Origin of the sequence: Streptomyces sp. NPDC020489 (genome assembly GCF_044386545.1) — a bacterium.
GTDB lineage: Bacteria > Actinomycetota > Actinomycetes > Streptomycetales > Streptomycetaceae > Streptomyces.
In genome coordinates, this window is the sequence record NZ_JBIRUZ010000026.1 from 1 (window position 1) to 56,149 (window position 56,149).

Annotated in this window: 55 protein-coding genes and 1 pseudogene; 31 read left to right on the top strand and 25 right to left on the bottom strand. The window is 68.6% G+C overall.

Going from position 1 to position 56,149, the window contains the following annotated elements; translation table 11 throughout:
• The 3 genes and pseudogenes from ACH41F_RS40520 to ACH41F_RS40530 form a co-directional block, all read left to right on the top strand.
• Positions 1-182, top strand: a pseudogene (locus ACH41F_RS40520) (GAF domain-containing protein); the annotation flags it as partial.
• A 108-nt stretch (positions 183-290) separates the two neighbouring features.
• Complete coding sequence (locus ACH41F_RS40525) at positions 291-1,541, top strand: acyl-CoA dehydrogenase family protein (protein ID WP_398839737.1); 1,251 nt, start codon at positions 291-293, stop codon at positions 1,539-1,541.
• Between the two features lie 259 nt (positions 1,542-1,800).
• Positions 1,801-2,703, top strand: a complete 903-nt coding sequence (locus ACH41F_RS40530; RefSeq protein ID WP_398839738.1) for a TauD/TfdA family dioxygenase — start codon at positions 1,801-1,803, stop codon at positions 2,701-2,703.
• Positions 2,704-2,842: 139 nt separating this feature from the next.
• Here the strand turns inward: ACH41F_RS40530 and ACH41F_RS40535 are convergent, their stop codons facing one another.
• Positions 2,843-3,616, bottom strand: coding sequence for a glycosyltransferase family 2 protein (locus ACH41F_RS40535; RefSeq protein ID WP_398839739.1), 774 nt, complete (start codon positions 3,614-3,616; stop codon positions 2,843-2,845).
• Between the two features lie 67 nt (positions 3,617-3,683).
• Here ACH41F_RS40535 and ACH41F_RS40540 point away from each other — a divergent pair, with 67 nt between their 5' ends.
• The 3 genes from ACH41F_RS40540 to ACH41F_RS40550 are packed head-to-tail and all read left to right on the top strand — an operon-like array spanning position 3,684 to position 7,481.
• Complete coding sequence (locus ACH41F_RS40540; protein WP_398839740.1) at positions 3,684-4,931, top strand: nucleotide sugar dehydrogenase; 1,248 nt, start codon at positions 3,684-3,686, stop codon at positions 4,929-4,931.
• Positions 4,932-4,983: 52 nt separating this feature from the next.
• Entirely contained in the window at positions 4,984-6,333 is a 1,350-nt protein-coding gene (locus tag ACH41F_RS40545; protein WP_398839741.1) for a hypothetical protein, read from the top strand.
• An 11-nt stretch (positions 6,334-6,344) separates the two neighbouring features.
• Positions 6,345-7,481: a glycosyltransferase family 4 protein gene (locus ACH41F_RS40550; protein ID WP_398839742.1), complete on the top strand. Its 1,137-nt coding sequence runs from the start codon at positions 6,345-6,347 to the stop codon at positions 7,479-7,481.
• Between the two features lie 50 nt (positions 7,482-7,531).
• On the opposite strand, the gene ACH41F_RS40555 is transcribed toward ACH41F_RS40550, so the two are convergent.
• On the bottom strand, positions 7,532-8,410 hold the full coding sequence (locus ACH41F_RS40555) for a nucleoside triphosphate pyrophosphohydrolase family protein (protein ID WP_398839743.1): 879 nt from the start codon (positions 8,408-8,410) through the stop codon (positions 7,532-7,534).
• Positions 8,411-8,552: 142 nt separating this feature from the next.
• On the opposite strand from ACH41F_RS40555, the gene ACH41F_RS40560 reads away from it, so the two are divergent.
• The 4 genes from ACH41F_RS40560 to ACH41F_RS40575 are packed head-to-tail and all read left to right on the top strand — an operon-like array spanning position 8,553 to position 11,032.
• Complete coding sequence (locus ACH41F_RS40560; RefSeq protein ID WP_398839744.1) at positions 8,553-8,804, top strand: phosphopantetheine-binding protein; 252 nt, start codon at positions 8,553-8,555, stop codon at positions 8,802-8,804.
• The gene (locus ACH41F_RS40565) at positions 8,801-9,223 is read left to right on the top strand and encodes a helix-turn-helix domain-containing protein (RefSeq protein WP_398839745.1); all 423 of its coding nucleotides are present in this window, start codon (positions 8,801-8,803) and stop codon (positions 9,221-9,223) included. The genes ACH41F_RS40560 and ACH41F_RS40565 overlap by 4 nt, the downstream gene beginning before the upstream one ends.
• Positions 9,220-10,137: an ImmA/IrrE family metallo-endopeptidase gene (locus tag ACH41F_RS40570; RefSeq protein ID WP_398839746.1), complete on the top strand. Its 918-nt coding sequence runs from the start codon at positions 9,220-9,222 to the stop codon at positions 10,135-10,137. Before ACH41F_RS40565 ends, ACH41F_RS40570 begins: the two co-directional genes overlap by 4 nt.
• A gap of 52 nt (positions 10,138-10,189) precedes the next feature.
• Complete coding sequence (locus tag ACH41F_RS40575) at positions 10,190-11,032, top strand: hypothetical protein (protein ID WP_398839747.1); 843 nt, start codon at positions 10,190-10,192, stop codon at positions 11,030-11,032.
• 78 nt (positions 11,033-11,110) lie between these two features.
• Here the strand turns inward: ACH41F_RS40575 and ACH41F_RS40580 are convergent, their stop codons facing one another.
• Positions 11,111-12,127 (bottom strand): nucleotide kinase domain-containing protein, encoded by a 1,017-nt coding sequence (locus ACH41F_RS40580; RefSeq protein ID WP_398839748.1) that lies wholly within the window; start codon positions 12,125-12,127, stop codon positions 11,111-11,113.
• Positions 12,128-12,175: 48 nt separating this feature from the next.
• Here ACH41F_RS40580 and ACH41F_RS40585 point away from each other — a divergent pair, with 48 nt between their 5' ends.
• Positions 12,176-12,466 (top strand): hypothetical protein, encoded by a 291-nt coding sequence (locus tag ACH41F_RS40585; protein ID WP_398839749.1) that lies wholly within the window; start codon positions 12,176-12,178, stop codon positions 12,464-12,466.
• A 320-nt stretch (positions 12,467-12,786) separates the two neighbouring features.
• On the opposite strand, the gene ACH41F_RS40590 is transcribed toward ACH41F_RS40585, so the two are convergent.
• Positions 12,787-13,773 (bottom strand): STAS domain-containing protein, encoded by a 987-nt coding sequence (locus ACH41F_RS40590; protein ID WP_398839750.1) that lies wholly within the window; start codon positions 13,771-13,773, stop codon positions 12,787-12,789.
• 198 nt (positions 13,774-13,971) lie between these two features.
• Here ACH41F_RS40590 and ACH41F_RS40595 point away from each other — a divergent pair, with 198 nt between their 5' ends.
• The gene (locus ACH41F_RS40595; protein ID WP_398839751.1) at positions 13,972-14,118 is read left to right on the top strand and encodes a hypothetical protein; all 147 of its coding nucleotides are present in this window, start codon (positions 13,972-13,974) and stop codon (positions 14,116-14,118) included.
• Between the two features lie 174 nt (positions 14,119-14,292).
• Here the strand turns inward: ACH41F_RS40595 and ACH41F_RS40600 are convergent, their stop codons facing one another.
• A complete protein-coding gene (locus ACH41F_RS40600; RefSeq protein ID WP_398839752.1) occupies positions 14,293-14,658 on the bottom strand; it encodes a TetR/AcrR family transcriptional regulator in 366 nt (121 codons plus the stop codon).
• A gap of 143 nt (positions 14,659-14,801) precedes the next feature.
• Between ACH41F_RS40600 and ACH41F_RS40605 the strand changes: the two genes are divergently transcribed.
• The 3 genes from ACH41F_RS40605 to ACH41F_RS40615 all read left to right on the top strand — a co-directional run bounded on the left by ACH41F_RS40605 (position 14,802) and on the right by ACH41F_RS40615 (position 17,661).
• Positions 14,802-15,797 carry an NADP-dependent oxidoreductase gene (locus tag ACH41F_RS40605; protein WP_398839753.1) on the top strand — a complete coding sequence of 332 codons (996 nt, stop codon included), beginning with the start codon at positions 14,802-14,804 and terminating at the stop codon, positions 15,795-15,797.
• A gap of 48 nt (positions 15,798-15,845) precedes the next feature.
• Positions 15,846-16,448 (top strand): TetR/AcrR family transcriptional regulator, encoded by a 603-nt coding sequence (locus ACH41F_RS40610; protein WP_398839754.1) that lies wholly within the window; start codon positions 15,846-15,848, stop codon positions 16,446-16,448.
• Between the two features lie 208 nt (positions 16,449-16,656).
• Positions 16,657-17,661: an NADP-dependent oxidoreductase gene (locus ACH41F_RS40615; protein ID WP_398839755.1), complete on the top strand. Its 1,005-nt coding sequence runs from the start codon at positions 16,657-16,659 to the stop codon at positions 17,659-17,661.
• A gap of 509 nt (positions 17,662-18,170) precedes the next feature.
• On the opposite strand, the gene ACH41F_RS40620 is transcribed toward ACH41F_RS40615, so the two are convergent.
• From ACH41F_RS40620 to ACH41F_RS40630, 3 genes are all read right to left on the bottom strand, one after another.
• A complete protein-coding gene (locus ACH41F_RS40620) occupies positions 18,171-21,320 on the bottom strand; it encodes a discoidin domain-containing protein (protein WP_398839756.1) in 3,150 nt (1,049 codons plus the stop codon).
• Positions 21,321-21,837: 517 nt separating this feature from the next.
• The gene (locus ACH41F_RS40625) at positions 21,838-21,948 is read right to left on the bottom strand and encodes a family 1 glycosylhydrolase (protein WP_398839757.1); all 111 of its coding nucleotides are present in this window, start codon (positions 21,946-21,948) and stop codon (positions 21,838-21,840) included.
• A 173-nt stretch (positions 21,949-22,121) separates the two neighbouring features.
• Positions 22,122-23,003 carry a helix-turn-helix transcriptional regulator gene (locus ACH41F_RS40630; protein ID WP_398839758.1) on the bottom strand — a complete coding sequence of 294 codons (882 nt, stop codon included), beginning with the start codon at positions 23,001-23,003 and terminating at the stop codon, positions 22,122-22,124.
• A gap of 177 nt (positions 23,004-23,180) precedes the next feature.
• On the opposite strand from ACH41F_RS40630, the gene ACH41F_RS40635 reads away from it, so the two are divergent.
• From ACH41F_RS40635 to ACH41F_RS40645, 3 genes are all read left to right on the top strand, one after another.
• Positions 23,181-24,176, top strand: a complete 996-nt coding sequence (locus ACH41F_RS40635) for an alpha/beta hydrolase (RefSeq protein ID WP_398839759.1) — start codon at positions 23,181-23,183, stop codon at positions 24,174-24,176.
• 767 nt (positions 24,177-24,943) lie between these two features.
• Complete coding sequence (locus ACH41F_RS40640; RefSeq protein ID WP_398839760.1) at positions 24,944-25,606, top strand: flavodoxin; 663 nt, start codon at positions 24,944-24,946, stop codon at positions 25,604-25,606.
• 14 nt (positions 25,607-25,620) lie between these two features.
• Entirely contained in the window at positions 25,621-26,877 is a 1,257-nt protein-coding gene (locus tag ACH41F_RS40645; RefSeq protein ID WP_398839761.1) for a ferric reductase, read from the top strand.
• On the opposite strand, the gene ACH41F_RS40650 is transcribed toward ACH41F_RS40645, so the two are convergent.
• Positions 26,839-26,976, bottom strand: coding sequence for a hypothetical protein (locus ACH41F_RS40650; protein ID WP_398839762.1), 138 nt, complete (start codon positions 26,974-26,976; stop codon positions 26,839-26,841). The genes ACH41F_RS40645 and ACH41F_RS40650 overlap by 39 nt on opposite strands.
• A gap of 166 nt (positions 26,977-27,142) precedes the next feature.
• The gene (locus tag ACH41F_RS40655; protein ID WP_398839763.1) at positions 27,143-28,036 is read right to left on the bottom strand and encodes a helix-turn-helix transcriptional regulator; all 894 of its coding nucleotides are present in this window, start codon (positions 28,034-28,036) and stop codon (positions 27,143-27,145) included.
• A 210-nt stretch (positions 28,037-28,246) separates the two neighbouring features.
• On the opposite strand from ACH41F_RS40655, the gene ACH41F_RS40660 reads away from it, so the two are divergent.
• Positions 28,247-28,570 carry a carboxymuconolactone decarboxylase family protein gene (locus ACH41F_RS40660; RefSeq protein ID WP_398839764.1) on the top strand — a complete coding sequence of 108 codons (324 nt, stop codon included), beginning with the start codon at positions 28,247-28,249 and terminating at the stop codon, positions 28,568-28,570.
• Positions 28,571-28,609: 39 nt separating this feature from the next.
• Positions 28,610-29,020 (top strand): cupin domain-containing protein, encoded by a 411-nt coding sequence (locus tag ACH41F_RS40665; protein WP_398839765.1) that lies wholly within the window; start codon positions 28,610-28,612, stop codon positions 29,018-29,020.
• A gap of 247 nt (positions 29,021-29,267) precedes the next feature.
• On the opposite strand, the gene ACH41F_RS40670 is transcribed toward ACH41F_RS40665, so the two are convergent.
• The 5 genes from ACH41F_RS40670 to ACH41F_RS40690 all read right to left on the bottom strand — a co-directional run bounded on the left by ACH41F_RS40670 (position 29,268) and on the right by ACH41F_RS40690 (position 35,076).
• Positions 29,268-30,353: an aldo/keto reductase gene (locus ACH41F_RS40670; protein WP_398839766.1), complete on the bottom strand. Its 1,086-nt coding sequence runs from the start codon at positions 30,351-30,353 to the stop codon at positions 29,268-29,270.
• Between the two features lie 130 nt (positions 30,354-30,483).
• Positions 30,484-31,365, bottom strand: a complete 882-nt coding sequence (locus ACH41F_RS40675; RefSeq protein WP_398839767.1) for a hypothetical protein — start codon at positions 31,363-31,365, stop codon at positions 30,484-30,486.
• A gap of 261 nt (positions 31,366-31,626) precedes the next feature.
• Complete coding sequence (locus ACH41F_RS40680) at positions 31,627-32,487, bottom strand: aldo/keto reductase (RefSeq protein ID WP_398839768.1); 861 nt, start codon at positions 32,485-32,487, stop codon at positions 31,627-31,629.
• Positions 32,488-32,582: 95 nt separating this feature from the next.
• Positions 32,583-33,836, bottom strand: a complete 1,254-nt coding sequence (locus ACH41F_RS40685) for an MFS transporter (protein ID WP_398839769.1) — start codon at positions 33,834-33,836, stop codon at positions 32,583-32,585.
• A 361-nt stretch (positions 33,837-34,197) separates the two neighbouring features.
• Positions 34,198-35,076, bottom strand: a complete 879-nt coding sequence (locus tag ACH41F_RS40690; protein ID WP_398839770.1) for a helix-turn-helix transcriptional regulator — start codon at positions 35,074-35,076, stop codon at positions 34,198-34,200.
• A 314-nt stretch (positions 35,077-35,390) separates the two neighbouring features.
• On the opposite strand from ACH41F_RS40690, the gene ACH41F_RS40695 reads away from it, so the two are divergent.
• The 3 genes from ACH41F_RS40695 (at position 35,391) to ACH41F_RS40705 (ending at position 37,622) form a co-directional block, all read left to right on the top strand.
• Complete coding sequence (locus tag ACH41F_RS40695) at positions 35,391-36,068, top strand: SDR family NAD(P)-dependent oxidoreductase (RefSeq protein WP_398839771.1); 678 nt, start codon at positions 35,391-35,393, stop codon at positions 36,066-36,068.
• A 235-nt stretch (positions 36,069-36,303) separates the two neighbouring features.
• Entirely contained in the window at positions 36,304-37,191 is an 888-nt protein-coding gene (locus ACH41F_RS40700) for a hypothetical protein (protein ID WP_398839772.1), read from the top strand.
• On the top strand, positions 37,188-37,622 hold the full coding sequence (locus ACH41F_RS40705) for a nuclear transport factor 2 family protein (RefSeq protein ID WP_398839773.1): 435 nt from the start codon (positions 37,188-37,190) through the stop codon (positions 37,620-37,622). The genes ACH41F_RS40700 and ACH41F_RS40705 overlap by 4 nt, the downstream gene beginning before the upstream one ends.
• A 131-nt stretch (positions 37,623-37,753) precedes the next feature.
• Here ACH41F_RS40705 and ACH41F_RS40710 read toward each other — a convergent pair whose 3' ends face one another.
• The gene (locus tag ACH41F_RS40710; protein WP_398839774.1) at positions 37,754-38,650 is read right to left on the bottom strand and encodes a TIGR03619 family F420-dependent LLM class oxidoreductase; all 897 of its coding nucleotides are present in this window, start codon (positions 38,648-38,650) and stop codon (positions 37,754-37,756) included.
• Between the two features lie 239 nt (positions 38,651-38,889).
• Complete coding sequence (locus ACH41F_RS40715) at positions 38,890-39,558, bottom strand: TetR/AcrR family transcriptional regulator C-terminal domain-containing protein (protein WP_398839775.1); 669 nt, start codon at positions 39,556-39,558, stop codon at positions 38,890-38,892.
• 116 nt (positions 39,559-39,674) lie between these two features.
• Between ACH41F_RS40715 and ACH41F_RS40720 the strand changes: the two genes are divergently transcribed.
• A complete protein-coding gene (locus ACH41F_RS40720) occupies positions 39,675-40,439 on the top strand; it encodes an SDR family NAD(P)-dependent oxidoreductase (protein WP_398839776.1) in 765 nt (254 codons plus the stop codon).
• 262 nt (positions 40,440-40,701) lie between these two features.
• Here ACH41F_RS40720 and ACH41F_RS40725 read toward each other — a convergent pair whose 3' ends face one another.
• The gene (locus ACH41F_RS40725; protein ID WP_398839777.1) at positions 40,702-41,397 is read right to left on the bottom strand and encodes a TetR/AcrR family transcriptional regulator; all 696 of its coding nucleotides are present in this window, start codon (positions 41,395-41,397) and stop codon (positions 40,702-40,704) included.
• Between the two features lie 235 nt (positions 41,398-41,632).
• Between ACH41F_RS40725 and ACH41F_RS40730 the strand changes: the two genes are divergently transcribed.
• From ACH41F_RS40730 to ACH41F_RS40740, 3 genes are all read left to right on the top strand, one after another.
• Complete coding sequence (locus tag ACH41F_RS40730) at positions 41,633-41,977, top strand: DoxX family protein (RefSeq protein WP_398839778.1); 345 nt, start codon at positions 41,633-41,635, stop codon at positions 41,975-41,977.
• An 87-nt stretch (positions 41,978-42,064) separates the two neighbouring features.
• A complete protein-coding gene (locus ACH41F_RS40735) occupies positions 42,065-43,117 on the top strand; it encodes an LLM class flavin-dependent oxidoreductase (protein WP_398839779.1) in 1,053 nt (350 codons plus the stop codon).
• 68 nt (positions 43,118-43,185) lie between these two features.
• Complete coding sequence (locus tag ACH41F_RS40740; RefSeq protein WP_398839780.1) at positions 43,186-43,497, top strand: hypothetical protein; 312 nt, start codon at positions 43,186-43,188, stop codon at positions 43,495-43,497.
• A gap of 58 nt (positions 43,498-43,555) precedes the next feature.
• On the opposite strand, the gene ACH41F_RS40745 is transcribed toward ACH41F_RS40740, so the two are convergent.
• The 6 genes from ACH41F_RS40745 to ACH41F_RS40770 all read right to left on the bottom strand — a co-directional run bounded on the left by ACH41F_RS40745 (position 43,556) and on the right by ACH41F_RS40770 (position 50,909).
• Positions 43,556-44,278: an SDR family NAD(P)-dependent oxidoreductase gene (locus ACH41F_RS40745; protein ID WP_398839781.1), complete on the bottom strand. Its 723-nt coding sequence runs from the start codon at positions 44,276-44,278 to the stop codon at positions 43,556-43,558.
• Positions 44,279-44,401: 123 nt separating this feature from the next.
• Positions 44,402-45,583, bottom strand: a complete 1,182-nt coding sequence (locus tag ACH41F_RS40750; RefSeq protein ID WP_398839782.1) for an XdhC family protein — start codon at positions 45,581-45,583, stop codon at positions 44,402-44,404.
• Between the two features lie 143 nt (positions 45,584-45,726).
• The gene (locus ACH41F_RS40755; RefSeq protein ID WP_398839783.1) at positions 45,727-47,922 is read right to left on the bottom strand and encodes a xanthine dehydrogenase family protein molybdopterin-binding subunit; all 2,196 of its coding nucleotides are present in this window, start codon (positions 47,920-47,922) and stop codon (positions 45,727-45,729) included.
• Positions 47,919-48,899, bottom strand: a complete 981-nt coding sequence (locus tag ACH41F_RS40760) for an FAD binding domain-containing protein (protein ID WP_398839784.1) — start codon at positions 48,897-48,899, stop codon at positions 47,919-47,921. The genes ACH41F_RS40755 and ACH41F_RS40760 overlap by 4 nt, the downstream gene beginning before the upstream one ends.
• A gap of 3 nt (positions 48,900-48,902) precedes the next feature.
• A complete protein-coding gene (locus ACH41F_RS40765) occupies positions 48,903-49,550 on the bottom strand; it encodes a (2Fe-2S)-binding protein (RefSeq protein ID WP_398839785.1) in 648 nt (215 codons plus the stop codon).
• 75 nt (positions 49,551-49,625) lie between these two features.
• Positions 49,626-50,909 carry an MFS transporter gene (locus tag ACH41F_RS40770; RefSeq protein ID WP_398839786.1) on the bottom strand — a complete coding sequence of 428 codons (1,284 nt, stop codon included), beginning with the start codon at positions 50,907-50,909 and terminating at the stop codon, positions 49,626-49,628.
• Between the two features lie 138 nt (positions 50,910-51,047).
• On the opposite strand from ACH41F_RS40770, the gene ACH41F_RS40775 reads away from it, so the two are divergent.
• The gene (locus ACH41F_RS40775) at positions 51,048-51,980 is read left to right on the top strand and encodes a helix-turn-helix transcriptional regulator (protein WP_398839787.1); all 933 of its coding nucleotides are present in this window, start codon (positions 51,048-51,050) and stop codon (positions 51,978-51,980) included.
• Positions 51,981-52,049: 69 nt separating this feature from the next.
• On the opposite strand, the gene ACH41F_RS40780 is transcribed toward ACH41F_RS40775, so the two are convergent.
• Positions 52,050-52,952 carry a helix-turn-helix transcriptional regulator gene (locus tag ACH41F_RS40780; protein WP_398839788.1) on the bottom strand — a complete coding sequence of 301 codons (903 nt, stop codon included), beginning with the start codon at positions 52,950-52,952 and terminating at the stop codon, positions 52,050-52,052.
• A gap of 275 nt (positions 52,953-53,227) precedes the next feature.
• On the opposite strand from ACH41F_RS40780, the gene ACH41F_RS40785 reads away from it, so the two are divergent.
• From ACH41F_RS40785 to ACH41F_RS40795, 3 genes are all read left to right on the top strand, one after another.
• Complete coding sequence (locus ACH41F_RS40785) at positions 53,228-54,250, top strand: zinc-dependent alcohol dehydrogenase family protein (RefSeq protein ID WP_398839789.1); 1,023 nt, start codon at positions 53,228-53,230, stop codon at positions 54,248-54,250.
• A gap of 464 nt (positions 54,251-54,714) precedes the next feature.
• Positions 54,715-55,173, top strand: coding sequence for a pyridoxamine 5'-phosphate oxidase family protein (locus ACH41F_RS40790; protein ID WP_398839790.1), 459 nt, complete (start codon positions 54,715-54,717; stop codon positions 55,171-55,173).
• A 228-nt stretch (positions 55,174-55,401) separates the two neighbouring features.
• On the top strand, positions 55,402-55,827 hold the full coding sequence (locus ACH41F_RS40795) for a nitroreductase family deazaflavin-dependent oxidoreductase (protein ID WP_398839791.1): 426 nt from the start codon (positions 55,402-55,404) through the stop codon (positions 55,825-55,827).
• The last annotated feature ends 322 nt before the right edge of the window (positions 55,828-56,149 follow it).

The following is a 56,149-nucleotide window of genomic DNA, read 5'->3' on the forward strand; positions in this document are numbered from 1 at the left end:
GCATCCGCTCCTACTTCGGAGCACCTCTCATCGACACGGACACCGGTATCGCGTGGGGGACGGTGTGCGTCATCGACCCCGAACCCCGCCCCCTGGCCCAGGCCCAGCGTCTCCTCGACATCGTCAAGGACACCGGAAACACAGTGATCCACACCCTCAACGTCCGAGCACCCGCGCACTGACCCGTCCCCACCCCGCACCCCGCCTTCATCCTCACCTCCGCCCCACCAGCCGCCCGGCTGCCCGGGCGCACTGCACCCGGCGACCTCGCTCAGGGACAGGGAGACGACATGCCCACCACCCCACCCGCCGCACTGGCCCCCTTCCTGACGGACGCTCACCTGCAGCTGTGGGAGAAGGCCGAGGCGTTCGCCACCGGCGACGTCGCCGCGCGCGTGGAGCGTATGGAGGCCTCCCCGCACACGGTGGAGCGCATGCTGCCCGAGCTCATGGGCAAGCTCGGTTGGTTCGGCATCACCATCCCGCCCGCATACGGCGGTATGGGCGCCGGGCATGTCGCCCGCACGATCCTGGTCCACCGCCTGGCCGTGGTTTCCGCAGCCGCGGCGGCCATCCTGCAAGCCGGCCTGATCCCCGTCGGCGCCCTGTGCCACTGGGGCACCCCCGAACAAGAGACCCAGTGGCTGCCCGGCGCTGCCGACGGGACGGTGTTGCTGTCGATCGCGGTCACCGAACCGGACACCGGCGGGCACATCGGCGGCATCGAGACGATCGCCGTCCCCGCGGGAAACGGCCAGTGGGTGATCAGCGGCGAGAAACTCCACATCGGCAACAGCCACCTCGCTGGCCTGCACGTCGTCGTCGCCCGCACCGCACCGGCCGACACCACCGCCTCAAGGGCACTGACCGCGTTCCTCGTCGAACACGACCGCAAGGGCGTGAGCCTGGCCCCGCACCGGGCCCGCCTGGGCCTGCACGGCTTCAGCGCCAGCCGCCTCATCCTCGACCGAGTCCGCGTGCCCGCCACAGCCATCCTCGGCGAACTCGGCCAAGGTCTGCACGTCGCGCAGAGCAGCAGCATCGTCTACGGGCGCCCCAACCTCACCGCCCTCAGCCTCGGCCTGCACGAAGCCTTCACCGCCACCACCGCACGATGGCTGCAAGCACGCCCACGCTACGGCGCCCGCCTCGCCGACCACCCCGTCGTCCGCGACCGCCTCGGCGCCATGCAGGCCCGCCTGCACCACGCCACCAGCACCGCCTATCACGCTGTGCACCTGCTGGATCAGGGCGTGCCGTGCGACAGCGTGCTGATCAGTGCGAAACACACCGGGCATGAACTCGCCGCCGCCACCGGACGCGACGCCATGGAACTGCACGGCGCCCACGCACTCGACGGCGACTACGCGCTCCAGCGCCTGTTCCGCGATATCCAGCACACCTACGCCCCCGCCGGAACCGGCGAGTTCCAGCGCATCCACCTCGCCAACACCGCCCTGGGCACCCCCACCACCAACTGGTCGCAGCACATGGCAGTCACCCCCAGCCCGGCGGCCAGAGGCCAACCCACCGCCGCATAAACCCCCGCGCGCGGCATCCTCTGTTGTCACTCCCCTGCCGCGCGCGGGCCCTGCACCCCTGGCGTCGATCCCGTTCCCCCACGGCCGGCGCCAGGGGCCCCACACCCTTGTCCCCCGGGAGGTCGGCGATCCGGGGGACAAGGCCCCACGCCCGGGTGCCGGAACTGGGCTTCCCCGAGCAGCACCGGCACCCGGGCTCCACGCTCTAGCGATGCAGGAAGATCCACCTCGAGAGCCTCAAGAGAGAAGGAAGCTGCGCGTGTTCATCGACATCCCGAACGAACTCGAAGCCTCTCTGATCGACTGTTCTCTCTCGCCCTGGGAACTGGACGGTTCGTTCCTGGCGCAGTCCACCATGGCGGAGTATCGGACCGAGCTGACGGCCACCCCGCAGTTCGAGGAGACCACTGCGGCCCTGCGCCACGCGCTGAACGGCGTGGGCGGCGGATACGCCGTGCTGCGCCTGGGAAATCTCGCCAAGGCACTGGGGACTCGCCATGACCGGTTCCTGCGGCTGGTGATGGGCTTCGCCGCCGAGGTGGCCGTCCCCTTCTCACCCTTCCCACGGTGGCCCTTGTGGAAGGACATCGGGGTCAAGGTCGACAAGGACCCGGGCAAGTCCAGCGGCATCGGGTACAACGCGTTCCACATGGACCTGGTGAACGCGACCCTGCCCCCGGACTTCACCACGCTGCTGTGCGTTCGCCGCGACCCACTCGGCGGCGGCCCCAGCATCCTCTCCGACGCCCACGCGGCGGTGGCGCGGCTATCGGAGGACAGCCGCGCCCTGCTGGCCGAGTCGGCCTACCACTACGGGACCTTCTTCGATCTGTTCGGCGTGGGTGAGGAGTACAAGCCGTTTCCGATCCTGGACGGCGCCGAACCGGGCGAGGGGTTCGTTCGGTTCACCGCCAAGATGCTGGAGCGGTCCCAGCTCGGCCAGGCACATGCCGACGCTGCCAGGGAGCTTGCGGAGGAGCTCGTCCGGGGGCAGGTCTGCTTCATGCTCCAGTCCGGGGACTACCTCATCGTGAACCAGCGCCGCTTCCTGCACGGGCGCCAGGCGCTCCACGGCGGTCAGGAGACCGTCCCGGTCGCCGACCGACGGCTGCTCCTGCAGTTGTTCCTGCGTGCGAGGGTCGGCGACGGCTCGGTCGCGTAGTCGGCCGGTGGCACCGGTGACCCACCAGGTCCCGCCTCCGGCTCCAGCCTTCGAGCGCGTGGCACGGCCACCAGGCGGGGCCCGGCCGGGAACCCCCGGAAACGATTGTGCACCTGGCATTCCGGGCCCGTGCACGGAGCTAAATGCGCGCGTTGCTCAGCGACTGCCACACAGCGCCGGCCAGTGCTCGCGTCGCTCGCGGGAGCGAGAGATGCTCGTGCTCGCGGTACAGGGTCCAGTTGTATTGCACGAGCGAGAGCTTGTTGGAGGACAGCGATCCCGCCTGGTGGGCCCTGTACACCGCAAGCGGCTCAGCCAGGCCCCGGGCGTCAGCGCCGTCCCGCATGATCGACAGCCACAGGGCGTAGTCCTGGCGCTTGCGCATCTGAGGCATCAGCCTCGTGCCCAGAACATGGCGGTCGTACATGGCGGTGAGCGCACCGATGTGGTCGCGGACCAGCATCGCGCGGTAGTCCACATGCTCTCGCGCACGGACCACCCGCCCGTTCGGGACCCAGTCGGTGCTCTCGCCGTCGTAGTCGGCGTCCATCTTGAAGTACGAGGTGAACGTCAGCGGCGCATCACCTTCCGCGGCGAAGGCGAGCTGCTTCTCGGTCTTCTCCGGCAGCCACATGTCGTCGCTGTCGAGGAAGGCGATGTAGTCGCCGCGGGCCCGCTCGATCGCGAGGTTGCGGGCCCGGCCCGCACCGCCCCGTTCGGGTGCCGACTCCGGCAGGACCCGCTCGTCCTGCTTCGCGAAGTCGCGCAGCAGGTCCATAGAGCCATCCGAGGACTGGTCGTCGGTGACCAGCAGCTCCAGGTCGCTGTGGGTCTGGGTGAGCACCGATCGGACGGCTGCGCCGAGGGTCGCTGCCGAGTTGTACACGGGCATCACGACAGACACCAGGGGCACAGCACTTCTCCTTGCCAGATCAGGAAACGACGGTCCATTCAAGCACCGCAATCGAGTAGGAGCTGCCATGCAGATAGTCGTCGCTGGTCAGGGCTACGTGGGGCTTCCCTTGGCCGTACGCGCCGCAGAGGTGGGTCACCGAGTCGTCGGCTACGACGTGGATACGGACCGTGTCCAGCAGCTCGCCGCCGGCCAGTCCTACGTGAGGGACGTGGACTCCTCGCGGCTGCGCGCGGTGCTGGAGTCCGGGGCCTACTGTGCGACCGGGGACGCTTCTGCGCTGGCCGGCTTCGACATCGCGGTGATCACTGTGCCGACCCCGCTGCGGGACGGTGTGCCTGATCTGACCTGCATCGAATCCTGCGCCCGGACGCTGGGCGAGCACCTTCGCCCCGGTGCGACGGTGGTTCTGGAGTCCACGACCTATCCCGGCACCACCGAGGAGCTGCTGGTGCCGATCCTGGAAGAGGTGTCGGGCCTCAAGGGTGGGGTGGACTTCCTGGCCGGCTTCAGTCCCGAGCGGATCGGAAACAAGCGCTGGTCGTTCGAGACGCCGAAAATAGTGTCCGGAATCGACGCCACGTCACTCGGTGCCATCAAGAGTTTCTACGACGGCATCTTTCAGACCACGGTGCCGGTGTCCGGGCCGAAGGTCGCCGAGCTGGCCAAGCTGATCGAGAACACCTTCCGGTTCGTCAACATCTCCATGATCAACGAGATGGCGATGCTGGCCACCGCCCTCGGCGTGAACATCTGGGAGGCGATCGACGCCGCCGCCACCAAACCCTTCGGATTCACACGGTTCACCCCGGGGCCAGGAATCGGCGGGCACTGCCTGCCTGTTGACCCGATGTTCCTCTCGTGGAAGGCACAACAGGAGCTTGGCGTCCCATTCCGGTTCGCGGAACTCGCCGCCGACGTGAACCGGCACATGCCCAACTACGTCGTCCGACGCGTCGTGGAGGCACTCGGCAAGCGCGGCATGCCCGTCCGGGGGTCCCTGATTCTGCTGCTCGGCCTGACCTACAAGTACAACGCCACTGACCTCCGCAACTCCCCTTCGGCACGTGTCGCCGAACTTCTCATCGACCTCGGCGCCGAGGTTCGCGGCGCCGAACCCAACCTCCCGGACGGCGACGACACCAAGCTGAACGTGCCCCGGGTCGATGCGAGCCCCGACGAGGTAGCCGGTGCTGATGCAGTGATCCTTCTCATGGACCACCCGCAATTCGACCTCCCGATGATCAAGACATGCGCAACCTATGTACTCGACTGCCGAAATCGCCTTTCCGGAGCGAATGTCGAGACTCTTTAGTCACTCGACATCTCGCCAGCCACGCCTCCACTCATCCATCCCGGGAGTTGCGTTGCGCGACGAATGGGAACACGCCCACACGGACTACACCACGCCCGCGCAGCGCCGAATTCCTACCTCGCTGGCCGAAAGCGAGAGTGACTGGCGCCGCTACCTGGAGTGCTCAACCCCCAACGGCTGGCTGATACGACACAACGCCATGACCGCGGCGCTCGTCAGCGGACAGCCGATGTACCTGCTGCACACCACCAAGGACATCGACGCCATCCGCACCAGCGGGGAGTTGCACGTCTCCACCGGATGCCTGATCGGAGCCCTGTACTGCTCGCCGCTCGCCAGCCAGCGCCAAGGGCTGCGCCCCCACAACCTCGGCACCTACCTCATGCGGACGAAACCCTCCACCACGCCCATGGTCTTCGAGGTCACCCCCGATGCCGCGATCCGGCCCAAGGGTGTCGACTACCTGCATCTCGGTGCCATCCACCTGCGAACCTACCTGCGCTACCAGAGCTTTCTCACGCCGGCCGAGAACGACCAGCTCCACCGTTCCGTTCTGGACGGGTTGCGCGCCGCGGCCGTGTTCCTCGACATCGCCCTGCGCAACGCCGTCGGCCACGCCACACCGGCATCCGAGTTCCTGGACCAGTTGTCCGACGCGGTACTCCACGTGCCGTTCCTCGGCTACCTGTACTTCGAGGTCGTATCGGAATACCTGATGCTCCACTCCGCTACTCCGGAGACCAAGACCTACGCCCAGGCAGGAGAACTGAACAACTGGCTCTACAAACGACTCGCCTTCGCCGCCGTGGACAGCATGGACCAGTTGTTCGACCTGGCCCGCTTCAATCCGCGCCATCACCGGCTCGTCCAGCTCATCGAAGGCATGGAACCGGCATTGGGCCCGGGCGTCGCCGAGTACGTCCGGCGACGGCTGTCCCACCTGTTCGCCCAGACCGCACTGCACCCATCTCAGGACGCGGCATCGGTCACCTTCCAAGGCGCCGATCTCAACACGCTCCGGAAAGCCGCGCCCGGACTGATCGGTCAAATGATCTTCCGGGAGATCCGGTACATGCCCCGCTATCGGCACTTGTACCACTGCTTTGAGAAAGCCAAGGCCCTGGAGGCATGGGACTACTGGAACAACGAGGGCATCCCCACCCCCTTCAACGGAATCCTCCCCAAGGGAGAAATCGGGATCAATCCCGTCTACCCCCGGTCGGCAGTCAGAGCATGGGCGGCAGAACGAGACGCCCAGGGCTACCTCCACCCGACCGAGGAACTCACGGCCATCCTCACACCGCACCTGGCCTCGTGGTGGGCACCACCTCGTCAACGCGAGACACAGAACACCACCGAAGAATCACGACTCGACCTGGTTTCCCATCCAACGGGCAGTTGATGGAGTTCCGCATGGCCACCAAACTCCTGAACATCCTGACCGGCATCAACCGCCCCTGCGAGCCATCGTCCGGGAGCATGATCCTCGTCAACGACCTCTACGGCGCGATGTCTGACATCCACACGACCTTCCTGGGCAGGTCGCCCGTCGATCAGGCGTGGCAGGCTGCGTTCGATCAGCTGATCACCCTCTCCACGACGAAGCGCCCTCACGGCCCGGACTTCGACACCTACGTCGACGAGTTGACGCGCGAGGTCGGTGCGCTCCTTGAGAAGATCAAGCCGAACGCCATCCACGCCCAGTACCTCGGGTTCGCTCTCAGCCTGGCGTTCACCCGAGCCGCCGACAGCATCCCGATCATCGCCATCGCCCACGGCCCCGAGGTGATGGCGGCCCAGCGCAGCGCATCCGAACGACAGGCCATGAACGAAGTCGCTGCCGCAAGCGCCGCGATCGTAGCTCCGACCTGCGTTCTCGCCGACCGCATCGACCACCTCACGGGCCGCCGCTTCACCGATCGCCTCACCGTCATCCCATGGGGTATCCCCCTGAGCGACACTCGGACACGCGAACAACAGCCTTCGCTAACCGGACCGCTCCAGTTGGTGCATACCGGCCGGCTGGACGACAACAAATCCACGATCACCGCAATCGAAGCCCTCGCTCTAACTGATCAGCCGCACCACTTGACCGTGATCGGAAAAGGAACCCTACGGGAGCCGCTGGAACAGCGGGCTATCAAACTCGGACTCCAGGACCGCGTCCGATTTGAACCCTTCCTGCCCCGCGCAGAAGTATGGCGCCGCCTGCCAGACTTTGACACCTACGTCTTCACAACCACAGGCCTCGAGGCCTTCGGTCTCGTCCTCATCGAGGCCCAAGCCCACGGCCTCATGGTCATCTACTCCGATCTCCTCGGCGTGAGAGAAACCCTCGGAGGCGCCGGCATCCCCTACACCCCAGGCAACCCGCGCTCACTGGCCGTGGCCCTAGACGAGACAGCCCAAAACCCCCACCGGCGCAAGACCCTCAACAAGACGGCCCTCGATAACACCCGCCAATACGACATCGCCACCACCGCCCGCCAACTTCACGAACTGACGCTTCGGATAACCTCCAAGCCCGCAGCTTCGAGACCCAGCCCGTGAGACGGGAGCGTCCCATCCCTCTGGGCATGTGTCGGCGCCCTCGGGCGACCTCAGGGTTCGATGAAAGTAAGTGTCTGAGCGTCGAGGTCCAGCTCTAGGCAGCCGCCGCCATGCTTGCGTAGCTTCCGCCAGGCGGCGTAGCCGGTCATGATCGCTTTCTCCCAGTCGGCGGCGCGCAGCACACTGACTTCGAGGTGGGCGGTCATGTGGTCGATGGTGATGAGCAGTTCATGGTCGACGTGGTGGACGTTTTCGAAGTAGTGGTGACGGCTGGCGTAGGAGAAGACCAGGGCGCTGATGCCCTCCTCAATGGCGATAGCGCGCCCTCCGTCTTCAGCTTCGTCGACGCCGGGACGGCTGCGGCGTTTGCAGCCAAGCAGGAAGCGGCTGACGGGTGACCAGCCCAGGACGGCGGCGTGGGCGAGGTGGAAGGCGTCATGGAAGCGGTAGTCGTCCTCGATGTGGCTGGCGCTGGTGAGGGGGTCGCCGGCTGGGGTGCCGTCTTCGCGGGTGAGGGCGATGACGGTGCGGCCGGCGGGCCTTGGGGTGGGGGTGAAGGTGACGGTGGTGTGGCGGGGCAGCTGTTCGTGGGGTGGGTAGTCGGCGTCGAAGCGGGGGCGTTGGTCGTCGGGGGTGGCGCGCCAGCGGTCTTTGGTCTTTTCCAAGCTAGCGGCGGCGATGTCCTCGAGGTCGAGGCCGAGGAGGTGGGCGAGGGTGGCGGTGTACCAGAGGACGTCGCCGAGTTCCTCGCGCAGCTGCTGTTTGGACGAGCCGGCGTCGGCGCCGTCGCGCAAGCGTTTTTTGTAGGCGGTGGCCACCGAGCCGGTCTCCCCGACGAGTCCGAACAGGGGTATCAGAACCGGGTCGGCTCCTTCGGCGGCGGGCTGCAGCGTCTTGAGGGCTGCTTGCTGATAGCGAGCCAGGTGCACGCACACTCCCATGAAGGATCTTCCAACAAGTCTGTCGGATTTCCCGACACCGCTCTACAGTAGGTCAGGCCGGGCTGCCTGTCCCGGAGTTGAGCGAAAGGGCCAGAAGCAGAGCATGCCGTCGCACAGCGTCCAGGAGATCGTGGACATCGTGATCGATTTCCTGGCTGAGCAACAGGACAGGCCACGCAACGACGTGTACGAGGAACTGGCCGCCCGCGGACAGGACTTACCAGTCGACTCGGTGCTGATCATGGAGATACTGGCGCGCATTGAGCAGCACTTCGAGGTCTCCGTCCCGGCCGACGCCGAGGCCGGACGCTCATTGCGTTCGGTGTGGGCGTTCGCCGAGACCGTATACGACACCATGCAGGCGAAGGAGCACGAGCAATGAGCGGCAAGGCGCCGTCCCACATCGATACCGACACCGACCAGCGGGCCCGGCTGGGCCAGCGACTGAAGGCCACCCGCGAGTACCTGGGACTGTCCCAGCAACAGGTCGCCGAGCGCACCGGCATCGTCCGATCGGCGGTCAGCGACATCGAACGCGGTGTGCGCAAGGTGGAGGTGATGGAGCTGCAGAAGTTCGCCCGCCTGTACCGGCTGCCGGCGTCCTACTTCCTCGACGAGGAGGAGGCAGCCGACGCCGGGGAACACGCACTAGCCGGGCTACCGCGGACCGCACGGCCGCTGAGCGAAGGCGACCGCATCGAGGTGGCGAAGTTCATCCAGTACCTGCAGGCCCGCCAACAAGCAGAGGAAGAGGAGGCGGGCGGCTCGCGCCCGCCTCAGGGGGCGGAGGGCGGTGCGTGAGCTGGAACAGTGCCCACGGCGCCGCGATGATCGCGGTCGCACAGGCCCACGAGGCGCTCGCCGCCGCAGTCGACGACTACGTCGACGTGTTCGGCGCGCTGCGCCGAACAGGCGTGGAGGTCATGGGTCAGAAGCTGGGCGGCCTGCTGGGGCTGTACATCGACGGCAGCCAGGGCATTCCGGGATGCCTGGTCAACACAGGCCTGGAGGAGGTGAGCATGCGGCACACGGCCGCTCACGAACTGGGCCACCACCGCATGGGCCACGGCACAAGCATCGATCACCAGGAGCAGTCGTCCGGCCGGTGGGGTGAGGGATGGCCGCAGCATGAGCGGGAGGCCGAGGCCTTCGCCTCCTGGTTCCTGATGCCCCGCCCCGCTGCCCGCGCCGCCCTGGCCCGCTGCGGCCTTGCGCGCCCCGAGTCCCCGCTGGACGTTTACCGGATGGCCCGCTGGCTGGGCACCCCCTACGCCACCACCGTGCGCCACCTGGTGCGGCTGAAGATGATCGACCGAGCCACCGAGGCCGTGTGGCTGAAGCACTCCCCCGGCGTCCTCAAAGCGGAACTCGCCGGTGGCCTGCCGCTCGGACCGCAGGCGCACATCCACGTACTCAAGCCCGCCGCGCACGCCGCCACCCTGCACGTGACCGCCGGCGACTGCCTGCTACTCACCGTCCCCGGGGCGCGCTACGACCACCTGCCCGCAGGCTTGACCAGCACACCGCCGGACACGGCCGACCAGCTCTCCTTCCTGAGCTCGGTACCCGCACCGGAACAGGGCCGCGCGGCGTGGGTGACGCAGGAACTGGTCGCGGGCAGCACCGTGACGGCCACCACCGACAGCGCGGAAGTGTTCCGCGTGATCTTGCGGCGCACTCCCGGCCGTGAAGGGGCCGACCGCTTCTGGGCCTGACGGCCCGCACCACCGCACGGCACCCACCGACCCTCCAATCAGGAGCGAGCCGATGCACACGTTCACCGTCGACGCCCCGGACCTCTCCCGTGGATGGCTGGAAGCCTGCACTCGCCTGTCCGAGATACCGGGCAAGAAGGCCTTCCACACCGTGGTGCGCATCGCCAATCCCCTACGGGAAGACCCGCATCTGCGCGCCGAACTGGACCGGCTGCGCTCCGCACGCACCAAGACGCCGCTCTACCCCATCGACACGGTCGTCAACACCCTCTTCCCCGCCCAACTCGCCGCCACCTGCACCACCCACGACGAGCTCACCAACCGCTACCGCACGTTCTATCCGAGGCTGAGCAAGATCAGGCGCAACGCCCACGGCACCTACTTCGGACGGCTCGTCGCCTACCCGGGCACGACCGAGAAGCCAGAACCGGTCGACCAACTCGCCCGCGTTATCCAGCGCCTGGACAAGCTGCGCACCTCAGCGAAATGGAGCGCCGTCTACGAGGCCGGCACCGCCCATGTCACGGACGACGACGAGGCATGGGAAGAGGAACCGCCGCAGACCGCAGCGGGCACCGAGGCCGTCATCAGGGCTGCCGCCCTAGACACGCAGACGCTGGACTTCCCCTGCCTGAGCCACTGCTCCTTCCAGCTCGACAGCACCACCGACACCGTGCACCTGGCCGCCTACTACCGCAGCCACTACATGTTCGACCGCGCCTACGGCAACTATCTCGCCCTGGGACACCTGTGCGCCTGGGTCGCCCGCCACGCCCAACTCACCCCGGGAACCCTGACCGTCATGGCTGGATGCGCCCGCCTCGACTGCACCAAGTCCGAACTCGGCGCCCTCCAGCACTCCCTCACCACACCGCTCTTCGGCCTTGGCACATGATCCTCGCCTGCAAGACATCTGCGTGCAGAATTGACGTGCGGTGAATCGGACGAGGCCCGCAGCGGCGAGAGCCCGACCCTAGGTGTTCAGGCCCCACTTGGGCGGGAACCAGGCCCGCAGCGGCGCCGCGTCCTGCCGATAGGTCTGTTTGATGCGGCTGCGGCCGCTGATGCCGGCGATGTCTGGGTGGGCCACCCGCGCGTACTTGTCGACCTCGCAGAACAGGTTCTGGCAGTCGATCAGCTGCAGCGGTCGCCGCTTCAACCCCTCGAAGGGCAGCTGCAGACGGGCGAAGTGCTCCTGCTGGGTGTCAGCCATGTAGCGGATGACATCGGCCTCGATGCCGTCGGCGGCAGGACCGAAGCACTTGCGAATGCCGTCACGCGCACCAGGGCCGGGCACGACGAAGTCCATCTCCGAAAACCCCAGCTGCGGCGCGTAGTTGAGATCGACGGTGAACTGGTACGCAAGGAACGGGCCGAGCGCCGGGTATCCGAGGAGCACCTCGTATGCCTCACGCATCGCAGCTGCCCCCTGCACGCGATCCGGCGCGCCGGTGGTCATCATCATCTCCAGCAGCCGCAGGTGGTTGCGGTGCTTGCGCTCCTCACCCAGCTGCGGCGGAGGCACGATGTAGGCAGCCGAATACAACCGCTCTCCCCGGGCAAACGCCGCTGACAGCACCCGGTCGTAGACCCGGTAGTCGTACGTCTCCCAGCGCACCTCCCCCACCTCGCGGAGAAGCAGCTGCCAGGTGGACTCCTTATTGAAAATCTTGAACAGCAGCGTGCGGAAGAACACGTCCTCCCACTCCTGCGGGCCCTGGTAGATCACGTCGCCGATCACAGCCTGGCTGACCCGGTCAGCCGCGCGGTAACAGTTGGTGAACCGGTGCCTGGCCAGGATCGGATCATCGGTCCACGGCTGGGCTCGCCGGGCCAGACGAGCCTCATACACAGCTTGCCGGGCCGAGGCGAAACGCCAATAGGTGTCGAAGACCGGCGTCGGCTGCAGTTCCCGGTCTCCCACCCGCACCGTTCCCGGCGCAGAACCGGGTCGCGCGGGAACCTGACGGTCTTGCAGCAGCGTCACCATGCACGCAATATATATTCGATATATGCCGACTGTCACCGAGGAGGAGACATGGAGCTGCTGTGCCATCAGCCGCGCCGCACGACCTCGGTGCTCTGGCCCGAGGACATCGACCGCAGACTGAACATCCTGGTCCGCGCGGCTGCAGCAGCCGGTGAACGCACCTCCCGCGCCGAACTGTTGGCCGCGCTGGTATCAGCCGTCGACGTCGAGCCCGAGCAGGTGGCCGCTCTGCTCCACCACTACCGCCGCCTGCCAGCCGACACACTCGCCAGCGACGAAACCCGAAACGATCTACCGGCCGTGCGCACGCCAGGCCCCCGCCGCGTCGCCTCGCCATAACGATCCACGGCCCTCACAGGTCACATCACGGAGCGGCCCGACGCTGTCCGGCATCCAGCCAACGAGCCGCTGGCCCCACGCCGCAGCTCGACCCACAGGCGAGCCCATCCGCCGGCGACACTCGAACACAGGCGTGCCCCAGCCGCCACCGCCATACCCTGCCCCTAGAAAGCAAGCGGCTTGTCCATGCGCCGTGCATACCAACGATCACTGAACCTGAACCTTGCGCAGCGCAGCTGACACGACCTGATCACCCCCCAGCTAACTGACACAGCCGCAGATCAGATCCCCGCCCAGCCCAGCACGCACAAGCACCGCGGCTAATGACGCTCCGCGATCACCCGACCGCAGACGCGCCGCAAACTGATCAACGCAGGCCAGCCCACCACCCACTGATCAGAAAGACCGCTTCTTGACAGCGGACCTCGATGCCCTCGGCATGCGCTGGTAGAAAGTGAGACCGCGGGCGACAGTTGGGCATCCTCATGTCCTTCAGCGACCAGCCCCGGACGGCCAGAGTCAGCGGAACCACCGCCAGTTGTCGATCTGGAGGGCCGGACCACTATCGGTCCGGACATGTTTTCGATGGCATCTCCGTCGTCTCTTTTCCCGTTGGCTGGTTCATGGATCCCTTGTCGGCCACATCGACCCCGATCTACGACGCCCTGTACGCGCAGTGGCGAGCCGACGGCCTGGCCGTGCCCGGTGGACGGGGCCCGGAAGACTACTTGCCCGTCCCCGACTTCGGGTACCGGTCGCCCGTGCAGTACCTTCCGCATCCGCTGGAGCCGGACCACTATGACATCGTGCCCCGGCAACTGCCCTGGTCTGGTGGCCGCAGTCCGGTTCCACCGGCTGCGTTTTCCGTCGCCACCCGACAGTTCTAAGCCCCGAGGCCGATGTCGGCTGCGGCGGCAACGCGGTGCGGGCGTCTGACCGGCGGCCGCGACGGGGACGCCCTCGGCTGGTTCAGCGGCATCGGCCGGCACAACCGGTACACCCTCGACCTCGACCAGCCCCTGCCGCATCCCGCGGAAGCCCACCTCACCCTGCGCGGTCTCGTCGACCTCGCCGCCGACCACGAGACCGCCACAGCGACTCAGCCGTTGAAGCGCTTCCGCGTCTGCGGCCGTGTCGAATACCCGCAGGACCTGATCTGCTCCGGTCAGCTCAAGGACCCCCCGCACCGGCTCGGGCACACGCGCCAGCACCAGCATCGCCCCGATTGCATCCGCCTGCCGCGGCGCTCCGAGCAGCACGTCCAGCCCCGCCGAGTCGCAGAACGACACCCCGGCCAGGTCCAGCACGGGGACACCCCGACCATGACCTCGGCCACCGCAGGTCAGCGTGCTGGCGACCTCGCCGGCCGCCCATGCGCCCGGCCTTCCTCGGCGGACCCTCCGGGAGGGCGCCTTCGGCGCGGGCTTGGCCGGCGCGCAAGCATGTCGAACTCGTTGACGGCGAGGAGATCAAACTCAGGTCGTTCCTCGACAACACCCGGCGCCGTGCGGCAGCCGGCGCGCAAGCACGTCGAGCTCGTTGACGGCGAGGAGATCAAACTCGGGTCGTTCCTGGACAACATCCGCCGCCGTGCGGCCAAGCTGCCAGCCGAGCGGCGCGCGGATCTCGATGTCCTCGGCATGCGCTGGTAGAAGGTGCGACCGCCAGTGGGGCGTCAGTCGCGGGCGACGGTCCCCCTCTCGCGCGGACGTGGCTTTACGGGCCATCTGGCGGATGGTGTGCAAGGACATGGCTCTGCTGGTGGAAGGGGTCGGCCATGTTCTTACCGCCCCCGTCGCTGCCCGAACCGAGGCGCGGCGTGCCGGTCAGCGATCCGTCGCTGCCTGCGGGGTGGGCGGCGCAGCCCAAGTTGTGGACAGGGTTTGCGGCTGTTCGTTGTCCGCACTGCCGGACTGGATGTTCTTGCCGAGTTGCGCGGCGCGGATCGCGAGGCCGGAGTCGATGGCGGCGGCGAACTTCTCGTTCTGCACCATGATCAGCAACTCGGCCTTCGTGGACGCGTACAGGTAGAGAGTGCCGATCGCGACGTCGGCCCGGTGGGCGATCTGCTGTGTCGTGACCCCGCTGACGCCGTGTTCGGCGAACAGTTCGCGGGCCGCGGTCATGATGCGCTCACGCTTGGCCTGTTTGGCCCGCTCGCGGCGCCCGATCGGCATGTGGCCGCGTCCCATGGGACCTCCCTTGACAATAATTCTGAGTTGACTCATAATTGAGTCCAGTCGGGTTAATGAGTGAGGCGAGGCCCGATGGCACGCCGAATTGGCCGATCTGGCCTCATGCCCGGATAAGCAGGACGAAGAAGGAGTAGTGCCCCATGCGAGCGTTCGTCGTCACCAAGTACAAGGAGCCGCTGCAGGAGGCGGACGTCCCCGAGCCCATCGTCGGGGAGCACGACGTGCTCGTCCGGGTGGAGGCCGCCGGGCTGAATCAGCTGGATGAGAAGATCCGCGCCGGTGAGTTGAAGCAGGTCCTGCCCTACAAGCTGCCGCTGATCCTGGGCAACGATGTCGCGGGCACTGTCATCAGCGTCGGGACGGCGGTGCGCGGCTTCAAGCCCGGAGACGAGGTCTACGGTCGGCCCGACCAGGACCGCATCGGCACGTTCGCCGAGCGCATCGCCGTAGCGGAGGGCGACCTGGCGCTCAAGCCCGCTTCGATCAGCATGAATGAGGCCGGCTCGCTGCCGCTGGTGGCGCTCACGGCGTGGCAGGCGCTGGTGGAGCGCGGGAACGTGCGGCCCGGGCAGAAGGTTCTCATCCATGCCGGGGCCGGTGGGGTCGGTTCGATCGCGATCCAGCTCGCCGCGCACCTCGGGGCGCACGTCGCCACGACCGCCAGCGGGTCCAACGCGGACTTCGTGCGCGCGCTCGGCGCGGACACGGTGATCGATTACCGCAGCCAGGACTTCGAGCAGCTCCTGACCGGCTACGACCTGGTGCTGGACAGCCTTGGTGGGGAGACTCTCGAGAAGTCCCTGCGGGTGCTCAAGCCCGGCGGCAAAGCCATCGAGATCGCTGGTCCCCCGGAGCCCACTTTCGCGCGTGAGGCCGGCCTCAACCCGTTGCTGCGCCTGGGGGTCGCCGTCCTGAGCCGCAAGATCCGCAAGCAGGCGAAGAAGCTCGGCGTGACGTATGAGTTCATGCTCATGCGCGCCAGCGGCGATCAGCTCCGCCAGATCACCACCCTCATCGACCAGGGCGTGGTGCGTCCGGTCGTGGGAAAGGTGGTCGGCTTCGACCAGACCCCGCAGGCGCTGCAGTCCCTGTCCCAGGGCGGCATCCGCGGCAAGGCCGTCATCGCCAGCAGCTGACCCGACGCAACCGCGACGGGCGACACAGAACGCACAAGGACACCACCCATGTCTGCCGCCTCCCAGTCAGTCGGACGGCGCGAGCGGAAAAAGCAGGAAAAACTCGACCGCATCGTCGCCGCCGCCAGCGAACTGTTCGCCGAACACGGCATCGACGAGGTCACGACCCAGCAGATCGCCGACAAGGCCGACATCGGCACCGGGACCCTGTTCCTTTACGCCAAGACCAAGGGCGAACTCCTCCTCCTTGTCCAGAACGCCAAGTACGCCGAAGCACTTGAGCAGGGCCGGGCGGACGCCGAGACCGTCCCAGGCGTGCTGGACGCGGTGCTGGCGATCGTCCGGCCGATCGTCGAGTGCAACCGCAACCAGACCGACAACGGACGCACCTACCTGCGAGAGATCATCTTCGGCGCCCCCGAGGAGCCCCGGCACGGCGAAGCACTCGCCATCGTCGCGCAGACCGAGGAGGCCGTCGCCACCGTGCTGCGCCGAGACGATCGGGTCACGGAGGGCGACGCCGCGACGCTGGCACACATCATGTCCGCCGTGATGGTCCTCAGCATGGCGGCAGGCGTGAACATCGCCTTGAGCGTCGAGGAGATCGTGCAGGACATCCGCAGGCAGGTCGACGTCCTGCTGCCTCGCTGAAGCGCGGCCCCGCCCTCAGGCCCAGGTGACCACCCGGGTAGTCCTCGGCTGCGGCACGGCCCGAATCCCCACATGGCAGGTCATCCGGCCGCCGTCGCCGGAGCGCGTGGACCAGAAGACACCACGAACTTTCTCATAACGAGACAAACCCCTCACCGACAGAACATCCCTCCCGCTCAGGCGGGAGACCGAACGAACGGAGACAACAATGAAGGCCTTCATGGTCGAGAAGTACGGCGACCCGACCACGGTGCGCGCCGGGGATGCACCCGAGCCCCAGGTGGGCGCCGAGGATGTCCTGGTCAGGATCGACGCGGCGAGTGTCAACCCGCTGGACTACAAGATCCGCAAGGGTGAGTTGAAGGCGATCGTGCCGTACCGTCTCCCGCTCGTCCTGGGCAACGACTTCGCCGGGACCGTCGTCCGTACGGGATCGTCCGTCACCGGGTTCGCGGTGGGCGACGAGGTCTACGCGCGGCCCGACAAGGACCGCATCGGCACCTTCGCCGAACGCATCGCCGTCCACCAGAACGACCTGGCCCTCAAGCCCGCCACGCTCACCACGAACGAGGCCGCCTCCCTCCCCCTGGTCGCGCTGACCGCCTGGCAGGCCCTGGTCGAGCGGGCGAACGTCCAGCCGGGCCAGAAGGTCCTCATCCACGCGGGCGCCGGCGGCCTGGGCTCCATCGCCATCCAGCTGGCCAAGGCACTGGGCGCGCACGTGGCCGCCACCGCGAGCACCGCCAAGGTCGGCCTCGTCAAGGAACTCGGCGCGGACGAGGTCATCGACTACCGCACGCAGGACTTCTCCGAAATCCTCCACGGCTACGACGTCGTCCTGGACTCCCTCGGCGGCGAAACCCTCACCAAGTCCCTGCGCGTCCTCAAGCCCGGCGGCCTGGCCATCTCCGTCGCGGGCCCGCCCGACCCGGCCACCGCCGTCGAACTCGGCTCGAACGCGGTCCTGCGCCTGGGCGTCGCCGTGCTCAGCGCGAAGGTCCGGCGCCAGGCCAAGCGCCTCGGCGTCACCTACTCCTTCCTCTTCATGAAGGCCAGCGGCGACCAGCTGCGCGAACTCACCGCCCTCATCGACGCCGGGAAGATCCGCCCCGTCGTCGACCAGGTCTTCCCCTTCGACGAGACCCTCCAAGCCATGGAGTACGTCGAAAAGGGCCGCGCAAAAGCCGGCAAGGTCGTCGTCTCCATGACGTGAACCCAGGGCAACGACCCTGCCGGACGCCGAGAACGCCGCCCGCCACAACGAGAAGAACCCGCCCCACGCTCCTTCCTCCCACACCAGGACCCGATCACGAACGCACCGTCCGGCTCCCCCACGCCCACCCCGTCGTCGCACAAGAACGCGCCGACCCGCGCCGCGTCCGTGCACGGCGTGGGCGTCGCCTACCGGCAGCACGGTCCGGACGACAACTTGCCTACGAAGAGTGCGGATCACGTCAGGAACGAGCCCGCCATGCGCCTCACCTGGAACGGATCGCCGATCGCGGCGGGCCGTCGGCTCAGGTGATCCTCTCCCCCACACTCGTGCCGCGCCGGACCACGGCACGACCGCCGGAGTAGCCGCTCGGCGCCGAGTCGGCAGGGGACGTTCAACCCTTCGATAGAACGCGAATTCAACCTTGCCGTGTGCGAGGACAGGGCCTCCCGGCAGCTCGATTCGGAGATAAACCGAGAACCTGGAAGGCCCTGTCACCCTGTTCCGGGCTACCTGATCCGGATTTCGGCGAGCTGGAGCCGGTAGCGGGTGGACTCGTCCGTAGCCGGACTGCCCAGCCTGGTGGCGCGCAGACGCAGGTAGCGGCCGGTGGCGGAGGTGAGCGTATAGGTCTGGGCGGCTCCGCCGGGGTTGGACTGGCCGGTTACGGTGCGGACGGTGGTGTAGGAGGCGGTGCCTTCGGCGCGGGTCTGGAGGGTGAAGTCGACGGGGAAGCCCGCGGCGCCACCGCCCGCTGCGGCGGTATCGGTACGCGGGTCGAGGGTTACGGAGCCGATCGCCCGGTCGGCGCCGAGGTCGACCTCGATCCACACGGGTGTGTCGCTGACGTCGGCGGAGGCGAAGTCGATGCTGGTGAAGCCCTTGGCGCCGGTGACGCTGGTGGTGGTGCCGTCCAGGATCCGAGTCTTGCCCCAGTCGCTGTTCTCGAGGGTGTAGTTGCTGGTGACGGTGGTAGCGGCGGTGGGGACGGTCAGTTCGGCCAGTTGCAGGCGGTACTTGGTGGTCTCGTCCGCGGCGGGGGTGCCGAGCTTGGTCGCTTCGAGGCGCACATAGCGGGCGGTGGTTGTCCTGAATCCGTACGTCTGCACCAGCCCGTTGGGATTCGGCTGGGCGGTGACGGTGCGGACGGTGGTGTACGTGCTGGAACCGTCGGACCGGGTCTTGAGGGTGAAGTCGGCGGGGAAGCCCGCGGTGCCACCGCCCACCGCGGGGGTGTCCGTGCGGTGGAAGAGGCGTACAGCGTCGAGGTCGGTGTCGGCGCCGAGGTCGATCTCCACCCACACGGGGTTCGCGCTGATGTCGGCGGAGGCGAACTCGTTGCTGGTGTATCCCCTGGCGCCGCTCACGCTGGTGAGCGTGCCGTCGGTGAGCCGGTTCCTGCCCCAGTTGCTGTTCTCCAGGCTGTTGTTGCTGGTGACCGGCCGGCCCAGGGCGAGGTTGTCGAGACGGCCCGCGCCGGTGACGCTGAACGTCCATGTGCCCGGCTGGACGGCGAAGTACACGTACGAGGAGTCCTTGCTCTCGTACGCCAGGCCGTCGGCGCTGCCGGTGGAGGAGCCGCCGGTGAAGACGGTGGTGCCGTTCGCCTTGACGACGGGCTGGGAGCCACCGTAGGTGGGCACGCCGACGCGGGCCGTCGTCCCGCTCGGCGAGGTGAGCGTCAGGGTCACCTGGGTGTCGTCGCGCACGATGTCGAAGCGGATGTCACCCTTGACGGTGGGCACCACGGTGTTGATCTTCGTGAGGGTGCCCGTCTGCGGGATGACCTCGTACTTCGTCCAGCCGGGCTGGGTGGGGCGGACACCGGCGGCGTAGGCGGACAGCGCGTACAGCGGGCCGCCGTTCCAGGCGTGGTTGTCGGTGCCGTCGGCCTTGGTCCACAGCTCCCACAGGGTATGGCACGCGGGGTCGGCGACCTGGGCGGCGAAGCGGTTGCGCATCCGCTCCTCGGCGACGGTGGCCGCGCCCATCAGGTACAGCGCCTCCAGGACGTAGAACTCCATGTACGGGCTGGCGTTGAGGTGGGTGCGCAGCACCTCGGTGACCGCTCGGAAGCGGGATGCGGGGGCCAGTCCGGCGACCACCGCGAGGGCGTTGCCGCGGTCGTCGGTGTCGCCGTTGTAGCCGGGTGAGCGGTATTCGTTCCTGGACGCGTTCCACAACACACGGTCGAAGTTGGCCTTGATGCTGTCGCGCCGGGTCTGCCAGCCTGCCACGTCACCGGCGTTGCCGCTGAGGTCTGCGAGCTTGGCGGCGGTGTCCAAAGCCAGGTAGTACCAGGAGTTGTCCAGGAGGCGGGCGTCGATGTTGGAGCCCCAGTCCTCCCAGTCCCAGTCGCCTCTGCGGTGGTTGACCAGGCCGTCGCCGTCCAGACTCCACAGGTTCAGGTACCTCTTCACCGCCGGGTAGGCGACGGTAACGGCGCTCGCGTCACCCGTGTAGAGGTAGTACGTCCAGAACGACCACACCGAGGCGAGCATCTGCACGGGCAGTTCGGCGGTCCAGATGGTCGTGGGGACCGGTGAGTACAGCGCCCCGCTGTCCTTCTGCCAGGCGGCGAGCTGGGCGATGGCCTTCTTGCCGAGGGCGTGGGAGCGGGTGTCGAAGGTATAGAAGCCTTCCTTGAGCTGGTTGACCACATCACCCCACCACTGGGCCCGTTCGCGGGTGGGGCAGTCCATGTAGTTGTCGCGCATGTTGACGTACATGGTGCGGGCGGCCTTGGTCCACAAGGTGTCCAGGAAGGCGTCGCCGCTGTCGAAGGAGCCGACGAAGTCGGTGTCGTAGCCGGACTCGCGATACTTCAGGTCCAGGATGCTCACGCCCGCCGGGATCGTGTAGCGCACGGCCGTACCGCTCATCCAGGCCAAGGGCTCGAACTCTTGCACCCCGCCGGTGCAGACGTAGGTGGCGCGCACGTTGTACTGCGTCCCCGGCTCGATCCCGGTCAGGCCCGCGCCGTCGTCGTAGTGATCGGTCTGGATGCCGATCACCGCACCCGCCGGAGCGTCCACTTTCAAAAACGGCGTCACCTGGATGTTGGACGGCAGCGCAGCCCAGATCGCGGTGGAGCCCTGCCCGGTGGACGGCAGCGAGGCGGCGTTGGCGTAGGACTTCAGACCGGAGTACCGGAACAGCGGGACCGGCCGCTCGACCAGGTTGTTCCACGGCGCGGAGCCTGCGGCACCGAGTTCGGCCGGCGCCGTCCAGCCCCTGTCGTTGAAGCCGGGGGACCGCCAGCCCGACATGACGTTGGCGTTGCGGGCGTCGTAGTAGATGTTCGACTCGGGCAGCCGGAAGTTCACCTGCGTACCGCTGGTGTTGTGCGAGTAGCCTGGGTGGACGGTGTGCTTCCAGCTGGTGTCGCTGACCAGGTGGGTGGTGGTGGAACCGGTCGTGATGTCGGACTGGAACAGCAGTCCGCCCTTGCCGCTGCTGTTGTGGGAGAAGCCCTGCTTGCCGAAGTGCCAGACCAGCAGCGCGACCGTGTTGCTGCCGCTGGACAGGTAGGGGGCGAGGTCGATCTCGTCGAAGTAGGTGTCCATACGGTTCGGGCCGCGTTTGAGCCCGCCCTCGAACACCACGAGCCTGCCGTTCACCCACAGCCAGTACTTGGAGTCGGCCGCGATCTGTGTCACGGCCCTGGACGGTGCGGACGCGAGGGTGAACGATCTACGGAAGGCCACCCATTGGTTCGTGGAGCTGGAAGGCGCCCAGATCCACTTCGCGGTCCATGAGACCGCGGCGGACGCCGTCGGCGCAAGGCCGGGAAGAGCCAGGGAACCCAGAGCTGGCGCGAGGGCCACGGCTATGGCGGAGCGCAGGGCAGACCGGCGGGAGACGTGCTGCATCGAGGGGACCTTCCCAGGAGTGCTGTGGAGGAGTAGGCGGGTCGACCCGCCTCGCACGGGGTGTCGAGTCACCTGGGGGACATGGGCGAGCGGCGACGGGGAAGCAATCTGGCTGAATCGATTCAAAACAGTTCCTGCAGGCGCGATCTTGAGCCCTCGACGAGCCCGTGTCAATAATCCGCACACGAGAATGAGCAACGTTACCCATCGGGCTTGTCTCGGCCCCTGCAGCAGTACGTTGCAGGCAGCTCAGACCTCCAGTTCGCGGCGCGAGATGACGTCGCGCTACCCCTCGAACGAGGCCTTAGGCGTGCGGTCGAGTGTCGGGGTCGATGTGGACGATGCAGAAACGCCTGCTGAAGCCCGCGGACCATTCGTAGTCGTCCAGGAGCGACCACAGGTAGTAGCCGCGCACGTCGGCGCCTTCATCAATGGTGCGTGCGATTCACTCCAGAAAGCCGCGGACATAGCGGATGCGCTCCTGATCGTTGAAGGGGTCGGCACCGTCGGCGTCGACCGTGCCGTTCTCGGTGATGAACACCGGGTGTGAGCCGCCGCGTAGCACTGGAGTTGGCACTGTCGGGCGCTTCAGAGCGGCTGTGCGACGGAGCCGGTGTCCTGGGTGGCGGCCCAGGAGGCGAGCAGGCGCAAGCGCTCCTCGGAGGGGGAACCGGGTTCGGCGATGTAGACCGTGAGGGTGTGGCCGGGCTCGGCCGCCAGGCTCAGGTATTCCCAGGCGAGGGTGAGGTCACCGACAACCGGGTGGCGGAAGCGTTTGGTGCCGGTGCCGTGGCGGGTGACGTTGTGCGCGCCCCAGCGGGTGCGGAAGGCGTCGCTGCGGGTGGACAGTTCACCCACCAGGTCGTGGAGGCCTTTGTCGTGGGGGTTCCGGCCGGCCTCGGTGCGCAGCACGTCGACGGTCATATCAGCGGCAAGGTCCCAGTCCGGGTAGAAGACGCGGGCTGTGGGGTCGAGGAACTGGTAGTGGGCAATGTTCGGCGGCCTGGTGCCGCCGTCGAAGAGGTCGCTGTAGAAGGCGCGAGCCAGTTGGTTGGCGGCGAGCACGTCCAGGCGACCATTGGTGACGAAGGCGGGCCCGGCGGTGACGGCGCCCAGAGTCCACTGAAGGCTCTCGTGCAGCATCCGCTGCCCGCTGCCACGCGTGCGGGGACGCGGAAGGGTGCCGGGGCCCTCTTGGGCTCGGGCCAGATGGAGCAGGTGGGCGCGTTCGGCTTCGTCCAGCTGAAGGGCGTGGGCGACGGCTTCGAGGACGGCGGGTGAGACACCGGCGAGACTGCCACGCTCCATTTTGGCGTAGTACTCGACACTGACATCGGCCAGCGCGGCGACCTCGCTGCGCCGCAGGCCGGTAACGCGGCGCCGGGTGCCGGCGGGCAGTCCTGCCTGCTCGGGAGTGATCCTCGCTCGTCGCGAGGTGAGGAACTCGCGGACTTCGTCATGGTTATTCATACAGCGACCGTACGACCGAGTCCTGAGGATTGGGATGTACTGCCAGTACACCCATCAGCAGTAACTCGCTACCCGCTCGGAATAAGGTTCTCATGGGTGACGTGGCGCTCTCCACTTCACCGACGCCGGCGGGGTGGGAGCTGCCCGACCCTGCAATGGCCCGAGAAAGGCAGCGCAATGGCTGACAGCTACACCTTCGAGCTGGACGAGAATGTCGACCGTACCCCCGTACGGTTCAAGAACCGCTACGGCATCGAGATCGCAGCCGATCTCTACGTGCCGAAGAACGCCACGGGCAAGCTCGCCACCCTGGCCGTCAGCGGGCCGTTCGGCGCGGTCAAGGAACAGTCGTCGGGACTTTATGCCAACGAATACGCCCGCCGTGGGTATGTCGCCCTCGCATTCGACCCCTCCTTCACGGGAGAAAGCGGCGGTGACGTCCGCGACGTCGCCTCGCCCGACATCTACACCGAGGACTTCAGCGCCGCCGTCGACTTCCTCGGGTTGCAGGACATCGTCGACCGTGAGCGGATCGGGCTGCAGGCCATCTGCGGTCTGAGCGGCATGGCTCTTACGGCCACAGCCGCCGACAGCCGTATCAAGGCGGTCGCCACGTCCTCGATGTACGACATGTCGCGCAGCATGTCCCGCGGCTACAAGGACAGCTACACGCCCGAACAGCGTCAGAAGGTCGTGGACTACCTCAGCCGGCAGCGCTGGATCGACGCCGAGAACGGCACCTTCGCGCGGGGCTCCCACGAAGTGCCCTTCGACGCGGACGGCAACCCGGCCCCGGCCGACCGCGTGCTTCCCGAAACCCTCCCCGAGGGCGCGGACCCGATCACGTCGAGCTTCTTCGACTACTACCGGACCGAGCGCGGCTACCACCCGCGATCGATCAACTCCAACACCGTGTGGACCGCGACCACGCCCATGGCGTTCTTCGCGTTCCCGACGGTGTCGAACCTCGACATGCTCGCTCCCCGACCCGCCCTCCTGGTGGCCGGTGCCGATGCGCACTCGCGCTACTACTCCGAGGACGTCCAGGCGTTGGCACCCGACAACGTCGAACTCGTGATCGTTCCGGACGCGGACCACGTCGATCTGTACGACCGCAAGGACCGCATTCCGTTCGACAAGCTCGACGAGTTCTTCACCAAGAACCTCGCCTGACCGGGGCCGGGGCGAGTCGGTGATGGCCGCCGCGACTTCGAGCCCGCACACGCCCTGAGCCGATTCTTGGTGCGTCACCGCGGTGCGAGAGGCCGTCGAACGGCGGCCGGCCGGCGAGCGGGACGACACCGGCACACGGAGACCGAGCCTCCGTTCCAGCGTCGGCCCGCTCGCTGACATGGTCCGCGAGCGGGCCGACGTCCTGTGCCGCGGGACACCTCCCCCGGCCGGGACTACGACGCGTCGTCGGCCGCGTCCTTGCCCGGCAGCGGACGTGGACTGCCGGACCGGTTCGGGAGCGCCGATGCGTGTTGATGTGGTGCCACACGAACGGGAAGAGGCGAACGACATCCTCGTCACGGAAGTCCGCCCGTGCGGGGCTGAGCGAGGGCCGCGTCCGAGTAGCAGGGGTGGAACAGCACGAGAGCGTGAGGACTGAGCCGAGTGTCGTCTTCACGCGGGCCCGCGGTTCCGTCGTGATCAGCGCCTTAAAAGATGCAGGCGTCGTCGACCGCCCGCGGGGGCGAGTGCACCGCGACGGGCTCGCAGCGTCTCCAATCGGCGCTGGTCGCCGTGGCGCACAGCAAGGGCGCCTCCCGAGCATGCGTAGCGGGCCGCCCCCGCCAGGCGCCGCGACGGTGTCCCCGACACGTCCACCTCGCTCGTGCCCGGACCGGCCGTCCCCTCCGCCCTCTGTCCCCTTGCGAAGCCGACTTCGCCTCCCGCCACTCATACGCCTGAACAGATGGAGCCCTGAGGTCCACGTCATGGAACGTCGCAAATTGCTCGGACTCATCACCGCCGGCGCAGCCTCCTTCGGGGGCCTTCTGGCCGTGAACGCGCAGAATTCCTCCGCCTCCGATTCACTGGCGATTCCCGTCAATCGGTCGCCGCGCCCGATAAAACGCGGAAACAAAACGCTGGTCGCCTATTACTCCAAGACCGGACGGAACTACCCCAACCTTGAGCTCACGGTCGGGAACACGGCCCGAATAGCCCGCTTCATCCACGCCAGGGTCGGCGGGGATATCTTCGAGATCGTCCCGTCCCGCCCGTATCCGGTTGACTACGACCAGACGGTGGACCAGGCGCAGCGAGAAGAAAGCCGGAACATCTATCCCGCCATCAAGGGTGCGGTGCCTGATACGGATCCGTACTCCACCATCTTCCTCGGGCACCCGGTGTGGTGGGGCGAACAGCCCATGGTCGTCCAGACGTTCATGCGGGACCGCGACCTGAACCGCGGCACGATCATTCCCTTCGTCACTCACGAGGGATCCGGGTTCGGCAACTCGCTGGACGTCCTGGATCAGTACTACCCCGAGGCCCGCGTCCTGGACGGATTCTCCGCACGCGGCACCGACGTCTACGACAACCCGGGGGCAGCACGCCGTGACGTCAACGCCTGGCTGGAAGGGCTGGGCTTGTGATGGGCGGAAAGCTGATGATGTGGAGCCTTGTGCTCATCTTCCCGCTGCCGCTCGTGCTCGCGCTGAATCTGCAGAGCACCGATGTCCCGTCCATGCGGCTGTACCTCACCTGGGGACTCATCGCCTACAGCTGGTGGCTGCTGGCCATCCTGCTGAGCGTACGGCCGACCTGGCTGGGACGCGGTGTCGGGTTGCCTTCGGTCTATGCCCTGCACGGCATGCTCGGGGTCTTCGCCCTCGTACCGGCGTATCTACACAAGGAGAACACCTTCGCCCCTGACGACCTGTCAAGATTCCTCGGAGACTGGGGCTTCTACGCGGCACTGGCCGTGCTGTGCTACTCCGTCGTGTTCATGAGCGGCTGGCTGACCGACAGGTCGCGTCTCGCGCTCAAGGTGAAAAGCCGGCTGGAGACAGTCTTCCGGCGCCGGTTCTCGGTGTGGATCCACCGGCTCAACCTGGTCGTCGTCCTCATGATTTGGCTTCACGTCCATCTGATCGGACGCGTCAACCAGCACTTCGTCTTCATGGCCCTCTTCGACTTCTATACGGTGGTCGTGCTCGGGATCTACGTGTGGAAGAAGTGGGTGGCACCGGACTCCTTCCTCGCCGGGGCCGTACAGGAGAACGTCGCGCTCAACGGTTCCACCCGCAAGATCGCCATCGCCCTCGACCGCACGGCGGCCACTTCCCGCCCCGGCGACTTCTACTTCCTCAGCTTCGAAGACGCACGTCTCGGCCGGGAGTGGCACCCCTTCTCCGCCACCGACGAACGCCGTGACGTCCTGACCTTCACCATCCGGCAGACCGGGGACTACACCCGCAGGATCGGCACAGTCGTTCCGGACACGCGTGTGCGTCTGGAGGGCCCGTTCGGCCGGTTCGACTCCGTAGTGAACAGGCGCACCGATGACGCACCGCTCGTACTCGTGGGGATGGGTGCGGGCATCGCACCGCTGCTGAGCCTGGCCGCGCAATACCTCACGGACCGTCGGATCCACCTGCTGTGGTCGGTACGTCACGCCGACGACGCCTACTACGGCACTCTGCTCGACGCATACGAACGCCGCAGCGGGGGCCGGCTCACGATCACGATCCAAGTGGGCCGGTTCCACCGAGATCAGCTCAGGGCACTTCTCCCGGAGGGCGAGGTCAGACGCGGGGACTTCTTCGTGGTGGGACCCAACCCGGCCGTGCTGGCCACCCAACGGACACTGCGCCGGATCGGGGTGTCACGAAGCAGAATTCATCATGAACGACTCACGATGTAGCCCGCGTCCGCCAAAGGCATCCAGCAGCGGCTCGGCATCTTTCACGTCGTGCGACGGCAGGGCGGGGTGGATGACGGCGGTGTAGGTACCGTCAGCCATGGGTTTCAGTGTGGCGTTGTCGGTCTGAGCGGCGGGCGAGCGGCGCAGGTCTCCCGCAGGTCCTGCGCGGCGCGTTGGACGGCCTGGGTGCTCTGGTCGCCGTAGGGCTCGACAAAGGGTCGTGTATGAGAGCGGCCAGTCATGCTCTGTGGCCATCACGCGGCGCTCACCGGTGCTGTCGTTCGGCGGTGCCGGGGCTGCTGGTGGGCGAGGTGTTCTCGGTGGCGGCCCAGGTGGCGAGGAGTTGCAGGGCGTCGTGCTCGGGGCTGCCGGGTTCGGCGGTGTAGGCGGTGAGGGTCAGGCCGGGCTGCGCGGGCAGTTCCATGGCGTTGAAGTCCAGGGTGAGGGCGCCGACGGCGGGGTGGCGGAAGGATTTGCGGCCGGTGTGGTGCAGGCGCACGTTGTGCTTGGCCCAGGCGGTGCGGAACTCCTCGCTGCGGGTGACGAGCTCACCGACCAGCTGGGTGAGGTCACTGTCGTGCGGCGCGCGTCCGGCCTCGGTGCGCAGCAGGGAGACGGTGGTGTTCAGGGACTGGTCCCACTCGGGGAAGAAGTCTCGGCCGCGCGGGTCGAGGAACTGGAAGCGGGCGATGTTGACCGGTTGCGGGGCGCCGTCGGCGTACAGGGGCGCGTACAAAGCCCGGCCGAGGGGGTTGGCGGCCAGGATGTCCAGGCGGCCGTTTCGGATGAAGGCCGGTGAGTCGGTCATGGAGTCCAGGACGCGCAGGACGCTGTCCGGGAGGGGGCCGCGGGCGCGCTTGCGGCGGGCGGGGCGCTTGGCGGCGGCGCGGGCCAGGTCGTAGAGGTGGGCGCGTTCGGCGTCGTCGAGCTGGAGGGCGCCTGCGACGGCGTCGAGAACCTCCTCGGAAGCCCCGGCGATGTGGCCGCGTTCCAGGCGGACGTAGTAGTCGATGCTGACGCCGGCGAGCAGGGCGACTTCCTCGCGGCGCAGACCCGGCACCCGCCGGTTTCCGCCGTAGGCGGGCAGGCCGGCCTGCTGCGGGGTGATCTTGGCCCGACGTGAGGCCAGGAATTCGCGGATGTCGCTCTCGGTACTCACGCATTTCAGGGTAAGGCGGTCGGCGCACGGGTGGGGGGTCCTCTCAGTACCTGTAAGCCCAGGCCCTCCCTCACCTCTGTGATCTGCGGTTTCCTCGATATCGCAGCGGTTGAGACCTTCGGGTCACGGGCAGTGGCGGCTGCCGAAGAACCGTCTCCGCCCCACAGTGGTCTTGACCGGCCCGCACCGTTTTGATCAAGGAGTCATCGCATGCCGAAGCAGTCCGCACCCCAGGAGCTCGCCGTCATCGCGCCGAAGCTCGTCGAGGTCACCAACGAGGTGCTCTTCGCCGACGTCTGGGAGCGCCCCGGGCTGTCCCCGCGCGACCGCAGCCTGGTCACCGTGAGCGTGCTGGCCGCCCTCTACCGCTCCGAGCAGCTCGGCTACCACCTGGGCGTCGCCCTGGACAACGGCCTGAGCGTCGAGGAGCTGTCCGAGGCCATCACCCACCTCGCCTTCTACGCGGGCTGGCCCAACGCCATGACCGCGATCAACCAGCTCAAGAAGATCGCCGACGACCGTAACGCCACCTGACCGCCCCCCCCCAGCCCCCCACGACCAAGGAACACCGCCATGGAACACATCACCTCCACCCCCACCATGAAGGCCCCGGCCGAGCGCTTCACCGGCGACGTCTACCTCAACATGATCGAGGCCCCCACCGAGCCCGCCCGCCTCGCGGCCGGCCTGGTGCGCTTCACTCCCGGCGCCCGCACCAACTGGCACTCCCACGCCAACGGCCAGGTCCTCTATGTCACCGATGGCGTCGGCCTGGTCGGCACCCGTGACGGCAGCGTCGTGCGCATCAGCGCCGGGCAGATCCTCAAGTGCCCGGCCGGCGAGGAACATTGGCACGGCGCGACCGACAGCAACCTCATGGCGCACATCGCCCTCGTGGTCGGTGACGACAGCGGCGACGGCACCACCTGGCTGGAGCCCGTCACCGACGCGCAGTACGAAGCCGCGCTCAGCAGCAGCCACTGACCGACCGGCCCACCCGCCCCCCTCCCGCGCCAACCGCGCGGGAGGCCACAGGCGAAGCCCGGGCATCATGCCGGGGCGGCCGCGGTCTCCCCTCGCGGGGTGGGCGGGCCGGGCACCGTCGCCCGGAGGGGCAGGTCCACATCGAGGCGGCTGTTCATATCCAGCTCGAACCGGCTGTACGGATCGACGTGCGTCCAGAACAGCGGCGACAGCCCGAGCCGTGCGTACGCTCACCGGCCCGGTGCGGCTATGCGTGACCGAGAGGTGCGTCGCTTCCGCCGTCGATGAGGTTCGCTTGGGCTTTGCTGCCGTGGAAGTCGCGGGAGCGCTGCGCGGTGCCGAAGCCGCCATAGGGATAGCCGCCGTGCTGCGGTGAGCTGACGGTGTTGAGGGCGGCGGTGGTGTCGGCGTCGAGGTGGAGCTCAGCCGCGCCGAGGTTTTCGGTGAGGTGGGTGAGGGTGCGGGCGCCGACGATGGGAGCGGCGACGGAGGACTGGTCGGCTGCCCAGGCCAGGGCGACCTGGCTGGGCGTGTTGCCGGTCTCGCGGGCGATGCGGACGACCGCATCGATGGTGTGCCAGTTGCGGTCGGAGGCGGCGTACTCGGCGGAGACCCACTGGTAGAGCTCGTCCTCGGAGCCGGCGCGGGTGTCAGGGGCGGGGGTGCTGCCGCGCTGGTACTTGCCGGTGAGGAAGCCCCCGGCGAGCGGTGACCAGGGCAGCAGGGAGACGTTGTTGTGCAGCGCGGCGGGGACGACTTCGTATTCGCTCTCGCGGGAGAGCAGGCTGTACTGCTGCTGGAGCGTCACGGGCACGTGGGTGCCCATCTGTTGCGCGGTGGAGAGGGTGAGCTGGAGCTGCCAGCCGGTGAAGTTGGACAGCCCCAGGTAGTTGATCTTCCCGGAGTGGACGGCGTCGTCGAGGAAGGACAGCGTCTCCTCGATCGGCGTCAGGGGGTCCCAGGCGTGGATCTGGTACAGGTCGACGTGGTCGCGTCCGAGGCGGCGTAGGGAGGCGTCGAGCGAGCGGCGCAGCTGCCGGCGTGTGGAGCCGAGGCTGTTGACGTCGGTGCCGGTGCCGTAGCGGCCCTTGGTGGCCAGTACGACGCGGTCGGTGACGTCCGTGGGGCGGCTGGTGAACCAGCGGCCGATGATCTCTTCGCTGCTTCCGCCGCCGTAGACGTTGGAGGTGTCGACCAGGTTGCCGCCAGCGTCCACGAACGCGTCCAGGAGCGCGAACGCCTCGTCTTCAGGGGTCTGGACGCCGAAGTACATCGTGCCGAACGCGATGCGGGAGACGGCGGTTCCGGTGTTGCCGAGCTTGCGGTACTCCATGGTGCTCCTTGTCAGTTGTACGGTCACGCCGCGGTGTGGGAGAGCTGCGGCGGACTTGGGACGCCCCCTGGACGTCATCGCCTCCGCGCCGACAGTCGGCTTCGCAGGTCTTGGGGCCGCCGCAGGTCGCTCAGTGGTACCGGGGGTGCGCGCTGAGGGCGTCGAGGTTGATGGTTCCGCGCTGCAGTTTCGCGTCGTGGGGGGCGTTGAGTCCGGCGTTGGCGATGTACAGCTGATCGCCGCGTACGGAGGTGGTGGTGGGTGAGGCGAGGCCGTCGTCGATGGTGAGGACGGTCCAGTGGGTCCCGTTCGGGTGCACGACGGCGACCCGGTCGGCCGGGTCGTTCTGCGCGGCGAAGACCATGTCGGAGTGGTTGTTCAGGAAGGAGAAGTCGTCGACGTCGGGGAGCTTGTCGGCGACGGTGTGGCTGCGGCCGGGGGCGCCGTGGGCCGTGACCGGGATCCTCAGCAGGGTGCCCTTGCTGTAGTTGCTCAGCCATACGGCGTCCTTGTGGAAGCGGACGCCGTTCACGCCCAGCTTCAGGGATGCCCCCGGGGCGGGTGTGAGCTCCGGGTCGGTCAGCCAGAGCCTCGCCGATCCGCCGGAGACGGGCACGGCCCATACCGTGCCATTGATGCTGTCGGCGGCGTAGAGGGTACGGCCCGCCCGATCGATGGCCAGGCCGTTGGGCAGGCCGTCGGCGGGCAGGGCGGCCAGGCGCTGGGGGCGGCCGCGCGGGGGAAGTTCCCATACTCCGGCCCGGGAGGGGGCGTCGGAGTCCACGTTGTAGTAAACGGTGCCGTCACTGCCGCGGGTATTGCCGGTGATCTGATCGCCCAGGTACCCGCCGACAAGCGTGGTGCGCTGCCCGGACGAGGTGATGCGCACGAGCTTCGGCGGCTTGTTCGCGGTCACACCCAGCAGGGACACGGTCAGGGAACCGTCCGGGTTGACGGTGACGTTCTCGGGTGAGTCACCGGAGGAGAAGTCGAACGCGGCCGCGGTCTTCACACCAGTGACGACCGGCTGAGCGCCGTCTCCTCCAGTGGTCGCGGACGCGGACGGGGTAGAGACGAGAACGGCCGCCAGAGCGGGGATTGCTGCGGCCTGAGGGAAGCGAAGGCGCACGGTGTTACTCCGTGTGAAAGCGGCTGGAGGACGACGGAGCAGTGCCGCACGTCCCCGGGCCGGGCAGCGCCCCCGGCCGACCACCTGGCGGCCGGGGCGCTGACTGCGGGTCAGGTGACTACAGGTGGGAGCCGCAGCGCGGCATCAGGTGTCGAACCGCACCCCGCCGAGCCACGCGACCTTTTCGGGGTCGTGGTGGTCGAAGATCTGGCTGCGGCCGGTGTCCAGGCCTGCGATGCGCGCCATCTCATCGGCGGCGAGCTGGAAGTCGAAGACGTCGAGGTTTTCTGCCATACGTTCGGGCCGCACCGACTTCGGGATCACGACGACCTCGCGCTGGACCAACCAGCGAAGGGCGATCTGGGCGACGGACTTGTCATGGACGCGGGCGATGTCGACGAGCACGGGGTTGTCGAAGAAGCCCTGACCGCCTTCGGCGAGCGGTCCCCAGGACTCGTGCTGGACGCCGTACTCACGCATCAGCTTCTGGTCGACCGCGCGCTGGAAGAACACGTGCGTCTCGATCTGGTTGACCGCGGGGACGATCTCGTTGTGGGCGATGAGGTCGGCGAGCCGGTCGGGGTAGAAGTTGCTGACGCCGATCGCCCGGGTGCGCCCGGCCCGGTTGAGTTCCTCCATGGCCCGCCAGGCGCCGTAGTAGTCGCCGAAGGGCTGGTGCATCAGGTAGAGGTCGAGGTGGTCGAGACCGAGGCGGTCGAGCGAACGGTCGAAGGCGCGCTTGGCGCTCTCCAGGCCGTAGTCCTGGACCCACAGCTTGGTGGTGATGAACAGCTCGTCGCGGGGGATGCCGCTGGCGGCGATCGCCCGGCCCACGGCTCGCTCGTTCTCGTACGCCGCGGCGGTGTCGAGCAGGCGGTAGCCGGCTTCGAGCGCGGCCTCGACCGCCTGCTGGGTCTGGGCTTCGGGGATCTGGAAGACGCCGAAACCGAGGATCGGCATCTGCACGCCGTTGTCGAGGGAAACCTGGGGGACCTTGCTGGTCATGGGAAGCCTTTCTCGTGTATGGGTTTCAGAGATGGGGGTGTGGGACCGGAACCGGGGATGTGGCACCGGGGAAGCCGGCGCTCCCCGGTTCGGTGTCAGCCCCGCGCTGCTCCCGTCGTGCGACGGGAGGCGGCCAGGAGGCCCAATGGCAGCAGGGCTGCCAGGGCGAAGGCGAAGCCGGTCAGCGACGGGCCCTTGAGGCCCAGGCTGGTGGTCAGGGCGACGCCGCCGAGCCAGGAGCCCGTGGCGATGCCGACCTGGAACGCGGACGTGGCCAGGGCCATGGGCAGGGAGCGGCCGGCTCCGGCGATGCGGACCACCTCGCCGACCACGATGGGGTTGTTGGCGAAGCCGGATGCGCCGAGCAGCACGACCAGGACCACGGCCAGGACGCTGTTGGTCGCCCACAGGGCGATGGCGCCCAGGAGCGCGGCCGTGACCGCAGTGGCCGGGATCAGCGTGGTGTAGGGCCGGCGGTCGCCGACGCGCCCGCCGAAGGAGGTGCCGCCCAGAGCGCCGATGCCGAAGCCGAGCATCGCCAGCGGCACCACGGCCGTCGCGAGCCCGGCCCGCTCGGTCAGCAGGGGGGCGACGTAGCTGTAGGCGGCCATGATGCCGGCTTGGATGAGCGCGATGGCCAGGTAGACCAGCCACAGGCGCGGATGCCCCAGCGCTGCCGTCTCCGCGCGCAGGGAACTGTCGGCACGTTTGGTGTCGGCGGGCACGTGGCGGGCCACCACGGCGGCGGCGGCCACCGCGAGCGCGGCGAGCGTCCAGAAGGGGACCTGCCAACCACCCAGTTGGCCGGCTGCCGTACCGAGCGGGACGCCGACGATGTTGGCGAGGGTGATGCCGCCGACCATCACACCCATGGCGCGGGTACTGACCGCCGGTCCCGCGGCGGCCGTCGCCACCACCGCGCCCACGGCCCAGAAGGTGCCGTTGCCCAGAGCGGCAGCGCCCCGGCCGACGAGCGCGAGCCCCAGGCTGGAGCTGAGCGCGCTGACGACGTGGCCCGCGGCGAAGACCAGCAGCGCGGCTACCAGGGCCGAGCGGCGCGGCAGGCGCTGGGTCGCGACGGACATCACCGGCGCGCCGATCATCATGCCCACGGCGAAGGCGGTGATCAGCGTCCCGGCACTGGAGACGCTGACACCGAGCGCGCCCGAAATCTCCGGCAGCAGGCCGGAGACGACGAACTCGCTGGTGCCCATGATGAAGGCGATGGCACCCAGCAACCACACCACCGGCGGCAGCTTGACCTTCCCGGCAGGCACTGCCCTGCTGCCGTCATCCGTGAGCGGTGCGGCGGCCGAGGTGTCCGGCTTCGTGGACGAGGGGGAACTCACTGACGATCCTTTCAAGAGAGCCGGCGCGGGCCCCGGTCGCCCGAAGGCGTTCCGGCAAAGCGGCATGCGCGACCAAGGCTGTGCGGGCGGAGCGCTTCAGGCCCGCCGCACTCCACGCAACCAGCAGCCGAGCTCGGCATCCAGGCACGCTTGTGAGGGGTAACAGCAGGGACCCGCTCATGCCGAGAACGTGAGCGTGCACAGGGCGAATCGGGGTAAACGGCCGCGGCACAAAAGAGGACGGTCCGGATCGCCGGAACTGACATGACGCCAGGTGCGACGGGCGTGAAACGCAGCAGGCCGACCGGCACAGGGGCGGCGCTGGGGCGGGGAGGTCTGAACGGAGGCGCCGGGCTCGGTGTCAGCGTTCGGTTTCGGCCCGCGAGGCGACCGCGTCCCGGTCCTGGCTCGCCGCCCAGCTGGCGAGCAGTTTCAGGGCGTCCGCAGCCGGGGTATCGGGATCGGCGCTGTAGACGGTGAGTGACAGCCCCTCGTCGCCGGGCAGCTCCAGCGTCTCGTGGACCAGCTCCATCTCGCCCACCGCCGGGTGGTGGAACCGCTTGGTTCCCTCGGTGAAGACGTGCACGTCGTGTGCGCCCCACATCGTGCGGAAGGCGTCACTGCGGGTGGACAACTCACCGATCAAGTTCGACAGTTCACGGTCGTAGGGGTCCTTGGCGACCTCGACGCGCAGCACGCCCACGCCTTGGCGGGCCACGCGTTCCCAGTCGGGATACATGCGGGGGGCCCGCGGGTCGAGGAAGACGAACCGGCAGGTGTTGACCGGCTCCACCTCGAACACCTCGCTGTGCAGAGCTCGGGCGAGCGGATTGGCCGCCAGGATGTCCATCCGGTTGTTGCGCACGTACGCCGGCTGGTCGTGCAGGCCCTCGACGATGCGCAGCACACTCGGCCGCACGGTGACCTTCTTCGGGCGGCGCCGGACCCGGGCCGGGCTGGTATTGGCCGCCCGGGCCAGGGCGTAGAGGTGATCCCGCTCGGTGTCGTCCAGGCGCAGGGCCTGGGCGAGGGCGTCCAGGACGCTGTCGGAGACCCCGCTGAGATTGCCGCGCTCCAAGCGCGTGTAGTACTCGACGCTCATCCCGGCCAGCATCGCGACCTCACCACGGCGCAGCCCGGGCACACGCCGCTGCCCGTACACCGGCATGCCCGCCTGCTCGGGTGTGATCCTGTCGCGCCGAGACTTGAGGAATGCGCTGACTTCGGCCCGGTTGTCCATGGATCCCAGCGTAGGAAAACGGAGCGATCAGTGGGGGTCCCTGTCAGTACCCCTCACAGCACGGACGCGCACAACAGGGCCGGAGACAGCGCGGTTCCCGGCCGGGGCCGCACCTCACCCAGCCTTCGGGCGGCCCTCGGCGTCAGCCACTCGGTAGACGCCGGTCCGGCGCGACCCGACAAGCGGAGCATCCTATCCGATTCCGTGATACGGTAGTGACATCAAAACGGAAAGGCCTATCCGAATCTCGAAGTGGATAAACCTATCCAGATGGAGGATCTTCCCGTGCCATGTCTTCCCGAAAGGACTCTGCCGTGACCAGCATCGCCATCGTCGGAGCCGGCCCCCAGCTGGGTCTGGCCATCGCCCGTACCTTCGGCTCGCAGGGTTTCGACGTCGCCCTGATCTCCCGCAACCGGGAGAAGCTCGACGGCCTCGTCGGAACACTGACTGCTGAGGGCATCACCGCCGCCGCGTTCCCCGCGGACGTGCTCGACCGCGACGCGCTCACCCAGGCGCTCAAGGACGCCGCCACCCACTTCGGCGGCATCGACGTGCTGGAGTACTCCCCGGTGGGGACGTTCGGCTCCACCGCGCTGACCGCTCCGACCGACACCGAACCGTCCCATGTGCAGCACGAGATCGAGTTCCAGCTGTACGGGGCCATCGCCGCCACCAAGGCAGTGCTGCCCGCGATGCGTGAGGCCGGCGCGGGCACCCTGCTCTACACAACGGGCGCCGGCTCCATCGACCCCGTACCGCAGGTCGGCAACGTCAACGCCGCCGCTGCGGCCCTGCGCAACTGGGCGGTCAACCTGCACAAGGAGCTGCACGGCACCGGCGTCCAGGCCGCCCACGTCGGCATCGACGTGTCGATCGGCATGTCGGTCATCCCCGACTTCCCGACAGCCCAGCCCGAGGAGATCTCCCCCGTCTACTGGGACCTCCACACCACCAAGCGCGACCAGGCCGAACTCGTCTTCAGCCGCTGACGTCCGGCCCCCTGTCGTGATCATCCTCGCCGAACCTCGATCGCGCCGCGGAGTTCCGGGCCGCGGCGCGATCGAGGCGAAGGACATCGCTCCGATGGGCAGTGCCGACCTCGGCGCTCGGAGCCTCGATCGTCATGAGGGCTGCCGAGCCCGGCAAGCACTTCATCCCTGACGCCCACGCCTGCTGATGCCAGCCGTCAACCCATCCCCCCACTGTTTCGAGGAGTGCACCGACATGACCACCACGACTGACCCGTCCTACGTCGACCCCGCGCTGATCAACCCCCACGCCGTACGTCTCATCGAGGCGTTCAAGGACTTCCTGGCCCGCATGCGCGACGAGGAGGGACTGACCTTCGAGGACTTCAGCGTGGCCGCCGGTCTCCTGCAAAGGGCCCAGCAGAGCACCGGCGCCCCCCTGGCGATGGTCTTCGGCCCGCTGTACAGCGAGGTCTTCATGGACGGCCGGGACGGCTACACCCCCGCCGCGGGCGTCGACGCCTTCACGGTCCTCTCCGGCACCCCGCACATCGGCAACCCCGGCACCCTGCCGATGCGGCCGGACGAGCCCGGCACACCGCTGTCCGTCTCCGGTCGCGTCCTGGACGGCCACGGCCGGCCGATCGAGGGCGCCAGGCTGGAGATCTTCCACGCCGCCGACAACGGCAACTACTCCGGGCTCTACGACGACGGGGTGCCCAAGTACAACCTGCGCGGGCACCAGTTCACCGACGCCGACGGCCGCTACGCCTTCACCACCATCACCCCGTCGGCCTATGCCGAACCCCATCTCGCGGCGGTCGAGGGAGTCGCCGAGGCCTGCGCGGCCCTTGGGCGCAGCCTGTACCGCCCGGCCCACATCCACTACGAGGTCCACCACCCCGACCTGATCACTCCCTGGGCGGGCGAGATCTACTTCAAGGGAGACCCCGTCATCCCCGTCGACTTCGTCGGCGGACAGAAGGCCCCTCTTTCCCTGCAGGCCGACACCGTCCTGCACGAGGACCCCGAGGCCATCGCCGCAGCCGGCTTCCAGGGCCCCTACCGGACCATGGAGTTCGACTTCGTCCTCAAGACCCGCACCAGCCCTGACACCATCGCCCCGAAGGGGACAGCGGCATGAGCCTCGAGGACACGACCGCCTGGTCCCTGTCCCGGCTCAACACCGCCTTCTACCACTACTACGACCGCCGCGAACACGACGCGGTGCTCGCATTCTTCGCCCCCGACGCCCTGTACGAGGTTCAGGGACGGAGGCTGCGCGGCCACGCCGAGATCCTGGACGCGCTCAACGCCCGCCCCGGTCCGGAGCAGACCATCCGCCACATCATGGGCGCGACGCACTTTCACACCATCGGTGAGACCACCGCCCAGGGAACCGTCACCGTGCTCGGATACGGCGGACTCACCCCCACCGAAGCAGGGCCGGCTCCCTACACGGTGGCAACCGGCGGACACGTCTTCGAACTGGCCGACCACTACCGGCTCGACAACGGCCGCTGGAAGATCGTCCACCGCATAGCCCGTCAGATCCTGACCCCGGTCCACGACTGACAATCCGCACCTCGGGGATCACCCAACGGCAGGCGCTCCCCGAGGTCGTGGTGCCACGGTGCGGTCGGGCATCCGGAGCGGCGACACCTTCATGAACAGGGCCCGATCACCCCGCTGCCCCCGGTTTGTCGTCAGGTGAGCTGCGGCATGACCTCGGCCGCGATCCAGTCCATGGCCTTCTCCACCTGCCCCTCCATGCTGGGAAGCCAGAGGGTGCAGACGGTGAGCCCTGCCTCGGCGAGACGCCCGAGATCGTCGACGACGCTCGCGGCGCTCGGCTTCCGTCCGCCGAGCGGCCGTCGCTCCGACGGCACCTCGCCCGGAAGGCCAGGAGGGCTGAGGAATTGAACCGAGGCGATCGTCAAACGGTCGGCATCCCCGGGGTCGGCGGCCACTTCCCTCAATCGGCTTCGCATGCCGGTGAGTTCGTCGGCGGTGAGGCTGGAGGCGTACCAGCCGTCACCGAATCGCAAGGCACGACGCAGAGCAGCGTCGCTGTGGCCGCCGACCCACACAGGCGGGCCGCCAGGGGTTCCCGGAGGCATACCGAGGTGCGCGTCGCGCAGGGTCGTGAACGGCCCGTCGAAGTCGGCGGGCCGTTGCGTCCACAGAGCCTTGATGGCTGCGAGGGAGTCATCAGTGCGGGCACCGCGTTCACGGAAGGGCACACCGATGGCGTCGAAGTCATCCGCTTTCCAGCCGACGGCGACGCACAGGGTGAAACGGCCGCCGGACACGAAGTCCAGGGTGGCTGCCTGGTTGGCGAGCAGCACCGCCGGGAAGTACGGCGCGACGAGCACCGATGTCAGCAGCCTCAGGCGTGTCGTCGCGCCCGCGAGGGCCGAGAGCAGGACGAGCGGATCAGACAGGTAGCCGTCGACGGAGTAACCGCTCTCCAGGAGGCGCTGGCCGGCCGCCGCGTGATCGAAGCCGAGGTCCTCGGCGTGGCGTGCGGCGCGGAGCGCAGCGGATGCGTCGTCGGGGGACCAGCGCTGCTGGAGGGAGACACCAAGGTGCAGCGGGGACACGGGAAGGCCTTTCGGTAACCGGCGGGCAAGGAGAGATCGACCCCTTGGGCAATGTTCAAGGGCATTGCCCATATTGTTGGACAGCGTCCAAGACGTCAAGGGTGCAGGGAGACCCCACCACCCCACCTCCGCGGCCAAGTCGGGCTCTTCGGGGAGCAGTTCGTCGCTGCTAAGTGGACGCACAAGACGGCTCGACGGGTCGCCTCGAGCGGCCCGACCACAGCCATCCGCCCTACGCTTCAACCGGCTCCGTGCGCGGCGGAGCGCCCCGTGAGGATCAGGTCGACGCCATAGGCAAAGCGGTCGTCGAAGCTCTCCCCGGTGAGGTGCTCGATCGTCTCCGCGAGGCACGGAAAGGCCGCCGGGTCGGCCGCCGCAGCCTCCACGCCGGGGGTGCGGTCGGGCGATGCCTGCTCCTCGTTGACCAGGCTGATCACGAAGTAGATCAGGGTCCAGGCCGTCCAGGCCACCTCCTTGGAGCTGCGTCCGGTGGCACGCAGGGCGGCGTTGAACGCCTCGGCGAAGGCCAGCTGGTGAGGGCGCGCCAACGAGAAGCCTTCCTGCATCAGGCGGGCGCCGTCACGACGGGAACACAGTGTCGCCCGGAACGACTTCAGGAGCTTGCGAACCCTCTCCTCCGGATGTCGAGGCAGCCGGGCGGGCAGGCAGTCGGCCATCATCGCGTCGGTCGCCGCGCCGATCAGACCGGCCTTGTCCTTCACGTGCCAGGCCACCGCGTTGACCCGCACCCCCAGCCGACCGGCGACGGCCCGCAGGGACAGCCCATCGAGGCCGTCACTCTCCAGCACTTCCATCGCGGCAGCCACGATCCGCTCTTCACTCAGGCCGACATGGGCCCGGGACACCACCGGGCGGGGCTGCTCTACCGAGCTTGACGTCTTGGACATTGCCCAATGATACTCACCACACCATCTTGGACACTGACCAAGACATTCAACCCGGCCCGCGAAGCTGTCCGCCCGCTGGCGGCGGCTCAGGTGCGGGATTTCGAAGGGACATCATCATGGGGAAACTCAGCGGCAAGACCGCTCTCGTCACCGGTTCCAGCCGGGGTATCGGCCGGACCACGGCCGTCGGTCTGGCACGGGAGGGAGCCCTCGTCGCCGTGCACTACGCGCACAACGAGCAGGCCGCCCGGGAGACCGTCGAGCTGATCGAGAAGGACGGCGGCCGGGCCTTCACGGTCGGGGCGGAACTGGGCGTGCCCGGCGACATCGACCAGTTGTTCCACGGCCTGGAGGCCGGCCTCAAGCAGCACACCGGTCAGACGACCCTGGACATCCTGGTGAACAACGCCGCCGAGGCGTCGAACGGAACCGCTCCCGAGGAAGTGTCCGCCGACGAGTTCGACAAGACGTTCGCGGTCAACGTCAGGGCGCCCTTCTTCATCGTCCAGCGCGCTCTCGGACTGATTCCCGACGGGGGACGCATCATCAACATCTCCTCCGGTCTGACCGGGATCGCCAGCCCTTCGCAGACCGTCTACTCGATGTCCAAGGGCGCACTCGAACAGCTCACGAAGCACTTCGCGCGGCACCTCGCTCCCCGAAGGATCACGGTCAACAATGTGCTCCCCGGCGTGGTGGACAACGGACATGAGGCCTTCAAGATCCCCGAACTGCGGGAGCAGCTGTCCCAGGTCTCGGCGTACAAGCGCCTCGCCGAGCCCAAGGATGTCGCCGGCGTGGTCTGCTTCCTCACCACCGACGAAGCAGAGTGGATCACCGGCGCGTCCCTCGACGTCACCGGCGGCAGCCTCCTCGGCTAGGACGAGGACTGAGGAGTCCTCCTGGTCGGACTTCGGCGGCCGACCTCCACGAGCGCCGCGCTGGTGACCCAGTGGGCGCACAGGCGGCTGGGCGGGGGCTCGGGGTCCCACCGGCCCGAGCCCCGACCCACACACGGTCAGAACGACCCCGAACTGCACGAATGCCGGCGCGGACGCGGAACCGCATGCCCTCGACCAGCCACCCTCCCCAAGTCGTGCGCTGGGCCCCTTACCCGACATGCACGGTGATCCGGTCCCTCGGTCAGCTGCTCTTACCCGGCTGCGGCGGGGCGGTGCCCTGGCCGGCGCGGAGCATGGCCTTGTAAAGGGGTTCATGCCCGGGCGAGGCGGGCAAAGCACCGCGCGCCGGGGCCTCAAGGGACTGGATGAACAGGGCGACAACGCGCCGCCAGGCGTCCGGGGCGGCATCGCCGGTGGCGTTGACGACACCGGCATTGGCCATGTGGATCAGCACCAGGTCCGACGGGTCGAAGTCCTCACGCAGACGGCCGGTGGCCTTGGCCCGGTCGATGAGGCGCAGCATGGCCTCGTACGCCTCGTTGCGGCGTTGCTCCAGAACCTTTGCCGTGGGGAAGGTCATGGTCAGGATGTCGGCGAAGCCGCTGTCGGCGGCCTGCATCGCACAGGCGGCCTCGATGTAGCCGACGAACCCGTTCCAGGGGTCGGGGTCGTCCAGCGCGGCGGTGACCGCGTCGGCGTAGGCACCCATACGGTCGGAGAAGACGGCGTCGACCAGTTCCTCCTTCGTCGGGAAGCGGCGGAACATGGTGGCGATCCCCACACCCGCCTCGCGGGCCACGGAGGCCATGGAGGCGGTCAGGCCGTCGCGCGCGAACACCGTGCGGGCGGCGGCGATGATCCGCTCCCGGTTGCGCTCGGCGTCACTGCGCAGAGGCTGAGCGGCGGGGCCTTCGGAGTGCTGGGCGCCAGGGTTCATACCAGCCAGTCTAGCAATCGGATTGACCTATCCATTTTTCCTGCTACGCTAGCCACACAGAACCGGAGAGCGCTATCCATATCGAGAAACGGATAGATGACTCCACTTCTTGGGCGGTCGCTGGAACAGGCCACCGAAGGATTTCGGTGCGGTCGCACCCGCTCGCTCGTCGGTCCCCGATCACGCCGCGCCATACCAGCGCCGCGGCGCCACCTGAAGAAAGTTCCCGCTCAGAATGAACGTGTTCCTTTGGATCGTGCAGGGCGTCCTGGCCGCAGCCTTCGCGGCCTCCGGCCTCGTCAAGATCACCAAGCCCCAGAGCCCGGATCTCTCCCTGCCGCTCGTGCGCCTGATCGGTGCCGCCGAGACGGCCGCCGCCCTCGCTCTGGTCCTCCCGGCGGCCCTCGACATCGCGACCGTGCTCACACCGCTGGCCGCCACCGGCCTCGCAGTGCTCATGGTCCTGGCCATGGGCTACCACGCCCGCCGCAAGGAGTCCATGCCCATCGCGATCAACGCGCTGCTGCTCATCCTCGCGGCCCTCGTGATGTGGGGCCGGTTCGGCCCCCACGCCTTCTGACCCCACCCCTCCGTCGTCACGGCGACCCGGCACTCCGGCAGTACGGGTCGCCTGCTCCCAGCCCAACTGCCCGTACGTGCCCAGGAGATGACCGTGGAGATCGGCATTCTTTCCCTGTCCGACCTGCAGACCGACCCCGCCACGGGAACCCTGCACGACGCCGGGCGCCGAACCCGTGAGATCGTCTCCTACGCGGTCGCCGCCGACCAGGCGGGCCTCGACGTCTTCGGTCTCGGCGAGCACCACAGCCCGGACTTCGCCGTCGCCAACCCCGCCGTCCCGCTGGCCGCGATCGCGCAGGCCACCGACCGCATTCGCCTGACCAGCGCGGTGTCCGTGCTGTCCACCGCGGACCCGGTACGGCTGCACCAGGACTTCGCCTCCCTCGACCTGCTCAGCGACGGCCGAGCCGAAATCATCGCCGGGCGCAGCGCCTTCACCGAAGCGTTCCGTCTCTTCGGCATCGACCTGGACGACTACGACGAGGTCTTCACCGAGAAGCTGCGCCTGCTCCTCGCCATCCGGAAGAACCCCGACCACGTCACCTGGCGCGGGCGCTTCCGCCCAGCCCTGGACGGCCTGCCCGTCCCACCCCTTCGCTGCGGGCCACAACTGCCGCTGTGGCTCGGCGTGGGCGGCACCCCCGCCAGCGTGGAACGCGCCGGGCAGCTCGGCCTGCCCATGGTCCTCGGCCTCATCGGCGGGGACATCCGCCGCGCCCGGGCGGCCGTCGAGCACTACCGGGCCGTCGGCGCCGAGGCAGGACACCCCGTCGAGCAACTCAAGCTCGGTGTCTCCACCCACTTCTACGTCGGCTCCACCTCCCAGGGCGCACGAGACGACCTCTTCCCGTATTACCGCGAGTACCTGCGCCCCAAGCCGCCCACCGGACGCGGCTGGCATGTCTCCCGCGCCGACTTCGACGCCGTATCGAGCCCGTACGGCGCGCTGGTGGCAGGCAGCCCGCAGGAGGTCATCGACAAGATCCTCACCGAGCACGAACTGTTCGGCCTGGACCGGTTCCTCGGCCAGGTCGACTTCGGCGGCATGCCCACCTCGATGGTCCACGAGTCCATCGAACTCCTCGCCACCGAGGTAGCCCCCGCCATCCGCAAGGAACTCGGCCTGCCGACGGTCTGAAATCCGGTGCGTCCGGCTCCACGCGCGCCCTCGCCCGATCGTCCCCCACTCAGAAGGAGCAGACAGGCATGACCACACCCCCCGACCCGTCGCACACCGACGCGACACGTCTCGTCGAGGCGTTCAGGGACGCTCTGGTCCGCATGCGCGACGGAGAGGACCTGACCGCCGACGACCTCGACGCGGCCACCGATCTGCTGCGGATGGTGCAGCCGCCCGGCGGTACCGCCCTGGCGGCGGCGATCATGCCGCAGTTCACGGAGGTGTTCCAGGGGCGCCGGGACGACACCACCCCGTCCGAAGAGTCAGCAGTCCCGCCCACGTCCGCCCCGGCACCCTGCCACTGTGTTCCGAAGAGCCCCGAACCACGCTGGTGGTGAAGGTGCGTCCCGGCGGCGCGCATGGATGCCGTCGCCCCTGATCACATCGATGGTCCCCTCAGTCGAGCGGGACGCCCGTGTGGCTCTCAAGGGCTTGGACGAGACGGGCCTGGAACTCGTCGTCCTGTGCCGCGGGGTGCGGGGTCTGCGTCTGCCGGTGGTGCCAGTAGCCGCCGGTGCTAGGCGTCACCTTGTGGTGCGTGGCGAGCCACACCTGTGTCTGGTGCCCGGCGGTCAGGTCGTCCGGTGCGCCGGCGCCGCCCATCCGGGTGGGCACCCACCCCGGGTCGACCGCGTGGCTCGAGGTCCCCTGCCAGCGGGAGGCGACCGCGAACGCGAGCGTGGTGACCCACAGCTTGCTGTCGTCGTAGGAAGCGGTGCCCGCGGCCAGCCGTCGCAGGTCGGTGGAGCCGGTGCGGTGCATGGAGCTGCTGAGGTAAACGAGCCTGGCCGGCTTGTCCATCAGGGCCGTGAGCAGGTAGGGCGCGACCGTGTTGACGGTGCCCGCATCCCGGGAGTTCATGGTGCCGGCGTTGTGGATGACGGCGTCGAAGCGGCCGAACCCGCCGGCTTGCCGGGCGACCTGTCGGATCTCGTCGAGATCGGCGAGATCCCCCGTGATGATGCCTTTCCACCGGACGGTGTTCTCCGCGTCGGCGAGACGGGCCGGATTCCGGACGTGGACGACCACGTCGTGCCCCTCGTCGACCAACGCGTTCGCCGTGTTGCGCCCGAGCCCACTGGCTGCGCCCGTCACCAGGATCAGTGCCATGTCAGTCATCTCCTACCTGTAGGTGGTGGTGGGGTGCGGTGAACTGGTCAGGAGCCGAGTCCCGAGAGCCTACGGAACGATCACGCCGGGTCGGGGCGCGTCGCCCTGGAGGCAAGCAGACGCGGGCCTCGATCAGTGACTCACTACCGCGCGACGTGCCGGTTTCTGTTCTCCGATGGCCTGTCCGTCGCCGAGCCCATGAGCAGTCCGTCCGTGAATCGGCCCGGTGCGCCGAGAAAGTGGCAGGCCACTCGCTCGGTTGGTATGGGCGATGATCTCCGCGGTGATGGAGATCGCGGTCTCCTCGGGGGTACGCGCGCCGAGGTCCAGACCGATCGGCGAACGCAGCCGGGCCAGCTGGGCCTCGGTGAGACCGGCCTCGCGCAGGAGACGCAGACGTTCGTCGTGGGTGCGCCGGGAGCCCATCGCGCCGACGTAGCCGACAGGGAGCCCGAGGGCGAGGCGCAGCAGCGGGATGTCGAACTTGGCGTCGTGGGTGAGCACGCATACCGCGGTACGGGCGTCGACCTCGGCGCGTTCCAGGTAGCGGTGAGGCCAGTCGACCACGACCTCGTCGGCGTGCGGGAAGCGGGCGGTGGTGGCGAAGACGGGGCGGGCGTCGCAGACAGTGACCCGGTAGCCGAGAAAACGGCCGGCCTGGCTGAGCGAGGCCGCGAAGTCGATCGCGCCGAAGACGAGCATGCGGGGGCGGGTGGCGGCCACATGGACGAGCACGGACAGCCGCTCGGGGCAGGTGGCCGCGTCCCCGCCGAGCGGGACGCGGGCCGTGCGTCCGGCCCGCAACAGCGCCCTGGCCCGGTCCGCGACCGCCTGTGCCAGCGGCCCGTCGGCCAACATTCCGCCGATCGCCCGGCCGTCACCGAGCACGCTCGATGTGGCTCCGAGCAACCCGTCGGGGCCGTCTACGACCTGCGCCACCGCGACCGGCCGGCCATCGGCCACCTCCGCGAGAGCCGCGCCGAGATGCGGCTGACTCGCGGGATCGATGTACTGGACAACAACGTCGAGTTCGCCGCCGCAGGTCAGGCCTACGGCGAAGGCGTCCTCGTCGGAGTAGCCGAACCGGGCCCGCTGGACCGCGCCCCGATCGTGGAGCACCTGCCGGCACAGTTCGTACACCGCGCCCTCGACACAGCCCCCTGAGATGCTGCCGACCGCGTTACCGTCCTCGTCCACTGCGACGGACGTGCCGACCGGCAGCGGTGCGCTGCCGCGAACGTCGACGACGGTGGCCAGGGCGAAGGGACGTGCCTCGTGGCACCAGCGGTGCAGTGTCTCCGCGATGTTCAGCATGAGCCTTTCTCCGTGGTTCGCCGTGGGGTGCGAAGTGGGCCGCCGCCGCGCCTGACGGGGGGGAGCACGCACGGCGGCGGCCCGGGGAAGTCCGGGAGCCCGACGGGGGCGGGCTTCCGGACCGGTCGAGGGGCCTGCTCAGGTCAGAGCAACGCCTCGACGGTGATGGGCAGTCGGCGGATGCGTCGGCCGGTGGCGTTGAACACCGCGTTGGCGATTGCGGGTGCCACGCCGACGTGGACGACCTCGCCGAGCCCCTTCACCCCGAGCGGGTCGGCCTCACGGTCCTCGCCGTCCAGGTAGATCGCCTTGACGTCGGGGACGTCGGCGTTGACCGGGACGAGGTAGTCGGCCAGGTTGGCGTTCACGATCCGGCCGTCCCGGTGATCGGTGACCGTGTGCTCCAGCAGGGCCGTACCGATACCGCCCACGATGCCGCCGATCGCCTGGCTCTCGGCGAGCTTGGGGCTGATGATGCGGCCCGCGTCGTACACACCGAGCATCCGTCGCACCCGCACCAGCCCCAGCGTGGCGTCGACGGCGACCTCGGCGAAGGTGGCGTTGTAGGCGTAGAAGGAATGCCGCTCGGGACTGGGCGCCCCGGCGAATGAGCCCAGGGCTTCCAGGTGGGAGCGGTCGTTGCGGGTCAGCAGGTTTCGGTAGGTCTCCCCGCGCGCTGGGTTGTTCTTCGCGTGCAGCCGCCCGCCCCGTACGACGATGTCGGCAGCCGGTACGCCATACAGCGGCGACTCGCGGTCACCGACGGCCAGTTGGATCGCCTGCCGGCGAACCTGGTCGCAGCCGTCGAGGACGGCGGAGCCGACGCTGGCCATGGTCTGGGAGCCGCCGTGCGGCGGGGTCGGCGGGAACAGTGAATCCCCCAGCCGGACAGTGACCGTGCGCACGGTCAGCCCCAGGGCGTCAGCGGCGACCTGTGTCTGGGAGGTGTAGGTGCCCGGCCCCATGTCACTGGCCGCGGTCTCCACCAGCGCCTTGCCGTCGGCATCCAGACGGACCCGGGCCTGGGCTTGGTTGCGCTGCGTCTCGTACACGCCGACCGCGACACCCATGCCGATCAGCCAGTCACCCTCCCGCCACGCCCGCGGCTTCGGGTTGCGGCGGTGCCAGCCGAACTCCCGCGCGCCGACGGTGTAGCAGTCCCGCAATCGGCGGGTGGAGAACGGCAGCCCGTTCGACTCGTCCTCGTTCGGCTCGTTGCGCCGGCGCAGCTCGATCGGGTCGACGCCGAGCTTGTGCGCGAGCTCGTCCATGGCGGACTCGATCACGAACGCCGCCGAGGCGAAGCCGGGGCCGCGCATCCAGATCGGGGTGTTCACGTCCAGCGGCACCGGCCGGTAGGCCTGGCTGACGTGGGGCATGCTGTAGAGCATCTGCCCGGCCGGCATGACCGTCTCGGTGAACGTCTCGTACGACGAGGTCTCGGAGTCCATTTCGTGGGCCATGGCCGTCAGGCGTCCCCGCCGGTCGCTGCCCAGCCGCAACCGGTACGCGTAGGAGGGCCGGAAGCCGGTGCCGAAGTACATCTGCCGGCGGCTGAGCACCAGCTTGACCGGACGGCCCGTGACTCGCGCGGCGAGGGCGGCGACGACCGTGTGCGGCCAGCAGCGCAGCCCGCTGCCGAAGGCCCCGCCGACGAACGGGTTGATGACGCGTACCGAGTCCTTGGGCAGGTCGAACACGGTGGAGAGTTCGTCCCGTGTGCCCACGACCCACTGCGTCTTGTCCCATACGGTCAGCTTGTCGCCGTCCCAGCGGGCGATGGTGGCGTGCGGTTCCATCGGGTTGTGGTGGTTGCGCGCCAACTCGTAGGTCAGGTCCAGCCGTACGGCGGCGGAGCGCAGGGCGGCCTCGGCGTCACCGCGCCCGTATGTGGTCGGCTTGTCCGGCTCGGCCTTGTGCAGGTCGGTCGAGGGCTCTTCGGCGTCGTAGCGGACCTGGACAAGGCTCGCAGCGTGCTGGGCGGCCTCCAGGCTGGTGGCGATCACGACGGCGACCGGCTGACCATGGAAGAGGACCTTGTCGTCCTGGAAGACGCGCAGCCTGCGCCCGGGTGGGTTGTTGGAACCCGGGTTGTCGCGATACGGCAGCTTCGGCGCGTTGCGGTGGCTGATCACCCGCAGCACGCCAGGGTGTTCCAGAGCGGCACGGGCGTCGAGGGAGGTGACACGGCCGCGCCCGATGCTCGCGTCGACGATGACCGCGTGCACCGCCCCGTCGACGTCGAACTCGGCGGCGTACTGCGCCTGTCCGGTGACCTTGAGTCGGCCGTCCACCCGGGGCAGCGGCGCGCCGACGGCTGCCTGCGGCTGGGGGCTCACTTGGTACCTCCTACGATGCGCAGCTGGCGTTCGACGGTCCGCTTGAGCAGCTCGGCCTTGAAGCCGTTGTGCCGAAGCGGACGGGCGCCGTCGGCGGCTCGCGCGGCGGCTGATGCCCACAGCGATTCCGAGGGGCGTTCGCCGATGAGGCGCTCCTCGACGGCGGGGAGCTTCCAGGGCACGGTCCCCACTCCCCCGGCGGCCACCTTCGCCTCCCGGACCACCCCGCCCCGCACATGCAGGGCGACCGCCGCCGACGTCAGGGCGAACTCGTAGGACTGCCGGTCACGCACCTTCAGATAGCCGGACTCGAGGGGGCGCGCAAGCGCGGGGATCTCAACCGCCGTAATCAACTCGCCCCGCCTGAGGGCATGTTCGCGATTCGGAGTCTTTCCGGGCCGAAGAAGGAAGTCAGCGAAGGGGAGTTGACGTTCCCCGTCCGGGCCGAGCAGGTGCACGGTCGCCTCCAGCGCCGTGAACGCCACGGCGACGTCGGAGGGGTGGGTGGCCACGCAGGCGTCGGAGGTGCCGAGGATGGCGTGGGTGCGGTTGACGCCGTGCAGCGCCGCGCAACCCGAGCCGGGCTCGCGTTTGTTGCAGGCGGCGGTCACATCACGGAAGTAGGTGCAGCGGGTGCGCTGCATGATGTTGCCGCCGATGGTGGCCATGTTCCGTAGCTGGGCCGAGGCGCTCAGCTCCAGCGCCTCGGAGACGACGGGGTACAGGGTGCGCACCTTGGGATGGGCGGCGGCCTCGGACATGGTCACCAGCGCGCCGATGCGCAGGCCTCCGCGTTCGGTGACGGTGACCTTGCGCAGCGGCAGGCGGGAGATGTCGACCAGGGTCTCCGGGCGCTCGACGGTCTCACGCATCAGATCGACCAGGGTGGTGCCGCCGGCGATGTAACGGCCGCCGCGGCGACCGGCGTCAACAGCCTCGTGAGTACCGGAGACACGGGTGTAGGCGAAGGGATACACGGCTCACCTCCCCGCCGTCTGCTCGACCGCGCGCACGATCTTGACGTAGCAGCCGCAGCGGCAGATGTTGCCGCTCATCCACTCCCGTATCTCCTCGGGAGAGTTGGTGTGGCCCTCCTGGATGCAGCCGACGCCGGACAGGATCTGGCCGGGGGTGCAGTACCCGCACTGGAAGGCGTCCTGGTCGATGAACGCCTGCTGCAACGGGTGCAGTTGGTCACCGTCCCTCAGACCCTCGATGGTGGTGACCTCGGCGCCCTCCAGCCGGACGGCCAGCGTCAGACAGGCGTTGACACGGTGGCCGTCGACCAGCACGGTGCACGCCCCGCAGGCCCCGGCATTGCAGCCCTTCTTCGAACCCGTCAGCCCGAGATGCTCGCGCAACAGGTCCAGCAACGAGGTGCGGTTGTCGACCGTCACGGTCCGGCGGGTGCCGTTGACCGTCAGGGAGACCCGGCTGGCAGGCGCGGCCCCCTCGGCAGCGGCCTGCTCTGCGGCGGCCTCTTCCGGCGCGGCGATGAAAGACCCTCCGGCCACCACGGCGCCGCCGACCGCGGTACTGGTGGCGATGAAGGCGCGCCTGCTGGGCGTCGAGGGGGACTCACCGGAACCGGTGGGGGGCGGGACGGACTCAGGGAGATCGGTTGTCATAACTCTGCCTTCGCATCTCTGATGGATGAGCCGCGCACAGCCGCACGGCCTGGGGGTGTCATCGCGGGAGGGGCTTCAGGGGTTCGTGACGTGGGTGGCGCCGGCATCTCCAGAGCCCCGTACGACGGAGGCCTCCAGGCGACGGCGCTGGGTGAGCGCGATCGCTACCGCGGGAACGAGGGTCAGCGCGGCGATGCCGGTGCCGACCGCCGCAGGGCCGGTCGCCCCCAGCGAGGAGTCGAGGGCGAGGCCCGCGATCCAGGAGCCGGCGGCGGTGCCCAAGTTGAACGCCGAGACGGTCAGGGCGGAGCCCAGGGTGGGCGCCCGGCCCGCGTAGCGGACGGCCAGGGAGATCAGCACCGGGTTGGCGCCGAGTCCGAACAGCCCGAGCAGGGCGACCAGCGCGACGGTGGGGACCGCGAAGCCGGACAGCAGGCAGATCGCCAGCAGCAGGGTGGTGGTCACCGCAGCCGCCACGATGATCGTCGTGTGGGGACGATGGTCGCCGAGGCGGCCTCCCATGAGGAAGCCCACCAGGGCGCCTGCCCCGAAGCCGACCAGCACCAGCGGTACCAGGCCGGCCGCGATGTGGGCCCGGTCGGTCAGCAGCGGCGAAATGTAGGAGTACGTCGAGAGTACGCCGCCGGTGGTGGTCGCGCAGGCCGTCAGCGCCAGCCACAGGCGGCCGGAGCGCAGGGCGGAGATCTCGGAGCGGATCGACACCGTCTGCTGGTCCGGGCCGTCGTGCGGGACATGGCGAGCGATCAGCACCGTGGCGGCTGCCGCGAGAGCGGCGAGTGCCCAGAACGGTCCACGCCAGCCCATCAGTTGCCCGGCGAAGGCGCCGGCCGGCACGCCGACGACGTTGGCGAGCATGGCGCCGGAGCCCACCACGCCGAGCGCGCGAGAACTCGTGGCCGGGCCGGCGGCACGCGCGGCCACAACGTTGGCCACCGCCCAGAACGCTCCGGTCGCCATCGCTGTCAGAAACCGCGCCGCCAGCAACAGCGCGAAGTTCGAAGTCAGCGCGACGATCACATGTCCAACCGCGAACACGGCCAGAGACAGGACGAGCGTCCACCGCCTGGGCAGCCGCAGCGTCAGCATCGCCATCAGCGGTGCGCCGACGACCATGCCGACCGCGAAGACGGTGATCAGCAGGCCTGCCTGGCCCACGCTCACCCGCAGGTTCCCGGCGATCTCCGGCAGCAGGCCCGCTACCACGAACTCGGTCGTGCCCATCAGGAACGTGCCCAGGGCCAGCACGTAGATGACCGTCGGAAGCCGGGCGGGCGGACGCTCGCGGTCTTCGGTGCGTACGTCGCCGGGGGCGCTGAGCACCCCGCCTCGCGGGCTCATGTCTCCATCTCCCCAAAGGGTGTGTGATCGGTGGACGACAACCACCGAACCGGCTCCACCGCGCGGGAGGAAGGTCGCACTTATGGGGGGTATAACCTCAACCTCCCTGAGGGAGGGGCCGTCGCTACGGTGGAGGTCATGGACCACCCTCGCCCCGCACACCGCTCCGCCGAGCCCCCGGACAACCGAACCGACATCCGGGACTTCCTCGCCAGCCGGCGCGCCAAGCTGACCCCGGAGCAGGTCGGGCTGCCCACCAGCGGCCGACGCCGGGTGCCGGGGCTGCGGCGCGAGGAGGTCGCCGTCCTCGCCGGAGTGAGCACCGAGTGGTACACGCGCCTGGAGAAGGGGCACATCAACGGCGTCTCCGAGGACGTCATCGACGCGGTCGCCCAGGCGCTGCGGCTGGACGAGGACGAACGCACCTACCTGTTCGACCTGGCCCGGGCGTCCCGGCCGGTGCCCCGCCCGCCGCGCCGCCGCAAGGACGTGCAGGTCCCGCCGTCTGTCCAGTGGGTGCTCGACTCCACGACGATGTCGTCGGCCTTCGTGCGCAACGGCCGCATGGACGTCATCGCGAGCAACACCCTGGCGCGGGCCGTGCACGCGCCGATGTTCGACAGCACCACCGCCGACAAGCACGGCCGCCCCAACCTCGCCCGCTACATCTTCCTCGACGACGGTGCCCTCGACTTCTACGTCGACTGGGACGCCGCCGCCGTCACCACCGCAGCCCTGCTGCGGGCCGAGGCCGGGCGTGACCCCTACGACCGGGACCTGCGTGAACTCGTCGGCGAACTGTCCACGCTCAGCGCCGAGTTCCGCACCATGTGGGCAGCGCATGACGTCCGTATCCGCCACGACGGCACCAAGCGCCTGGACCACCCCGACGTCGGCCGTCTGGAGCTGGCCTACCGGTCCCTGGACCTGCCCATGCCGAACCGGACTATCCACGACCTGACCTTCTACACCGCCGAGCCCGGCACCACCTCCGAGGACCGGATCAAACTCCTCGCCAGCTGGACAGCGGCCCCGCCCCCGGACACAGAGGCAGCCCGCGACCCTCGGTGACAGTCCCGGCAGCCCCTGGAGAGCCCCGCCCGTCGGGCCGACGGCTGTCACGCCGACCCTTCTCGGCGATCAATTCTGCGGAGTGCTCGGAGACCGTAGAGCAGGGGCGGTGGCAGTTTGCTGACTGGCGGCCCAGGAGGTGAGCAGGCGCAGGGCTTCCTCGGAGGATGAGCCGGGTTCGGCGGTGTAGATGATCATGCTGAGGCCCGGTTCGGCGGCCATCACCAGGGACTCCCAGGAGAGGGTGAGGTCGCCGACGACGGGGTGGTGGAAGCGCTTGGAGCCGGTGCCGTGGTGGGTCACGTTGTGGGCGCCCCAGCGGGTGCGGAAGGCATCGCTGCGGGTGGACAGCTCACCGATGAGGTCGTGCAGGTCCTTGTCACGCGGATTGCTGCCCGCCTCGGTGCGCAGCAGGTCCACGGTCATGCCGGCGGCCCGGTCCCAGTCCGGGTAGAAGCGGCGGGCCGCGGGGGCGAGGAACTGGTAGCGGGCCAGGTTGGGCGGCTGGGCCTGATCGGCGTACAGGTCGCTGAAGAAGGCGCGGGCGAGCCGGTTGGCGGCCAGCACGTCCAGGCGGCCGTTGACGACGAACGCCGGCCCGGCGGTGACGGCGTCCAGGGTCCACTGAAGGCTCTTGTGCAAGGTCCGCTGCCTGCCGGAGCGCCGTCGGGGACGCGCGAGGGTGTCGGAGCCTTCCTGGGCCTGGGCCAGATGGAGCAGGTGGGCCCGTTCGGCGTCATCCAGCTGGAGGGCGCGGGCGACGGCTTCGAGCACGGCGGGTGAGACGCCGGCGAGGTTGCCACGCTCCAGCTTGGCGTAGTACTCGACGCTGACGTCCGCCAGCGCCGCGACCTCGCTCCTGCGCAGCCCGGGCACGCGGCGCCGGGTACCTGCCGGCAGCCCCGCCTGCTCCGGAGTGATCTTGGCTCGCCGCGAGGTCAGGAACTCGCGGACTTCATCACGGTTGTCCACGACACGACGTTACGACCGAGTCCGCCAGGTTGGGGTGTACTACCAGTACACCCCTCATCAGTAACTCGCTGCGCGCGCGAAATGGGGCTTCCCTGGATGACGTGGTGCTTTCCGTTTCGCCTTCACCGGTGGAGCGGCAGGTGCCCGCCCGGCCTGTTTCGCCCGGAGACGCCCACGCGGGTGACGTCAGGGACGACAGCGCGGGAGCCGATCCGGTGCCGCGTGCGCCGGTACACGCGAAGCAAGTGAAGCAAGCAAAGCAAGGAGATTCAGGTATGCGCGGCGTCATCATGCACAAGGCCGGCGACGTCCGGGTCGAGGACCGTGACGACCCGAAGATCATCGACCCCACCGACGCGATCGTGAAGCTGACCGCGACCTGCATCTGCGGGTCGGACCTGTGGCCGTACCGAGGCATCGAGCCCGCCGACCGCACGCTCATGGGGCATGAGTACGTGGGCGTGGTCGAGGAGGTCGGCTCCGAGGTGAGGACCGTCAAGCCCGGGGACTTCGTCGTCGGATCGTTCGTCATCTCCGACAACACCTGCGAGATCTGCCAGGCCGGCTTCCAGTCCAAGTGCGTGCACGCCGAGTTCGTCCACGCCGGAATCGGCACCCAGGCCGAGAAGGCCCGTATCCCGCTCGCCGACGGCACCCTGGTCGCCACCCCCGGACAGCCCGACCCGGAGCTGATCCCCGACCTCCTGGCCGCCTCCGACGTGCTGGGCACCGGCTGGTACGCCGCTGTCGCCGCCGAGGCCGGCCCCGGCAAGACCGTCGCGGTGGTCGGCGACGGAGCCGTCGGCCTGATGGCAGTCCTGGCCGCCAAGCAGCTGGGCGCCGAGCGGATCATCGCCATGTCCCGGCACCCCGAGCGGCAGAAGCTCGCCCTGCACTACGGCGCGACCGACATCGTCGAGGAGCGCGGTGACGAGGGTGTTGCGAAGATCAAGGAACTCACCGGCGGACTGGGCGCGCACTCGGTCGTCGAGGCGGTCGGCACCCAGGAATCGTTCATGCAGGCTGTCGGCGCCACCCGCGGCGGCGGGCACCTGGGCTACGTGGGCGTGAACTACGACGTGTCCATCCCCGGCATCGAACTGTTCTTCGCCGGCATCCACACCCTGGGCGGCCCCGCCCCGGTGCGCCGGTTCCTGCCCGAGCTGATCCAGCTCATCTGGGACCGCAAGATCGACCCGGGCAAGGTCTTCGACCTCACCCTGCCGCTGGAGCAGGCTCCGGAGGGCTACAAGGCGATGGACGAGCGACGCGCCACCAAGGTGCTCCTCACTCTCTGACACGCCTGCCCGTACCCATCCCCGCCCACCCCGTGTCGCAGCCACGGGGCAGGGCGACACATTCGCCCGCTGGAGCGGGTTCTCGTACCTCCCTCCGCTCGAACTGCTCACTCCCGAGGCCCTGTACGAGCGACGCGGGCGCAGTGTGCGCGGCTGTTCCGAGATAGAGCTCGCGCGTGTCGCGTCTGCATCCCGACCGTGCCCTTCGCCCCTGGTAACCCACCAGCACTTCCGCGCGACCGGCGGCACCTGCACACTCGCACCGACCGTCTCCGGTGCACCGACATCCGCCAGAGACTCCACCGCCTACCGGGCGACGACGGGCCCCGGCCGCGGTGATCGGCTTCGGGTGCCACAGGGACCCCTCAGCCATTGCAGGCTCGTGGAAAATGCCCGATCCTTCTGACGCTGCATCAGATACGCCTCCTCCCCGGCACCCTGACGCAAGAGAAAAGAGGCCCCGCATGGTTGCGACACAGCGCAGGAGCCGAAAGATCATGATGACGCCGGACGAACTGGACGAGTTCCTCGTCGACCAGCGCACGTGCCGCGTCGCCACCGTCTCAAACGACGGCCCCCCGCATCTCAGTGCCCTCTGGTTCGCCTGGGACGGCACCTCGCTGTGGCTGTACTCCATCGTGCGCAGCAAGCGTTGGACCGACCTCCGTCAGGACCCACGCGTCGCTGTCGTCGTCGACTCCGGCGAGGAGTACGGGGAGCTGCGCGGGGTCGAACTGTCAGGCACCGCGGAGTTCGTGGGCGAGATCCCCCGCACCGGAGAACCGTGCACCGAACTCGACGCGTTGGAAGCGCTGTTCGCCCGCAAGAACTTCGGCCTGGAGGAAATGCCGCACGACGGTCGGCATGCGTGGATCCGCCTGACACCATCGAAGACCGTCTCCTGGGACTTCCGAAAGCTGTGACAACCAAGGCCTATGGCGCACCAGCGGATGACCAGCCCAGCCGCTTGCCCCGCGTCTCGTCGGAACCCGTGGCCTCCAGCTGAGGCACCGCGCTCGGCCAACCGCAGCAACAGAACCGGTCAGTTGCCCGATCGGAGGCGATCCGTGTCACATCAGCGCCCACGTCCCGAACAACGGCCACGTCCCAAGCAACTGGACTCCCCCCTACTGCCGCGACTCTTCAAGTACATGGCCAAGGCCCAGGTGTGGGCCTACCGCCGTACCCACGGCCGGCTCGGCGGGACATGGCGCATAGCAGCCGGCTTCCGCAAGCCGGTACCCGTCCTGCTCCTCGAGCATCGCGGTCGTAAGTCCGGCAGGCTCTACACCACGCCGCTGCTCTACATGACCGACGGACCGGACACGGTCGTCGTGGCTTCCCAGGGAGGGCTCCCCAAGAACCCTCAGTGGTATCTCAACCTGCGCTCCCACCCGGACACCCACATACAGATCCGCGCCCAGCGGAGACCTGTGCGCGCCCGCACCGCGGATCCGCAGGAACGCTCTCGTCTCTGGCCCCGACTACTGGAGGTCTACGCCGACTTCGAGTTCTACCAGGCATGGGCCGAACGCGAGATCCCGGTGGTGGTCCTCCATCCCCGAGCCGACGAGTGAGGACCTCACGGGGGCGAGCGGACGTGAGGGGATCATCGGGCCAAGGGCCGCTTCGCCTGCGCCGGGTGGGGACCACTGGGCCACAGGGCGGCTCAGTGGCTGATGGGCGGCACCGCGCTGTACCGCGCCATGGCCTGCCGCACGCGAACCGACCCCTTCCCCCCTGAAGCCCCCGTAGCCGCAGACCGAGAAGGCGCAACGAGGCACGGCCTCGCCACTACCGCGCACAGCGGTACGAAGCCGAGGTACAGGTACCTGCTCACCCACCCAGGCATGCCCGGCGGGCTCCCCGATGGGCCCAAGGCGGCCGTCGACCCTCGCC

Coding starts and splice junctions, on each gene's coding strand:
- ACH41F_RS40525 (WP_398839737.1), top strand. CDS start 291: ATGCCCACCACCCCACCCGCCGCACTGGCCCCCTTCCTGACGGACGCT.
- ACH41F_RS40540 (WP_398839740.1), top strand. CDS start 3,684: ATGCAGATAGTCGTCGCTGGTCAGGGCTACGTGGGGCTTCCCTTGGCC.
- ACH41F_RS40550 (WP_398839742.1), top strand. CDS start 6,345: ATGGCCACCAAACTCCTGAACATCCTGACCGGCATCAACCGCCCCTGC.
- ACH41F_RS40565 (WP_398839745.1), top strand. CDS start 8,801: ATGAGCGGCAAGGCGCCGTCCCACATCGATACCGACACCGACCAGCGG.
- ACH41F_RS40575 (WP_398839747.1), top strand. CDS start 10,190: ATGCACACGTTCACCGTCGACGCCCCGGACCTCTCCCGTGGATGGCTG.
- ACH41F_RS40580 (WP_398839748.1), bottom strand. CDS start 12,127: ATGGTGACGCTGCTGCAAGACCGTCAGGTTCCCGCGCGACCCGGTTCT.
- ACH41F_RS40585 (WP_398839749.1), top strand. CDS start 12,176: ATGGAGCTGCTGTGCCATCAGCCGCGCCGCACGACCTCGGTGCTCTGG.
- ACH41F_RS40600 (WP_398839752.1), bottom strand. CDS start 14,658: ATGGGACGCGGCCACATGCCGATCGGGCGCCGCGAGCGGGCCAAACAG.
- ACH41F_RS40605 (WP_398839753.1), top strand. CDS start 14,802: ATGCGAGCGTTCGTCGTCACCAAGTACAAGGAGCCGCTGCAGGAGGCG.
- ACH41F_RS40610 (WP_398839754.1), top strand. CDS start 15,846: ATGTCTGCCGCCTCCCAGTCAGTCGGACGGCGCGAGCGGAAAAAGCAG.
- ACH41F_RS40615 (WP_398839755.1), top strand. CDS start 16,657: ATGAAGGCCTTCATGGTCGAGAAGTACGGCGACCCGACCACGGTGCGC.
- ACH41F_RS40630 (WP_398839758.1), bottom strand. CDS start 23,003: ATGAATAACCATGACGAAGTCCGCGAGTTCCTCACCTCGCGACGAGCG.
- ACH41F_RS40635 (WP_398839759.1), top strand. CDS start 23,181: ATGGCTGACAGCTACACCTTCGAGCTGGACGAGAATGTCGACCGTACC.
- ACH41F_RS40640 (WP_398839760.1), top strand. CDS start 24,944: ATGGAACGTCGCAAATTGCTCGGACTCATCACCGCCGGCGCAGCCTCC.
- ACH41F_RS40645 (WP_398839761.1), top strand. CDS start 25,621: ATGATGTGGAGCCTTGTGCTCATCTTCCCGCTGCCGCTCGTGCTCGCG.
- ACH41F_RS40650 (WP_398839762.1), bottom strand. CDS start 26,976: ATGGCTGACGGTACCTACACCGCCGTCATCCACCCCGCCCTGCCGTCG.
- ACH41F_RS40660 (WP_398839764.1), top strand. CDS start 28,247: ATGCCGAAGCAGTCCGCACCCCAGGAGCTCGCCGTCATCGCGCCGAAG.
- ACH41F_RS40665 (WP_398839765.1), top strand. CDS start 28,610: ATGGAACACATCACCTCCACCCCCACCATGAAGGCCCCGGCCGAGCGC.
- ACH41F_RS40670 (WP_398839766.1), bottom strand. CDS start 30,353: ATGGAGTACCGCAAGCTCGGCAACACCGGAACCGCCGTCTCCCGCATC.
- ACH41F_RS40680 (WP_398839768.1), bottom strand. CDS start 32,487: ATGACCAGCAAGGTCCCCCAGGTTTCCCTCGACAACGGCGTGCAGATG.
- ACH41F_RS40690 (WP_398839770.1), bottom strand. CDS start 35,076: ATGGACAACCGGGCCGAAGTCAGCGCATTCCTCAAGTCTCGGCGCGAC.
- ACH41F_RS40700 (WP_398839772.1), top strand. CDS start 36,304: ATGACCACCACGACTGACCCGTCCTACGTCGACCCCGCGCTGATCAAC.
- ACH41F_RS40705 (WP_398839773.1), top strand. CDS start 37,188: ATGAGCCTCGAGGACACGACCGCCTGGTCCCTGTCCCGGCTCAACACC.
- ACH41F_RS40715 (WP_398839775.1), bottom strand. CDS start 39,558: ATGTCCAAGACGTCAAGCTCGGTAGAGCAGCCCCGCCCGGTGGTGTCC.
- ACH41F_RS40720 (WP_398839776.1), top strand. CDS start 39,675: ATGGGGAAACTCAGCGGCAAGACCGCTCTCGTCACCGGTTCCAGCCGG.
- ACH41F_RS40725 (WP_398839777.1), bottom strand. CDS start 41,397: ATGAACCCTGGCGCCCAGCACTCCGAAGGCCCCGCCGCTCAGCCTCTG.
- ACH41F_RS40730 (WP_398839778.1), top strand. CDS start 41,633: ATGAACGTGTTCCTTTGGATCGTGCAGGGCGTCCTGGCCGCAGCCTTC.
- ACH41F_RS40735 (WP_398839779.1), top strand. CDS start 42,065: ATGACCGTGGAGATCGGCATTCTTTCCCTGTCCGACCTGCAGACCGAC.
- ACH41F_RS40740 (WP_398839780.1), top strand. CDS start 43,186: ATGACCACACCCCCCGACCCGTCGCACACCGACGCGACACGTCTCGTC.
- ACH41F_RS40745 (WP_398839781.1), bottom strand. CDS start 44,278: ATGACTGACATGGCACTGATCCTGGTGACGGGCGCAGCCAGTGGGCTC.
- ACH41F_RS40750 (WP_398839782.1), bottom strand. CDS start 45,583: ATGCTGAACATCGCGGAGACACTGCACCGCTGGTGCCACGAGGCACGT.
- ACH41F_RS40765 (WP_398839785.1), bottom strand. CDS start 49,550: ATGACAACCGATCTCCCTGAGTCCGTCCCGCCCCCCACCGGTTCCGGT.
- ACH41F_RS40770 (WP_398839786.1), bottom strand. CDS start 50,909: ATGAGCCCGCGAGGCGGGGTGCTCAGCGCCCCCGGCGACGTACGCACC.
- ACH41F_RS40775 (WP_398839787.1), top strand. CDS start 51,048: ATGGACCACCCTCGCCCCGCACACCGCTCCGCCGAGCCCCCGGACAAC.
- ACH41F_RS40785 (WP_398839789.1), top strand. CDS start 53,228: ATGCGCGGCGTCATCATGCACAAGGCCGGCGACGTCCGGGTCGAGGAC.
- ACH41F_RS40790 (WP_398839790.1), top strand. CDS start 54,715: ATGGTTGCGACACAGCGCAGGAGCCGAAAGATCATGATGACGCCGGAC.
- ACH41F_RS40795 (WP_398839791.1), top strand. CDS start 55,402: ATGGCCAAGGCCCAGGTGTGGGCCTACCGCCGTACCCACGGCCGGCTC.